This window comes from Nocardioides albus (genome assembly GCF_014648255.1).
Lineage (GTDB): Bacteria > Actinomycetota > Actinomycetes > Propionibacteriales > Nocardioidaceae > Nocardioides > Nocardioides albus.
Genome location: NZ_BMQT01000008.1, coordinates 280546 through 336076 on the forward strand (window position 1 = coordinate 280546; position 55531 = coordinate 336076).

General features: G+C 69.2%; 54 protein-coding genes and 1 tRNA gene (2 of these 55 running past the window's edge). 23 read left to right on the forward strand and 32 right to left on the reverse strand.

The genetic code is table 11. The annotated features are described in order from the left end of the window. From IEY84_RS18450 to IEY84_RS18465, 4 genes are all read right to left on the reverse strand, one after another. Positions 1 to 483: the 5' end (the start) of a glycoside hydrolase family 13 protein gene (locus IEY84_RS18450; protein WP_229788815.1), read on the reverse strand. Its footprint begins 1059 nt before the window's first position; the window shows 483 of its 1542 coding nt (coding positions 1-483); it begins with the start codon at positions 481 to 483; its stop codon lies off the left edge, out of view. Positions 484 to 534: 51 nt separating this feature from the next. Further along, positions 535 to 1848: a chloride channel protein gene (locus IEY84_RS18455; protein WP_183548766.1), complete on the reverse strand. Its 1314-nt coding sequence runs from the start codon at positions 1846 to 1848 to the stop codon at positions 535 to 537. A 176-nt stretch (positions 1849 to 2024) separates the two neighbouring features. Continuing rightward, positions 2025 to 3191, reverse strand: coding sequence for a CaiB/BaiF CoA transferase family protein (locus IEY84_RS18460; protein WP_183548764.1), 1167 nt, complete (start codon positions 3189 to 3191; stop codon positions 2025 to 2027). 5 nt (positions 3192 to 3196) lie between these two features. Further along, positions 3197 to 4525, reverse strand: a complete 1329-nt coding sequence (locus IEY84_RS18465) for an SLC13 family permease (protein ID WP_183548762.1) — start codon at positions 4523 to 4525, stop codon at positions 3197 to 3199. Between the two features lie 108 nt (positions 4526 to 4633). Here IEY84_RS18465 and IEY84_RS18470 point away from each other — a divergent pair, with 108 nt between their 5' ends. Both IEY84_RS18470 and IEY84_RS18475 read left to right on the forward strand, forming a co-directional pair. Then, positions 4634 to 5332 carry a FadR/GntR family transcriptional regulator gene (locus IEY84_RS18470; RefSeq protein ID WP_183548760.1) on the forward strand — a complete coding sequence of 233 codons (699 nt, stop codon included), beginning with the start codon at positions 4634 to 4636 and terminating at the stop codon, positions 5330 to 5332. 79 nt (positions 5333 to 5411) lie between these two features. Continuing rightward, entirely contained in the window at positions 5412 to 6173 is a 762-nt protein-coding gene (locus IEY84_RS18475; protein ID WP_183548758.1) for a sulfite exporter TauE/SafE family protein, read from the forward strand. A 21-nt stretch (positions 6174 to 6194) separates the two neighbouring features. Here IEY84_RS18475 and IEY84_RS18480 read toward each other — a convergent pair whose 3' ends face one another. Beyond that, positions 6195 to 6470 (reverse strand): DUF4873 domain-containing protein, encoded by a 276-nt coding sequence (locus IEY84_RS18480; RefSeq protein ID WP_183548756.1) that lies wholly within the window; start codon positions 6468 to 6470, stop codon positions 6195 to 6197. Further along, positions 6467 to 7147: a TetR/AcrR family transcriptional regulator gene (locus tag IEY84_RS18485; RefSeq protein ID WP_183548754.1), complete on the reverse strand. Its 681-nt coding sequence runs from the start codon at positions 7145 to 7147 to the stop codon at positions 6467 to 6469. The genes IEY84_RS18480 and IEY84_RS18485 overlap by 4 nt, the downstream gene beginning before the upstream one ends. Before the next feature lie 70 nt (positions 7148 to 7217). Here IEY84_RS18485 and IEY84_RS18490 point away from each other — a divergent pair, with 70 nt between their 5' ends. Continuing rightward, positions 7218 to 8105, forward strand: coding sequence for an AurF N-oxygenase family protein (locus IEY84_RS18490; protein ID WP_183548752.1), 888 nt, complete (start codon positions 7218 to 7220; stop codon positions 8103 to 8105). 9 nt (positions 8106 to 8114) lie between these two features. Here the strand turns inward: IEY84_RS18490 and IEY84_RS18495 are convergent, their stop codons facing one another. Further along, positions 8115 to 8693 (reverse strand): TetR/AcrR family transcriptional regulator, encoded by a 579-nt coding sequence (locus IEY84_RS18495; protein ID WP_183548750.1) that lies wholly within the window; start codon positions 8691 to 8693, stop codon positions 8115 to 8117. Between the two features lie 92 nt (positions 8694 to 8785). On the opposite strand from IEY84_RS18495, the gene IEY84_RS18500 reads away from it, so the two are divergent. Both IEY84_RS18500 and IEY84_RS18505 read left to right on the forward strand, forming a co-directional pair. Then, entirely contained in the window at positions 8786 to 9232 is a 447-nt protein-coding gene (locus tag IEY84_RS18500) for an anthrone oxygenase family protein (protein ID WP_183548748.1), read from the forward strand. Positions 9233 to 9306: 74 nt separating this feature from the next. Then, entirely contained in the window at positions 9307 to 9741 is a 435-nt protein-coding gene (locus IEY84_RS18505) for a DUF4267 domain-containing protein (protein ID WP_183548746.1), read from the forward strand. Between the two features lie 20 nt (positions 9742 to 9761). Here the strand turns inward: IEY84_RS18505 and IEY84_RS18510 are convergent, their stop codons facing one another. From IEY84_RS18510 to IEY84_RS18520, 3 genes are all read right to left on the reverse strand, one after another. Beyond that, entirely contained in the window at positions 9762 to 10763 is a 1002-nt protein-coding gene (locus IEY84_RS18510; RefSeq protein ID WP_183548744.1) for a DUF389 domain-containing protein, read from the reverse strand. Positions 10764 to 10823: 60 nt separating this feature from the next. Then, positions 10824 to 12020 carry an acyl-CoA dehydrogenase family protein gene (locus IEY84_RS18515; protein ID WP_183548742.1) on the reverse strand — a complete coding sequence of 399 codons (1197 nt, stop codon included), beginning with the start codon at positions 12018 to 12020 and terminating at the stop codon, positions 10824 to 10826. An 84-nt stretch (positions 12021 to 12104) separates the two neighbouring features. After that, complete coding sequence (locus IEY84_RS18520; protein WP_183548740.1) at positions 12105 to 13763, reverse strand: glycosyl hydrolase family 28-related protein; 1659 nt, start codon at positions 13761 to 13763, stop codon at positions 12105 to 12107. Positions 13764 to 14017: 254 nt separating this feature from the next. Between IEY84_RS18520 and IEY84_RS18525 the strand changes: the two genes are divergently transcribed. From IEY84_RS18525 to IEY84_RS18550, 6 genes are all read left to right on the forward strand, one after another. Further along, a complete protein-coding gene (locus IEY84_RS18525) occupies positions 14018 to 14686 on the forward strand; it encodes a YceI family protein (protein WP_183548738.1) in 669 nt (222 codons plus the stop codon). Between the two features lie 39 nt (positions 14687 to 14725). After that, a complete protein-coding gene (locus tag IEY84_RS18530) occupies positions 14726 to 15229 on the forward strand; it encodes a sigma-70 family RNA polymerase sigma factor (protein WP_183548736.1) in 504 nt (167 codons plus the stop codon). Then, entirely contained in the window at positions 15226 to 16002 is a 777-nt protein-coding gene (locus IEY84_RS18535) for an anti-sigma factor family protein (RefSeq protein WP_183548734.1), read from the forward strand. The genes IEY84_RS18530 and IEY84_RS18535 overlap by 4 nt, the downstream gene beginning before the upstream one ends. Positions 16003 to 16108: 106 nt before the next feature. Beyond that, on the forward strand, positions 16109 to 16972 hold the full coding sequence (locus IEY84_RS18540) for a hypothetical protein (RefSeq protein WP_183548732.1): 864 nt from the start codon (positions 16109 to 16111) through the stop codon (positions 16970 to 16972). Positions 16973 to 16981: 9 nt separating this feature from the next. Continuing rightward, entirely contained in the window at positions 16982 to 18130 is a 1149-nt protein-coding gene (locus tag IEY84_RS18545; protein WP_183548730.1) for a sensor histidine kinase, read from the forward strand. Continuing rightward, positions 18127 to 18837, forward strand: a complete 711-nt coding sequence (locus IEY84_RS18550; RefSeq protein ID WP_183548728.1) for a response regulator transcription factor — start codon at positions 18127 to 18129, stop codon at positions 18835 to 18837. The genes IEY84_RS18545 and IEY84_RS18550 overlap by 4 nt, the downstream gene beginning before the upstream one ends. A gap of 13 nt (positions 18838 to 18850) precedes the next feature. On the opposite strand, the gene IEY84_RS18555 is transcribed toward IEY84_RS18550, so the two are convergent. The 3 genes from IEY84_RS18555 to IEY84_RS18565 form a co-directional block, all read right to left on the reverse strand. Continuing rightward, the gene (locus IEY84_RS18555; RefSeq protein WP_183548726.1) at positions 18851 to 20461 is read right to left on the reverse strand and encodes an AMP-binding protein; all 1611 of its coding nucleotides are present in this window, start codon (positions 20459 to 20461) and stop codon (positions 18851 to 18853) included. Positions 20462 to 20508: 47 nt separating this feature from the next. Further along, a complete protein-coding gene (locus IEY84_RS18560) occupies positions 20509 to 22092 on the reverse strand; it encodes a GMC family oxidoreductase (protein ID WP_183548724.1) in 1584 nt (527 codons plus the stop codon). Positions 22093 to 22319: 227 nt separating this feature from the next. Beyond that, positions 22320 to 23282, reverse strand: coding sequence for a tyrosine-type recombinase/integrase (locus IEY84_RS18565; protein ID WP_221209110.1), 963 nt, complete (start codon positions 23280 to 23282; stop codon positions 22320 to 22322). A 100-nt stretch (positions 23283 to 23382) separates the two neighbouring features. On the opposite strand from IEY84_RS18565, the gene IEY84_RS18570 reads away from it, so the two are divergent. The 4 genes from IEY84_RS18570 to IEY84_RS18585 all read left to right on the forward strand — a co-directional run bounded on the left by IEY84_RS18570 (position 23383) and on the right by IEY84_RS18585 (position 27889). After that, a complete protein-coding gene (locus IEY84_RS18570; protein WP_183548720.1) occupies positions 23383 to 24477 on the forward strand; it encodes a coiled-coil domain-containing protein in 1095 nt (364 codons plus the stop codon). Between the two features lie 58 nt (positions 24478 to 24535). Beyond that, positions 24536 to 24611 (forward strand) — tRNA-Gly (locus tag IEY84_RS18575). A gap of 171 nt (positions 24612 to 24782) precedes the next feature. Next, positions 24783 to 25661, forward strand: a complete 879-nt coding sequence (locus tag IEY84_RS18580) for a DnaJ domain-containing protein (protein WP_183548718.1) — start codon at positions 24783 to 24785, stop codon at positions 25659 to 25661. Between the two features lie 173 nt (positions 25662 to 25834). Continuing rightward, complete coding sequence (locus IEY84_RS18585) at positions 25835 to 27889, forward strand: hypothetical protein (RefSeq protein WP_183548709.1); 2055 nt, start codon at positions 25835 to 25837, stop codon at positions 27887 to 27889. Positions 27890 to 27946: 57 nt separating this feature from the next. Here IEY84_RS18585 and IEY84_RS18590 read toward each other — a convergent pair whose 3' ends face one another. After that, entirely contained in the window at positions 27947 to 28450 is a 504-nt protein-coding gene (locus IEY84_RS18590) for a 2'-5' RNA ligase family protein (protein ID WP_229788817.1), read from the reverse strand. A gap of 179 nt (positions 28451 to 28629) precedes the next feature. Between IEY84_RS18590 and IEY84_RS18595 the strand changes: the two genes are divergently transcribed. Then, on the forward strand, positions 28630 to 29265 hold the full coding sequence (locus tag IEY84_RS18595) for a class I SAM-dependent methyltransferase (RefSeq protein WP_229788819.1): 636 nt from the start codon (positions 28630 to 28632) through the stop codon (positions 29263 to 29265). Here the strand turns inward: IEY84_RS18595 and IEY84_RS18600 are convergent. Genes IEY84_RS18600 through IEY84_RS18610 form a run of 3 tightly spaced genes read right to left on the reverse strand, consistent with a single transcriptional unit; the run spans position 29242 to position 32383 of the window. Further along, the gene (locus IEY84_RS18600; protein WP_183548705.1) at positions 29242 to 30348 is read right to left on the reverse strand and encodes a prenyltransferase; all 1107 of its coding nucleotides are present in this window, start codon (positions 30346 to 30348) and stop codon (positions 29242 to 29244) included. The two genes, IEY84_RS18595 and IEY84_RS18600, sit on opposite strands and share 24 nt — an antisense overlap. A gap of 7 nt (positions 30349 to 30355) precedes the next feature. Beyond that, the gene (locus IEY84_RS18605) at positions 30356 to 31123 is read right to left on the reverse strand and encodes a class I SAM-dependent methyltransferase (RefSeq protein ID WP_183548703.1); all 768 of its coding nucleotides are present in this window, start codon (positions 31121 to 31123) and stop codon (positions 30356 to 30358) included. A gap of 3 nt (positions 31124 to 31126) precedes the next feature. Then, a complete protein-coding gene (locus IEY84_RS18610) occupies positions 31127 to 32383 on the reverse strand; it encodes a glycosyltransferase family 4 protein (protein WP_183548701.1) in 1257 nt (418 codons plus the stop codon). A gap of 288 nt (positions 32384 to 32671) precedes the next feature. On the opposite strand from IEY84_RS18610, the gene IEY84_RS18615 reads away from it, so the two are divergent. Beyond that, on the forward strand, positions 32672 to 33295 hold the full coding sequence (locus IEY84_RS18615; RefSeq protein ID WP_229788821.1) for a DUF1707 SHOCT-like domain-containing protein: 624 nt from the start codon (positions 32672 to 32674) through the stop codon (positions 33293 to 33295). On the opposite strand, the gene IEY84_RS18620 is transcribed toward IEY84_RS18615, so the two are convergent. From IEY84_RS18620 to IEY84_RS18630, 3 genes are all read right to left on the reverse strand, one after another. Continuing rightward, entirely contained in the window at positions 33292 to 34854 is a 1563-nt protein-coding gene (locus IEY84_RS18620; RefSeq protein WP_229788822.1) for an ArnT family glycosyltransferase, read from the reverse strand. The genes IEY84_RS18615 and IEY84_RS18620 overlap by 4 nt on opposite strands. 100 nt (positions 34855 to 34954) lie before the next feature. Beyond that, the gene (locus IEY84_RS18625) at positions 34955 to 36253 is read right to left on the reverse strand and encodes an MFS transporter (RefSeq protein ID WP_183548699.1); all 1299 of its coding nucleotides are present in this window, start codon (positions 36251 to 36253) and stop codon (positions 34955 to 34957) included. Between the two features lie 9 nt (positions 36254 to 36262). Next, positions 36263 to 37909, reverse strand: coding sequence for a glycosyltransferase family protein (locus tag IEY84_RS18630; RefSeq protein WP_183548697.1), 1647 nt, complete (start codon positions 37907 to 37909; stop codon positions 36263 to 36265). A gap of 146 nt (positions 37910 to 38055) precedes the next feature. Here IEY84_RS18630 and IEY84_RS18635 point away from each other — a divergent pair, with 146 nt between their 5' ends. Continuing rightward, complete coding sequence (locus IEY84_RS18635; protein WP_221209108.1) at positions 38056 to 39246, forward strand: macrolide family glycosyltransferase; 1191 nt, start codon at positions 38056 to 38058, stop codon at positions 39244 to 39246. Between the two features lie 225 nt (positions 39247 to 39471). Here the strand turns inward: IEY84_RS18635 and uvrB are convergent, their stop codons facing one another. The 6 genes from uvrB to IEY84_RS18665 are packed head-to-tail and all read right to left on the reverse strand — an operon-like array spanning position 39472 to position 48128. Continuing rightward, on the reverse strand, positions 39472 to 41598 hold the full coding sequence (gene uvrB, locus IEY84_RS18640; protein WP_183548695.1) for an excinuclease ABC subunit UvrB: 2127 nt from the start codon (positions 41596 to 41598) through the stop codon (positions 39472 to 39474). Positions 41599 to 41646: 48 nt separating this feature from the next. Further along, the gene (locus IEY84_RS18645; protein WP_183548693.1) at positions 41647 to 42801 is read right to left on the reverse strand and encodes a sulfotransferase family protein; all 1155 of its coding nucleotides are present in this window, start codon (positions 42799 to 42801) and stop codon (positions 41647 to 41649) included. Further along, on the reverse strand, positions 42791 to 43588 hold the full coding sequence (locus IEY84_RS18650) for an SDR family oxidoreductase (RefSeq protein ID WP_183548691.1): 798 nt from the start codon (positions 43586 to 43588) through the stop codon (positions 42791 to 42793). Before IEY84_RS18650 ends, IEY84_RS18645 begins: the two co-directional genes overlap by 11 nt. Positions 43589 to 43628: 40 nt before the next feature. Beyond that, on the reverse strand, positions 43629 to 46022 hold the full coding sequence (locus IEY84_RS18655; RefSeq protein WP_183548689.1) for a serine/threonine-protein kinase: 2394 nt from the start codon (positions 46020 to 46022) through the stop codon (positions 43629 to 43631). A 46-nt stretch (positions 46023 to 46068) separates the two neighbouring features. Beyond that, positions 46069 to 47235 (reverse strand): hypothetical protein, encoded by a 1167-nt coding sequence (locus tag IEY84_RS18660; protein WP_229788824.1) that lies wholly within the window; start codon positions 47233 to 47235, stop codon positions 46069 to 46071. Further along, positions 47232 to 48128 (reverse strand): TIGR03619 family F420-dependent LLM class oxidoreductase, encoded by an 897-nt coding sequence (locus IEY84_RS18665; protein WP_183548687.1) that lies wholly within the window; start codon positions 48126 to 48128, stop codon positions 47232 to 47234. The genes IEY84_RS18660 and IEY84_RS18665 overlap by 4 nt, the downstream gene beginning before the upstream one ends. Before the next feature lie 88 nt (positions 48129 to 48216). Here IEY84_RS18665 and IEY84_RS18670 point away from each other — a divergent pair, with 88 nt between their 5' ends. Beyond that, a complete protein-coding gene (locus tag IEY84_RS18670) occupies positions 48217 to 48660 on the forward strand; it encodes a nitroreductase/quinone reductase family protein (protein ID WP_229788825.1) in 444 nt (147 codons plus the stop codon). A gap of 11 nt (positions 48661 to 48671) precedes the next feature. Further along, the gene (locus IEY84_RS18675) at positions 48672 to 49112 is read left to right on the forward strand and encodes a nuclear transport factor 2 family protein (RefSeq protein ID WP_183548676.1); all 441 of its coding nucleotides are present in this window, start codon (positions 48672 to 48674) and stop codon (positions 49110 to 49112) included. A gap of 4 nt (positions 49113 to 49116) precedes the next feature. On the opposite strand, the gene IEY84_RS18680 is transcribed toward IEY84_RS18675, so the two are convergent. Beyond that, a complete protein-coding gene (locus IEY84_RS18680; RefSeq protein ID WP_183548674.1) occupies positions 49117 to 49506 on the reverse strand; it encodes a winged helix-turn-helix transcriptional regulator in 390 nt (129 codons plus the stop codon). A gap of 78 nt (positions 49507 to 49584) precedes the next feature. Between IEY84_RS18680 and IEY84_RS18685 the strand changes: the two genes are divergently transcribed. Together IEY84_RS18685 and IEY84_RS18690 are read left to right on the forward strand one after the other, a co-directional pair. After that, positions 49585 to 50304: an SDR family NAD(P)-dependent oxidoreductase gene (locus IEY84_RS18685; RefSeq protein ID WP_183548672.1), complete on the forward strand. Its 720-nt coding sequence runs from the start codon at positions 49585 to 49587 to the stop codon at positions 50302 to 50304. Positions 50305 to 50332: 28 nt separating this feature from the next. After that, positions 50333 to 50896, forward strand: coding sequence for a GNAT family N-acetyltransferase (locus tag IEY84_RS18690; RefSeq protein ID WP_183548670.1), 564 nt, complete (start codon positions 50333 to 50335; stop codon positions 50894 to 50896). A gap of 6 nt (positions 50897 to 50902) precedes the next feature. On the opposite strand, the gene IEY84_RS18695 is transcribed toward IEY84_RS18690, so the two are convergent. The 5 genes from IEY84_RS18695 to IEY84_RS18715 all read right to left on the reverse strand — a co-directional run bounded on the left by IEY84_RS18695 (position 50903) and on the right by IEY84_RS18715 (position 54811). Beyond that, positions 50903 to 51457 (reverse strand): hypothetical protein, encoded by a 555-nt coding sequence (locus IEY84_RS18695; protein WP_183548668.1) that lies wholly within the window; start codon positions 51455 to 51457, stop codon positions 50903 to 50905. A gap of 109 nt (positions 51458 to 51566) precedes the next feature. Continuing rightward, positions 51567 to 52148 carry a hypothetical protein gene (locus tag IEY84_RS18700; RefSeq protein WP_183548666.1) on the reverse strand — a complete coding sequence of 194 codons (582 nt, stop codon included), beginning with the start codon at positions 52146 to 52148 and terminating at the stop codon, positions 51567 to 51569. Positions 52149 to 52297: 149 nt separating this feature from the next. Beyond that, positions 52298 to 53347: a ferredoxin--NADP reductase gene (locus tag IEY84_RS18705; protein WP_183548664.1), complete on the reverse strand. Its 1050-nt coding sequence runs from the start codon at positions 53345 to 53347 to the stop codon at positions 52298 to 52300. Continuing rightward, entirely contained in the window at positions 53337 to 53642 is a 306-nt protein-coding gene (locus tag IEY84_RS18710; RefSeq protein WP_183548662.1) for a hypothetical protein, read from the reverse strand. The genes IEY84_RS18705 and IEY84_RS18710 overlap by 11 nt, the downstream gene beginning before the upstream one ends. Beyond that, positions 53642 to 54811 (reverse strand): 3-ketosteroid-9-alpha-monooxygenase, oxygenase component, encoded by a 1170-nt coding sequence (locus IEY84_RS18715; RefSeq protein ID WP_183548660.1) that lies wholly within the window; start codon positions 54809 to 54811, stop codon positions 53642 to 53644. The genes IEY84_RS18710 and IEY84_RS18715 overlap by 1 nt, the downstream gene beginning before the upstream one ends. 83 nt (positions 54812 to 54894) lie before the next feature. On the opposite strand from IEY84_RS18715, the gene IEY84_RS18720 reads away from it, so the two are divergent. Next, positions 54895 to 55531: the 5' portion of an acyl-CoA dehydrogenase family protein gene (locus IEY84_RS18720; protein WP_183548652.1), read on the forward strand. Its footprint extends 566 nt past the window's final position; 637 of the gene's 1203 nt are visible here — the first part of the coding sequence; it begins with the start codon at positions 54895 to 54897; the stop codon falls past the right edge of the window.

Genomic DNA, 55531 nt, shown 5'->3' on the forward strand with positions numbered 1-55531 from the left:
CTCCTCCGGGTCGAACATGTGGAGGTACCACTGTCCGTGCGTGCTTCGCGTCCACGCCGGCTGACCGAAGACGGACCGCCAGTTGGTCGGTGGCTCGTCGCCGTCGGGCCCTCGACCGTCGCGGAAGAGATAGCGATCGCGCTCCGGCGAGCCTGGCTCGGCCGCGAGCGCCTCGACGAACCACGGGTGAGACGACGAGGTGTGGTTGGGGATCAGGTCGATGATCACCTTCAGGTCCAGCCCGTGTGCCCTCCTGAGCAGCTCCTCGGCGTCCTCGAGCGTCCCGAAGAGGGGGTCGACTCCTCGGGCGTCGACGACGTCGTACCCGTAGTCGATCTGCGGTGAGGGGTAGAACGGCGAGAGCCAGATCGCATCGACCCCGAGGTCGGCCAGATGGTCGAGCCGCGAGGTGATGCCGGCCAAGTCACCGGTCCCGTCCCCGTCCGCATCGGCGAACGAGCGCGGATAGATCTGATACGTCACGGCCTCACGCCACCATGGAGCATCCACGGGATGCCGGTAACCGGATCCCGCTCAGGTCATACCGTCCCGGATCGGACCGCGGGGCGGGTACCAGCTGGAGAGGCGCTCGCCAACCACCATGGCTGTGGCCACGGCCAGGATCACGACCGGGATCTGGCTGGGCGCTGCATCACCCAGAAGGAGCACGATCAGCACCGCGCTGGTGACAGGCAACCCGGTCACCGCCGCACCAGCGGCCGTGCCGATCGCTATCCCGGACAACAGCGACATACCGGGCGCCAGGTTGCTGGCGAGCACGCCGCACGCAGCGCCCAGGAGGATGGCGGGAAACACCGGGCCGCCGCGGAAGGCGCCCAACGAGACGCCGTACGCGACAGCCTTGAACCCGATGAGTGCCACCAGCGCCCCGGTCGACCAGGCCGACGGGTCGGCGGCCAGCACCGACAGGGTGGCCTGCCCCGACAGCGCCACCTCGGCGGGCGAGTGGCCGGTAGACCAGGCGTAGGCGCAGGCCGCGCCGCCGGCGACGAGACCCGCTGTGACGGTGGACGTCACCGGCCGAGAAGCTGCTATCCGAGCGACTCGGCGTCCGACGACGAACGGCGCCCAGGTGAGCGCCGCGACGACTGCCGCCAGCAGCGGCGCCCATACGATCTCGGCCACCGACAGCCGCGCCGGCGCAAGGTCAGGGATGGCCAGCTCGCCGATCTCGAGCCCGGTCCAGCGGCCCATGCCCGTGAACAGCAGAGCACCGATGGCGCTCGACACCAGGCACGGCAGGACCACGAGCATCGCCCGCCGGCGTCCCAGATCCAGGATCTCGAGGAAGATCACCACTGCGACGAGAGGATTGCCGAAGATCGCCGACATGGCGGCAGCAGCTCCGGCCGCGGAGACGATGGTGGCTGCGCCCGGATCCCCTGCCATCCGGGTGCGGCGGACGGCGAGGAGCGCGAGGCCGCCACCGATCGCGATGAGCGGCGCCTCGGGTCCGATCACCGCGCCGCCGACGAGGCTTGCGGCCGCCGCGAGGATCGCCCCGGGCAGCATGCTCGGCTGCGCAGCGTCCCCGCCGAAGCCTGCCGCGGGCACGTGACCACCGTGACCGGGGAGATATCTGATCGTCAGGCCGACCAGCGCGCCGGCGACACCGATCGTGAGGATCGGCCACCAGCTCGGTGGCTCGGCGTACCCGAGAGCCGACGGTAGCGACTCCCACACCACGTGCTCGAGCTCGTGGACCGCGACCAGGAAGCCGAAAGCCGCCAGCGAGAGCGGGATGCCGAGCACGCCGACGACCAACAGCAGCATCACGTAGCCGCGTTCGTACAGGCCCGGGGCTGCGCCATCTGCTTCGCTGCTCATCTGCGCTGGCCCGCGCATCGATACGTCATGGTCGGATACCGGCGATCTGCTCGCTCAACGGGTCCGTGGTTCAAGGGCACTGTTCACACGCCCGAGTATCCGGTCCGATCCGCGGCCGCGTATCCCCCATAGCGAGTGAGGCCTGGCACATTCGGGCCAGGCCTCACTCGCGCGGATCAGCGATCCGCGACCCACGCCCTCAGGTCTCCCCCGTGCTGGTCGAGGGTCGGTGGTGCGGCGTGGCTGGAAGGAGTCACCTCGGCCCCGTCCGTGAAGAACCGCAGCGGCGGCCCCGGGAGGGTCAGGTGACCGAGGGTGGCGTGGTCGACGTCGATCAGGAGACCCTGACTGGCGGTCTGCTCCCAGGCGTAGACCTCGTCGAGCGAGCGGACCTTGCCGGCCGGGACACCGGCGTCGGCGAGCTTGGCGAGCAGCTCCTCGGCCGGCCAGGGCGCGAAGAGCGCCTCGACGAGCTCGACGACCTTCTCCCGGTTGGCCGCCCGCTCGGGGTTGGTGGCCATCCCCTCGAGATCGGGTGAGATGTCGAAGGCGGTGCAGAACCTGCGCCAAAGCCCCTCGCTCCCGACCGCGATCTGCACGGTCCCGTCGGCGCAGCGAAACAGGCCGTACGGCGAGATGCTCGGGTGATGGTTGCCCTGGGCGCGACCGACCTCGCCGGCGACGGTCCAGCGGGTTCCCTGGAACCCGTGGACGCCGACGACGGCGGAGAGCAGCGAGGTGCGTACGACGGTGCCGCGGCCGGTGCGCTCACGCTCGTGCAGAGCGGCGAGCACGCCGTAGGCGCCGTACATCCCGGCCAGCAGGTCTGCGATCGGGGTGCCGACCCGCTGCGGGTCGTCCGGACCCGATCCGGTGATCGACATCAGGCCGGCCTCACCCTGCGCGATCTGGTCGTAGCCGGACCGGCCGCCCTCGGGCCCGTCGTGACCGAACCCGGTGATCGAGAGCACCACGAGACGAGGGTTGCGGGCCTGGAGCTCGTCGATACCCAGACCGAGCCGATCCAGCACGCCGGTGCGGAAGTTCTCGATGAGGACGTCGGCCCGGTCGGCCAGACGTAGCAGGACGTCCTTGTCGTCGGAGTCCTTGAGGTCGAGAGTGATCGACTCCTTGTTGCGGTTGGCCGAGAGGAAGTACGTCGCCTCCCGCTGCCCCTCCTCCCCCACGAACGGCGGGCCCCAGCCCCGGGTGTCGTCGCCGTGGCCCGGTGCCTCCACCTTGATCACGCGGGCACCGAGGTCGCCCATCATCATCGCGGCGTGCGGCCCCGCCAGAGCGCGAGAGAGATCGAGGACGACGATGTCGTCGAGCGGTCCACGCATGTGCGTCACCACCCCGGAAGGACCAGGGCGGTCCAGACCAGGAGGGGCCCGACGAGCACCACGATGATGCTGTAGCCGAGGATCTGCTTGTAGTAGCGCTCCTCGGTGATGCTCTCGGGCCGGTTGGCCAGCATCAGCGCGCCGTTGGTGGAGAACGGGCTCACGTCGACGATCGTCGAGGAGATCGCCAGCGCGGACACGAACAGGGCCGCCGAGATCCCGCCTTCGGCGATCAGCGGCACCGAGATCGGGATGATGATCGGGAGCAGCGCTGTCGAGGAGGCGAACGCGGATACCACGCCGCCGACGTAGCAGAGGACGAGAGCACCGATGGCCGCGGCACCCAGGCCGGCAGCCCAGTTCCCCACGAACTCCGGCGATCCGGCGGTGTTGAGGATCGTGGCGTACGTCGACACGCCCGCGACCAGCAGGACGGTCGGCCAGGCGATCTGGCGGATCGCGTCCTTGTGCTGGCTCGGCGAGAGGGCCGCCAGCACGGTCGCGGCGGTGATCGAGGCGAAGCCGATGTTCTTGTCGAAGAACAGGGCGATCGCGGCGACGATCACGAAGGCGACCAGGGTCAGCACCTGCTCGGTGCGGATCCCGGGCTTGGTCCCGGTGGGGGCGACAGTGCCCAGGCCGCGCGCGGGGACGGTGACGCCACCCTCGTTCAGCTCACCCGGGATGCCGGCGGCGGCGTTGGCCGCCTCGTCGGGGTCGAGCCGCATGCTCATCAGCGCACGTCCGCCGAGGGCGAAGAACAGGATCGTCGCCATGATCAGGTTGACGACCAGGCTGGTCACGAAGACCGTCATCTCGCTGGCCGGCAGGCCGTTCTCGACCATGACCGAGTTGGTGATCGTGCCGTAGATGCTGATCGGCGAGAAGCCACCACCCTGGGCGCCGTGCACGACGAACATGCCCATCATCAGCGGGTTGATCTTGTAGCGGCCCGCGAACCCGAGCGCCACCGGCCCGATGATCGCGCAGGCCGCCGGGCTCGCGGCCCCCATGGCGGTCAGCAGCGCGGTCACGCCGAACATCACCCACGGGATGAGCGCGACCCTGCCTCCCACCGCACGGACGGCACTGCTGACGATCAGGTCGACCGTGCCGTTGTTCCTCGCGATCGCGAACAGATACGTGACGCCTATCAGCGTCAGGATCAGGTCGGCGCTGACCCCGGCAAGGATCTCCTTCTCGGAGAGGTCCAGCGCGAACATCCCGACCAGCCACGCTGCCACATAGGCCAACGCTCCCATGTTGATCGGCAGCAACGTGCCGGCCACGAACAAGGCGACCAACGCGATGATCGCCACCCATTCCGGTCCCATCGGACTTCCCTCCTGTTTGGCCCCCAACTGACATCTGTGACTCGGATCACAGACGGCTCAGTGGCCTAGCCAATAGGACAATGGCCGGAACGTCAATACCCTGTAGCCATGAGTGAGTCCGCGCGCTTTCCACGTCCGCTGCAGCGAACCCGCCTCTACGAGCAGGTCGCGGAGCAGATCACCGCCTGGATCTCGGAGAACGATCTGAAGGCCGGCGACCGATTGCCGCCGGAGAGACAGCTCGCCACCAGCCTCGGCGTCAGCCGCGCGACGCTCAGCCAGGCTCTCGTCGCCCTCGAGGTGATCGGGGTCGTCGCGGTGCGGCACGGCGACGGGACCGTGCTCACCGACAGGCCACGGGCCGAGCGCATCACCGATGCGATCCGGGCCCACGCGGAGCGGATCCCGGACGTCATCGAGGCGCGGGACGCACTGGAGACCAAGATCGCCGCCCTGGCGGCGCAGCGGCGTACGCAGGAGGACCTCGACCGGATCGAGGCGGCGCTGCGGGCGATGGCGGACGACATCGACGGCGGCGGCCGCGGTGTCCACGGTGATGAGCTCTTCCACCGCGCGGTCACCGAGGCCGCCCACTCTCCCCTGCTCGAGCAGATGATGTCCGAGATCAGCGAGCTGATCCGGGAGACCCGGATCGAGTCGCTCTCCCAGCCCGATCGCCCCCGGACCTCGCTCGCCGGCCACCAGAAGATCGCCGACGCGATCGCCGCGGGCGATGCCGCGGCCGCCTCGGCGGCGATGCACGGCCACGTCATGCTGGTCAGCGACGTCGCGCTGCTCCGCGACTGATGAGCGAGCGCAAGCGAGCGGTAGTGACGCTCATGCCGCCGCTTCCGTATTCTTTGTCCTCCTCGACGGAGGCGGCGGCATGACCTGGGTCGAGCAGCTCGCGGTGCTCGCCGCGGGCCTGGGTGCCGGCATCCTCACCTCCACGGTGGGCGTCGCCTCCCTGCTCAGCTTTCCCGTGCTGGTCGCGGTCGGCCTGCCCCCAGTCGTGGCCAACACGTCCAACACGGTCGGGATGACCCCGGCCGGCCTCAGCGGCTCCTTCGGCTACCGACGGGAGCTGGCCGAGCATCCGCGGGTCACCGCCGCCGTGCTGATCACGGCAGCTGCCGGAAGCGTCGCCGGGTCGTTGCTGCTGCTGTGGCTGCCGGGATCGGTCTTCGAGGCGGTCGTGCCGTGGCTGATCCTGGGCACCTGCATACTCGTGGGAGTGCAGCCTCGGCTGAGCCGGTTCCTGCGCCAGCACGCCACCGACGACGCGCCGCGGGTGCAGGTCTCCGGGACCACCGCGGTGTTCGCGACGCTGACCGGCGCCTACGGCGGCTACTTCGGCGCCGGCTCCGGGGTGATGATGATGGCCGTGCTCGGGTTCGGGACCGACCTGGAGTTCCGCACCGTCAACGCTCTCAAGACGTTCGCCGTGATGGCCTCGAACGTGGTCGCGACCGTCATCTTCGTGGCGATCGCCGACCTCGACTGGCTCGCGGTCGGCCTGCTCGCCGCGGGCTCGGTCGTGGGCGGGTACGTCGGCTCGCACATCGGCCGCCGGTTGCCCGCCACCGTCCTGCGTACGCTGATCGTGGTCGTCGGGATCGGCGCGGCGACGCTCATGCTGGTGCGCTGATTCGCGGCAGCCTCCGCCGGGTCAGAACGGCGGCCTTCCGGTCCCGGACACCCGGAACCGTCCCCAGGGGTCGACGTCGGAGAGCCGTCCTTCGGCTTCGCCGTGGGCGGTGTGGACGGTGACCGTCTGGCCGCTGCGTACGCCTTCGACGCCGGCGCCGACCCGTCCGTACCAGTGGAACCGGCCGTCGATCGGCTGGAAGGCGCCGCGAAGGGCGACCTCGACCTCCCAGGTGCCGTGCTCGGAATCGAGGCGCGCGGGACCGTCGTAGAGGTGCTGGGGCTCGTGCTCGCTCATCGGGGGCTCTTTCGCAGCGGGGTGACGATCTCGGGACGGTCCAGCGCGCTCAGGTCAACGCCGTACTCTGCGGTGGTGCCCGCCAGCGCGTGCCAGACGAGCTCGCTGAGATAGCGGGTGAACGTGGCTCGCGACATGGTGCGCCGCTCGAGCCACCACTGGCCTGCGGACTCGCCGATCCCGACGAAGCTGTGTGCCCAGGGCTCGGCGCCGGCCGCGTCGACGCCGAGCCGACCGAAGGTGTCGCCGAGCAGGCGCGCGAAGGTCGCGGCGATCACCTGCTTGCCGTCGGCGAGCGGGTCGGTGCCCCCGGTGTGCTGGCGCACCAGGAGCAGATAGACGTTCGGGTGCTCGGCGATGGTCTCGACGTACGCCGCGACCCCTGCCTCGACCCGTTGACGGGTCGGCGCCGGCGCGAGCACCGCCTCGACCACGGCATCGAGGATCTGCTGCGCTGCCCACATCCCCACTGCGGCGTGCAGCTCGGCCTTGTCGGCGAAGTAGCGGTAGAGCACCGGCTTGCTGACCCCGGCCTCCGCGGCGATGTCGGCGATCGAGACCTCGGTCCCGGCCGAGTCGACGGCGCGTACGGCTGCCGCCACCAGCTCCGCCCGCCTGGTCTCGCGGTGGGCGTCCCAGCGCGAGGAGCGGCCGTCGTCCTTGACCTTCCGTGTCATGTCCTGCACTCTAGCAATTACCCGTAACTCTGGGTAACACCTAGTTCGACAGCTCAGCCAGGGAGTAGAAATGACCATCGCCGATCCGACCTCCGACCGGCTCCTGCGCTCCACCGCACGTCAGTCCTACGACCCGGAGGTCGACCTCGACTGGGACGCCGCGCCCGTCGAGGGACTGTGGTGGATGCAGCCCGAGCGCGTCTCTCTCTACGGCACCCAGACCTGGGACCGGCTCAGCCAGGAGCAGCAGATCGAGCTCTCCCGGCACGAGGTGGCCAGCATCATGAGTGTCGGGCTGTGGTTCGAGGTGCTGCTGATGCAGCTGCTGCTTCGCGAGGTCTACGGAGCGGACCCGCGCACGGCGCGGACCCAGTACGCGCTGACCGAGATCGGCGACGAGACCCGCCACTCGGTGATGTTCGGCCGCGCGATCGCGGCGATGGGGGCACCGGCGTACGGCCCTCGGCCCGCCGTGCTTCGTATCGGAAAGCTCGCCCCGCTGCTGCGCGGCCCCAGCGTCTTCTCCGCGACCCTCGTCGGCGAGGAGCCGCTCGACCGGTGGCAGCGCGAGCTGATGAAGGACGAACGCTGCCAGCCGCTGACCCGGATGGCCTCCCGCATCCACGTCACCGAGGAGGCCCGCCACGTCACCTTCGCCCGCGAGGAGCTCGCCGCGGCGATGTCGCAGAAGATCGGGCGTACGCAGCTCCGGCTGCACCAGAACCTCACCGCCCGCTCGGCCTACGTGATGGCGCGCTCGCTGGTCCACCCGGACTGCTACGCGGCCGTCGGGCTCGATCCGATGGAGGCCCGCCGCGAGGCGCTCGGCAACGAGCACTACCGCGAGACCCTGTCCTGGATGGGCGAGAAGATGATGCCCTATCTCGTCGAGCACGGGATGGTCTCGGAGAAGGACCGCAAGATCTGGCGGGCCTCGTTCCTGGTGCCGCGCGACTGACGGGATCCGTCAGAGCACGGCGAGGCGGTCGACGAGCAGCTCGACCCTCTGCTCGGCGTCCTCCGGAAGCAGCCGTCTCGACCGGGTGAGAGTCGCCACCCCGTGCAGGGATGCCCAGAACACCTCGGTGAACAGCCCGGGGGCGACACCCTCGCCGGCGACCTCCCCCAGAGTCTCCATCAGTGCGGCGAACGCGTCCTTCAGTGGTTCCGGTGTGTCCTCCTGCGCATATGCCAACCCGCCGTCGAGCTGGAACAGAGCGTCGTAGACCGCCGGGTTGCGCTCGGCGAAGTCCAGATAGGCACGCGCCAGGGAGGCGACCCGCTCGCGCGCGGTGCTCGCGGCTGCCGTCGCCGAGCGCATCGCCGTGGCCATCTCGGTGGCGCCCTCGAGGGCGACGGCGCCGATGATCTCGCGCTTGCCACGGAAGTGGCTGTAGAGGACTGGCTGGCTGTACTCGATGCTCTCCGCGAGGCGGCGCGTGGTCACCGCATCCCACCCCTGCTGCTCGGCGAGCTCGCGGGCCGTCGCCACGATGAGCCGTTCACGGTCCGCTCGTTCGCGCTGCTTGCGCTCCTGTACCGACATGAGTCGATCCTAGCACCGCTAGACATTCGAGCAACGAAACCGCTAGCGTTGCACTTAGTTCTAGCAATGCTAGTTTTCTGAAATGGAGTGCAATGTACAACTCACTCGAGGTCGTCACCACCGTCGTTGTCGGCGTGATGGTGGGGGTCGAATTCTCAGTCGCCTTCATCATGAGCCGGATCCTCAATGCGCTCCCGGAGGACAGCGCCCAGCTCGGCCACGCTCACGGAGGCCGGATGCTCGGCGCCGTGATGCCGGTCTGGTACATCGGCTCGGTCGTCCTCGCAGGCATCTGGGCTGTCGCCGGGTGGCAACACCGCGGCACCGGCCTCGTCATCGCCGCCGCCGCGCTTCTGATCCTCAGCGTGCTCATGTCGGTCCTGCTGCTTGTTCCGATCAACAACCGGAACAAGGCGTGGACCCCCGGGAACCGGCCGGCGGACTGGAGGGAGCAGCTGAACCGCTGGGAGCGCTGGCACTACGTCCGCGTCGCCGTCCTCATCGCCGCCTTCGCCCTGTTGGTCGCTGCCCTCACCTGAGTCCACCGCCTACCCGTCGGGTCGTGAAGCGGTCCGGCACCCACCCCATGCCGAACGTCACAAGGAGAAGCACCATGTCATTGAGGAAGATCAACACCGTCCTGGCCTCGATCGTCATCCTGTTCGTGTTCTACCTCGGGTTGTCGTTCATCCTGATCCCCGAGTCGTCCGCTCCGGGCGTCGGACTGCCGACCTGGCCCGAGGGCGACGGCGGCGGCTTCCTGGTGATGAAGGGGATCCGCGAGTTCTCGATGGGCCTGGTGCTCGCCATCCTCCTGTTGACGGGCCACCGTCGCGCGCTGGGCCTGGTGCTGCTGATGGAGGCCGTCGCTCCGTTCGGCGACATGATCAACGTCTTGACCCACGACGGATCTGTCGTTGCTGCCCTTGCCATTCACGGGCTGACCGCGGTGGTGATCGCCATCAACGGCCTGCTGATCCTTCGGGAGACCCGCGGCATCGACGAGCCGGCAGCCATCGCCCCCGCCGCGCAGCCGCAAGCGGCGTAGCGGAGATCAGCCGGCGGCGCTCATGCGCCATCCAGGGTCTCGGACCCGCCGACGACGAGGGTGAGCTCGACCTCGACGTCAGCGAGGCCCTCGGCATCGAAGGCCGCCCGTAGGTCATCGCCCTCGGGACCAGGCGGGGTGCCGATCACCACCACGTGGAGCGAGCTCCCCCGGAGGAACACGTCCGACACCTGCCAGCCCTTGGCCGCAGCCCAGGAGGTGGCGATCGGTTCGGCCTGGCTGACCAGTCGCTGCTCCTGCAGCACGCGGACGCTGCCGGCCGCGAGCGGGACAGCTACCAGGACGAGGGAGGCGGCCACGGTGACGAGGGACCTCCCGCGCAGCCGACCGACCGTCACATCGGCGAGGTCGGCCTCGGCGGCGACATGACGGATACCTGCCGCGATCATCACCACCGTCCCGGTGGCGATGATCGCGGCCACGTTGGTGCCGAAGAGGAGCAGGGCGCCGACCGCCTCGCCGGCCTCCCCCGACTCGAGAGTGAGACCGACGACCGCGAGCGGCGGGACCAGCGAGATCGCGATTGCCACCCCAGGCAGCGTGTCGGAGACATCCGCCCGGACCAGGGCGAACGCGCCGACCATGCCGGTGGCGACCGCGGCGAGCAGGTCGATCAGCCGCGGACTCACCCGGCCGGAGACCTGGCTGTTGGTGGCGGCGACGACGTCGACCTGCACGGTCAGCCCGATCAGGAATCCGATGGCGACGACCGCAGTCGCTGCCCCCAGCACCAGGGCGATGTTCGTCGCCAGCTGACGACGGTCGGCGAGGACGAGCGCCAGCGCCGTGCCGAGGATCGGGGTCATCAACGGCGCCACGATCATCGCCCCGATGACCGTCGCCGTCGAGTCGGCAACCACCCCTGCAGAGGCGATGACACCTGCCAGCACGAGCAGCACCCAGAAAGCGGTGAGATTGCGTTTCCGGTCGCCCAGGGTGAGGAACAGTCGTTCGGTGATACGCGCGACGTCAGTCGTCGTCACGGCAAGGGTGCCACTCATGGACGAAGGATCGGGTCCCCTCGGCCGTCGCGGCTCCCCCGGAGCAGGTGATCTTCGACGTCAGCGGAAGGCGGCCTCGCCCGTCAGCGCCTGCCCGATGATGAGCTGGTGGACCTCGCTGGTGCCCTCATAGGTCAGGACCGACTCGAGGTTGTTGGCGTGGCGCATGATCGGGTATTCGAGGGTGACGCCGGCGGCCGCGAGGATGGTGCGGCACTCGCGGGCGATCGCGATCGCCTCACGGACGTTGTTGAGCTTGCCGAGCGAGATCTGCTCGGGGCGGAGCGTGCCCTCGTCCTTGAGCCGCCCCAGCTGCAGCGCGAGCAGCATCGACTTGCCGAGCTCGAGAGTCATGTCGGCGAGCTTGGTCTGGGTGATCTGGAAGCCGGCCAGCGGTTTGTCGTAGATCTCCCGGGAGGCTGCGTACGCGATGGCGGACTCGAGGCAGTCACGGGCCGCGCCGACAGCGCCGAAGACGATGCCGTACCGGGCTTCGTTGAGGCAGGACAGCGGACCCTTCAGGCCCCTGACCTCAGGGAACGCGGCGGAACCCGGAAGGCGTACGTCGTCGAGGACGATCTCGCCGGTGACCGAGGCGCGCAGCGACAGCTTCTGCTTGATCACCGGCGCCGAGAAGCCCGGGGTGTCGGTCGGGACCACGAAGCCACGGATCCCCTTACCGTTCTCCCCCTCGTCGGTCTGCGCCCACACCACCGCGACGTCGGCGACCGGTGCGTTGGTGATCCACATCTTGGTGCCGGACAGGATCCAGTCACTGTTCTCGTCTCCCGGGGCATCCCTTCGGGCACGCGTACGCATCCCGGCCGGATTGGAGCCGAAGTCGGGCTCGGTCAGACCGAAGCAGCCGATCGCCTCCCCGGCGGCCATCCGCGGCAGCCATTCCTGCTTCTGCTCCTCGCTCCCCCACTTCCAGATCGCGAACATCGCCAACGACCCCTGCACGGAGACGAGCGAGCGGATGCCGGAGTCGGCCGCCTCGAGCTCCATGCAGGCCAGGCCGTACGCGGTGGCGCTGGTCCCCGCGCAGCCGTAGCCCTCCAGGTGCATCCCGAGGACGCCCAGCCTGCCGAGCTCGGGGGCCAGCTCGCGGACCGGGACGTCGCCGGCCTCGAACCAGTCGGCGAGGTGTGGCTTGATCTCCTTCTCCGCGAAGGTCCTCACCGTGTCGCGGATCGCACGGTCCTCCTCGCCGATGAGTGCCTCGGTGGCGAAGAGCTCGAGCGGGGTCTGGGGCATGGGGAGTCTCCTTGGGGTCGACGGGGGCGCGGTGCCGATTGTGTCACTCGTCACCGGAGCCCGGCCGAACCGTTCGCCGCTGGGTCAGCGCTCCGTACGCTGCCGGTGACGCAGCTGGGCCAGGTAGAGGTTCCTCGGCAGCACCGTCGCGTCGAGCGACTCGGTCACCGAGCCGAGCGGCCCGGAGAAGTCGCGGGCGTGGTTGGTCGGTCCAGTGGTGCCGGTGACGCCCACGATGGCACTGTGCGGCGAGTTCTCCTCGATCCGGATCCCGTGCGAGCGCCCGTTGGTCACCTCGATGTTCCAGTGGGTGAAGCGAGCTCCCCAGTTGGGGCCCGCGTCGCCGGCTCCGCCCGTGCTTCCGTCGTTGTGGATGGTGATCGCGGTTCGTACCGCATCAGTGGGGATGAGCTTGTGCGAGTCGAGGGTGCCGTGGGCCATCGTGCCGCCGGCCCACACGTTGCCAGAAGACCATCCCTCGACGTTGAGGCCGTGCTGGGCGGGTCCGGCGACCTCGAAGTCGGCGACCAGGTTGTCGTGGGACTGCACGCGGCACATGAAGGGGTGGTGGCCGCGGCGCCCGGAGACGCGGGCGCCGATGATGGAGACGTTCTTGGTGCCGACGAGGCCGAAGGAGTTGTCGGCGTGCTCGACGTGCACGTCGCGCGCCCAGCAGTCGATCGCCGACTGGAAGCACGGCCCGTTGAACCCGGGCTCGACGTTGTGCTGAGGCGTGGGGACCTCGCGCATCCGCATGGTCAGGCTCTCGATGCCGGCGTTGCGGATCACCGGGCCCAGGGTGGTCAGTGTCGGTTCCCACTCGGGGCGGAGGTCCACGCGCAGCGGCTGTGCCAGGGTGATGCGGCCGTCATGGACGGCAGCCACCTCGACGGGCCAGCGGTAGTGCTCGAAGTTGGGAGCCCCGGTCCAGTCACTGATCTCGGGACGCATCCGTCGGCCCTTGGTCTCCCAGGGGTAGTCGTCGGCCCCGGGGATGTCGCCGCACAGGTGCTTCAGCAGGCTGTTGTCTGGCAGGTTGCGCAGCGTCAGCAGCACGGTGTCGCCGGCGCGCAGCCCGGTGGCGTCGGCGACCTCGACCTCGCGGTCTCCGCGGGCGGCCGGACCGAGCGTGGTCAGCGTCTCGTTGTCCATCCAGCCCTCGTTGCCGACGAAGCCCGCCTCCCGCAGCGACTCCAGGCGGCGACGCGGCACGAACCAGATCTGACCGCCCATCCAGCTCCACTGGCTGATCGAGCCACGACGGTTCAGCATGTAGCCGTCATCGAGCGAGTTCTCGCAGTAGATGACGGTCGCCTCCGGGCTCTCCCCGCGGATGACCACCCCTGAGTCGTGGACGGGGATCATTCCGGTGGTGCGGTAGGTGCCCGCCGGGAGGAGCACGACGCCCCCGCCCGCCGCACCTGCGGCCGTGACGGCCCGCCGGAGAGCATCGGTGTCGTCGGCGATGCCGTCGCCGCGCGCGCCATACTGCTTGACGTTGGCGACCACCCGCGGCCGTGGGATCCGTCGGTCTCCGCGGCCATAGCCGGCGTAGGAGACGTTGGGGATCTGCGGGTGGGTGTCGGGGGCGGCAAGATACTCCTGCCACAGGGCGGCGGCGCCAGAGATCGGCATGGTCGTCGCACCACGTGTCGCTGCCTGGGCTGCGGTGTTCGGCAGAAGGGCGGCACCGGCCGTGAGCCCACCGAGGGCGAGCAGGTTGCGGCGGTCGAGGTGGGGCATGAGGCGCCTCTCAGGAGGTTCGGCACCGGGTATCGCGGTGCCGTGGGATCGGACGATCGGAGGCTAGGGCTGTGACGTACCTCACGCAATGGCGTTCTGGGCTTGGAGTCGACCCATTCCGGCTCTGACGAGGATCGGTTCCACTTGGGCATGGATCGATACCCCGCCGCGGATTCGTTTGAACCGAACGCCTCGCCGCTCCGTAGTAGGGATGAGGGCCGGCATCGGGTCAGCCCCCAGGCGAAGGAGACGGCGTGCGGACACGTACGAAAGCAGCAGTCGGGATCGGTGCGGTAGTCGTCGTGGTCGGAGGCGTCGCGGCGATCTTCGGGCCCGGCTGGTACGCCGACAGGGCAGAGGACGCAGCGGACGAGCCCACTCTCAGCGCCTCCGCGGCGCCGGCAGAGGCCACCGACAGCAACGGGACGTGGACGGTCTCCGACGGCTCCTTCGCCGGCTACCGCGTCGATGAGGTGCTCCAGGGCGAGGACGTGACCGTCACCGGCCGCACCGAGGACGTGACCGGCCAGGTCACCATCGCCGAGGGCGAGGTCACCGACGCGAGCATCGAGGTGAAGACGGCCACCATCGCCACCGACTCCGACCGTCGTGACGACTACTTCCGGAACAACGCGATCCAGGCAGAGGAGTTCCCGACCGCCACCTTCGAGCTGACCGAGCCGGCGGCGATCGAAGAGGGCGCCACCGAGGTCGAGCTGGTCGGTGACCTCACCGTACGTGGGGAGACGAGGCCGGTGACCGTGGACGCCGAGGTCGGCGGCGACAGTGCCGACGCCCTCCAGGTCGTCGGCAGCGTGCCGGTCACCTTCGCCGACTTCGGCATCGAGGCACCGAATCTCGGCTTCGTGCGAGTCGAGGACGCCGGCAGCATCGAGTTCTCCCTCGCCCTGGCCAAGGGCTGATCCGGGACACTGGGATCCTTGGTCCGGCGAGGAGGCGACATGGGTGCGGAGGACGAGCTGCTCGTAGCGGTGCACGACGCCCACTCGGAGGCGCTCTACCGCTACGTCGTACGCCGCACCGGTGATGCCGAGGAGGCGCGTGACGTGGTGCAGGAGACCCTGCTGCGCGCCTGGCGCAACCCGGCTGTGCTGCAGCGTCCCGACGACGGTGTCCGCGCCTGGTTGTTCACCACGGCGCGCAACCTGGTCATCGACGACCTGCGCAGCGCGCGCCGGAAGCGGGAGTACGCCGCGGAGTCGCTGCCCGAGGCGACGCGGGCGGATGAGACCCAGGCGGTGCTCGACTCCTGGGTCGTCGCCGACGCCCTGCTCGCCCTCTCCCCCGATCATCGTGCCGTGGTGGTCGGTGCCTACTACGGCGGCCGGTCGGTCGTCGAGCTCGCCCGCGAGCTCGACATCCCGGCCGGCACCGTGAAATCCCGGCTCCACTACGGTCTGCGAGCTCTGCGTCTCGCCCTGCAAGAGAAGGGGGTCACTTCATGAACGACCTCGATGCCGCCGGGCACGAGACGTTCGCCGACTGGGACGCGTCCTACGTGCTGGGGGCGCTCAGCCCGAGCGATCGGAGGGCTTTCGAGCGACACCTGACCGGCTGCAGCGTGTGCCGTGACTCCGTCGCCGAGCTCGCCGGGATGCCCGGGCTGCTCGGCACACTCTCACGTGAGGAGGCCGAGGAGCTCCTCGAGGACACCGGTCTCGAGACCGCACCGCCACCCCTCGCGGCGCTCGCCGGAGCCGTACGCCGGTCGCGGCTTCGGCGCCGGGCGCTCGCCGTGGCTGCTGCGGTCGTGCTGCTCGCCGGCGGCACGGCGATCGGAGGACTGATGCTCGGCCGCGACGGGAACCGCCAGCCCGCTGCCGACCCGTCCGCCTCCGCGGCGGCGACGCCATCGGACTCGGCGGTCGCGAACGTACGCACGCTCGACCTGCGGCCCGTCGGCAGCGTCGACATGTGGGCCCAGCTCGTGGTCACCCCGACCTCGTGGGGCACCAAGCTCAACTGGAGCTGTCACTACCCGCCGAAGCCAGGGCAGAGCTCGCCGGAACGGTCCGACTATCCCGCCGAGCCCGTGACGTACGACCTGGTTCTGGTCGGTCGCGACGGCTCGCGCACCGTGGCCGGGTCCTGGACCTGGTCCGGTGGCGAGACGCTGGGGCTGGACGCCTCTTCCGCGGTGCCGATCGCCGACGTCGAGCGGGTCGAGATCACGCTCGACGGCGACGACTCGGCGGTCGCGGCGGCGTCGCTGACCTGAGCGCAGCCTTCGCCGGCCGTCGCGTTCGCAGGATAGGCCGCAAGGCCTATGGAGCCTGGACGCGCGACAGACGCGGCCAGGGGCGTCGGAGGGTGAGGCTGGCGACATGTCCATCACCAAGACTCCGCACGAGGTCCCTACCCCCAGGCTCGCCGCTCCCAGTCGCGGAGCCCTGACTGTCGCCTGCGCGGTCACGACTGTCCTGGCGGTCATCGCTTCGGTGAGGGGCGAGGCGGCGGCCTACGCAGCCGGGTTCGCGCCCCCGTGGGTCGCCGTCGTCGCCTGTGCCCTCGGGGTGGCCGGCGTCGCGCTGCCGGCCAGACACTCCGCCTCGACCCTGATCTCCTGGACCGGCGTGACCCTGCTCAGCTGGGCGGCCGCCGGACTGGTCTTCGACATCTTCCGTGCCGCGGCCGTCCTCGGCGTCCCCGGTCTGCCACCGCTGGTGGACTGGCTCGGGCTCTCCCTCCGGGCCATGGCACTCACGTCCGGGGTCCTGCTGGCGGCAGCGACCCTGCGCAGGGCCGACCGGCTGCGCCGTCCCGGACGCGGCTGGGTCGTTGCCGCCTGGCTGTGCGCGGCGCCGTACCCGCTGCTCAAGGCGTACTGGTGGGCCGGGGGCGGCCTGGCCGCGGAGTCCAGCGGGCACCCGGGCTCTTTCCCCTACGGTGAGGTCGTCGCCTTCGGACTGGCCGCGGTGTGGGCCACTGCGCTCGCGATGCCGGTGCGCTCATCGCCTGCTCGCGCGCTCCTGGTCGCCGGTGGCTGGTTCGCCGCGGCGGCGCTTCTCAATCTCGGGGCGCTGGCCGCTTTCGGCACCCTCGCCGACGTGCTCAGGATCGTCGACGGACCGATCTCCTTCGACGGCGGCCAGTGGGTGGTGACTCCGGTGTACGCCTCGTGGCTGGCACTGGGCATCGTCCTGGGGCGCCTCAGCCTGGCCGGCCCGCCGCCGCGTGGTCACCACTAGCCTGTGCTCATGCCGCCGCCGCTCAGGAGGGTCCTCGACCGCACGGCTCTGCTGCTCGGCTTTCCCGTGCTCGCCATGTCGGCGTTCGTCGCCGTCGTCTCGTTGCCCACCCATGCTGCCGTCGTGGTGTGCACTGCGTCGGTCGTGGCGCACCTCGCGCTTGCGCTCAGGCTGACGCGGCCACGTGTGGCCTTCGTCGCGGTGGCCCTCTGCATGGCCGTTCTGGCCATTACCAGCGGACTGTTCATCGTGGTGCCGTCCGTGCTGACGTTCCCCGTCGCCCTGCACGCTGTGGTGGCCCGCGGCGGTCGGCTCGACGGGATGGCGGCGGCGGGGGTCGGGATACTTGGCGCGGCTTTCGGCACGTGGCGGTTCGTCACCGATGCGAGCGTCAAGGCAGCAGGGCTCGAGCCACACGCGGGCTTCGTACTGGTGGCCCTCCTCGCCGTCGTCGCGGCAGCATGGGCACTGGGGCAGCGAACCCGTGGCGACATCGCCCGCGCCAGAGCCGAGGAGCAGCGGTCGGAGGAACGGGTCGCCGCCGCGGCGCGCGACGAGCGGACCAGGATCGCCGCCGAGATGCACGACGTCGTCGCCCACTCGCTCGCGGTGATCGTGAGCCAGGCACGAGGTGCCCAGTTTGCCGACCGCTCCGATCCTCAGGTGTCGGTCGACATCCTGGCGACGATCGAGAGGACCGGCCGCGAGGCGCTCAGCGAGATGCGCGGCATCCTCGGCCTGCTGCGTGGCGGCGGCCAGGGTGGTGGGCTGGCGCCCGTGCCCACCCTCGGTGACCTGCCGGAGCTGGTCGCCCGCTTCCCGGGCGCTCGTCTCACCGTCGTCGGCACGCCACGGCCGTTGTCTCCGGCCCGCGAGCTGGCGGTCTACCGAGCTGCACAGGAGTCGCTCACCAACGTTCTCAAGCACGCGGGCGACGGGGTGGCCGTCGACGTCACGCTCACGTGGACGTCGGGGCGGCTGGTCCTCGAGGTGACGGACGACGGAGCTGGGACGACGATCGACGACGGCTCGGCCGGTCTCGGACTCTCCGGGATGCGCTACCGGCTGGAGGCGCTCGGCGGCACGGCGACCGCCGGCCCGAGCCGGACAGGATTTGCCGTGACCGTGTCGCTGCCGACCGAGGAGGATGACCGGTGACCATCAGGGTTTTCATCGTCGATGACCAAGAGCTCGTACGTGCGGGCTGCGAGATGGTGATCGCCGCCCAACCGGACATGGAGGTTGTGGGCTCCGCCGGTGATGGCGCGGCTGCCTTGGAGCGGCTGGCGGTCACTCGTGCGGACGTCGTGCTGATGGACATCCGGATGCCACGGGTCGACGGTGTGGAAGCGACCCGGCGGCTGCGCGCGCGGGGTGACCTGCCCCGGGTGCTGGTCCTCACCACGTTCGACCTCGACGAGTACGTCGTCGCGGCCCTGGCGGCGGGCGCCAGCGGCTTCCTGGTCAAGGACGCTCCCGCGGACGAGCTGCTTCGGGCGGTCCGATCGGTCGCCGCCGGCGACGCCGCACTGTCGCCGTCGAGCACCCGGCGGTTGATCGACCACGTCGCGGGCGACCTGCTCCCTCCTGCGTCCGGCGGCCTCCCGATCGACCGCGGCCAGGGTCAGATCGCTCGGTTGACCGATCGTGAACGTGACGTGTTCTGGGCGCTCGTCCGTGGCCGCTCGAACGCCGAGATCGCCGCTGAGCTGCACCTGGCCCAGGGCACCGTCAAGCTCCACGTCGGCAGGATCCTGACCAAGCTCGACCTGGCGGATCGCGTGCAGGTCGTGATCTTCGCCTACGAGAACCGTCTCGTCCGCGCGGGACGGCCGATGCCCGGCGAGGCCGACCAGCAGACCTGAACCCGGCGGGCTGCTACAGCCCGAGCTCGGAGACGGTCTTCTCCCGCATCTCGACCTTGCGGACCTTGCCGGTCACGGTCATCGGGAACTCCTCGACGACCAGGACGTAGCGCGGGATCTTGTAGTGGGCGAGCTTGCCGGTGGCGTACTCCTTCAGGGTCTCGGCCGTCATCCGCTCGGCGTCGGGGCGCAGGCGGACCCAGGCGCAGAGCTCCTCGCCGTAGGTCTCGTCGGGGACGCCGATGACCTGAACGTCCTCGATGTCGGGGTGGGCGTAGAGGAACTCCTCGATCTCGCGAGGGTAGATGTTCTCGCCGCCGCGGATGACCATGTCCTTGATGCGGCCGACGATGTTGCAGTAGCCGTCGGGGTTCATCACGGCGAGGTCGCCGGTGTGCATCCAGCCGTCCTCGTCGATCGCCGCGCTGGTCTTCTCCTCGTCCGCCCAGTAGCCGAGCATCACCGAGTAGCCGCGGGTCTGCAGCTCCCCGGCCTCGCCACGGGGCATCACCTCGCCGGAGGTCGGGTCGACGACACGCACCTCCACGTGCGGGTGCACCCGGCCGACGGTGGCGGTTCGGTGTTCCAGGTCGTCGTCCCTCCGGGTCTGGGTCGAGACCGGCGAGGTCTCGGTCATCCCGTAGGCGATCGAGACCTCGCTCATGTGCATCTCGTTGACGCACCGCTTCATCACCTCGACCGGGCACGGGCTGCCGGCCATGATCCCGGTGCGCAGCGTGCTCAGGTCGTACGTCGCGAAGTCAGGGTGGTTCTGCATCGCGATGAACATCGTGGGTACGCCGTAGACGGCCGTGCAACGCTCGTCCTGGACCGCTTTCAGGGTGGCCGCCGGGTCGAAGGCCGGGCCCGGGATCACCATCGTGGCGCCGTGGGTGATGCAGCCGAGATTGCCCATCACCATTCCGAAGCAGTGGTAGAAGGGCACCGGGATCGCCAGCCGGTCGTTCTCGGTGAGCCCGATCGTCTCGGTGGTGAAGTAGCCGTTGTTGAGGATGTTGCGGTGGCTGAGCGTCGCGCCCTTGGGATAGCCGGTGGTGCCTGAGGTGTACTGGATGTTGATCGGGTCCTCGGGGGTGAGCTCGTCGGTGACGTGGTCGGACAGCTTCTCGCTGGCGCCCGCTTCGAGGAGCGCGGTCCACTCCGGGTCGCCGATGAAGACTGTCTGCTCGAGGTCAGGGCAGTCGCCTCGGACCGCGGCCACCATCGCCCGGTAGTCGGAGGTCTTGAACTCGGGTGCGGAGACGAGCAGCCTGATGCCCGACTTCGTCAGGGCGTACGCGAGCTCGTGGGTGCGGTATGCCGGGTTGATGTTGACGAGGATCGCGCCGATCTTCGCGGTCGCCACCTGGGTCAGCGTCCACTCCGCGCAGTTGGGCGCCCAGATGCCGACGCGGTCGCCTTTCCCGATCCCGGCCTTCGTCAGCCCTATGGCCAGGGCGTCGACGTCACGGCTCATCTCGGCGTAGGTCCAGCGTCGGCCGGAAGCCATCTCCACCAGCGCCTCCCGGTCGCCGAACCTGGCGACGGTGCGGTCGAAGCTCGCGCCGATCGTCTCCTCCAGCAGCGGGGTGGTGGTCTCTCCGGCAGCGTAGGAATCCGTCATGTGACCAGTGTGACCTGAGTCACGGGTGGGTTCCAGTCTCCTGGGGCTCACTTGCTCGTGATCAGCTCCGCGGCGCGCTCGCCGATGAGGATCGACGGTGCGTTGGTGTGGCCGCGCACGATCCTGGGCATGATGGAGGCGTCGGCGACGCGGAGGCCCTCGACGCCGCGTACGCGAAGCCGGGGGTCGACCACGCTGGCCTCGTCCGTGCCCATCCGGCAGGTGCCGGTCGGGTGGTAGAGCGTGTGCGCGTGCCGGGACAGCAGCGCGTCGGCGACCTCCTCCGCGGTCGAGTCGACCGGGACGTCGGGGCGCAGGAAGGTGCCGAGGATCGGCTTGAGCGCGGGCTGCGAGGCGATCTCCAGCGCCACCCGGACGCCCTCGACCATCGCGGCGCGGTCCCTGCCCTCGGGGTCGGAGAGGTAGCGCGGGTCGATGACCGCCTTGGCCGAGGGGTCCATGGAGGCGAGCGTGATCCGGCCGCGGCTGGCCGGGTCGACGAGGATCGGGCCGGCGACGACCGCCTCACCTTCGAAGACCACCAGGCCCTCGTCGAAGAACCCGGCGGGCGCGAAGATCATCTCGATGTCGGGGGCCGCGAGGTCAGGGCGCGAGCGCAGGAAGCCGTACGCCTCGCCCACGTTGGAGGTGAGCATCCCGCGTCGGCGCAGCAGGTAGTCGGCCAGCTGGCGCAGCGACTCCGCGGTTGCCAGCGATCCGTTCTCGACCTCCCAGCCGATGCCCGCGACCAGATGGTCGGCGAGGTTCTCCCCCACCTCTCTCGCGTCGTGGACGACGTCGATGCCGAGGCCCGTCAGCTGGGCCGCCGGCCCGATCCCGGAGAGCATCAGCAGCTGCGGGGTGTTGATCGCGCCGCCGGCCAGGATCACCTCGCGCCGGGCGGCGATCGTCGTCCGCTGGTTCTCGATGATCGCTTCGACGCCGGTCGCACGTCGGCCGTCGATGGTCACCCGGGACACCTGGGCACCGGTGATCACCCTCAGGTTGGCGCGCTTGGCCGCGGGCTTGAGATAGGCCGCAGCAGTGCTCCACCGGGCGCCTCGGCGCTGGGTGACCATGGTCTCGACGTACGCCTCGGGGTTGGGGCCGTTGGCCCGTCCCCGCGGGTACCCGGCCTGCTCCGCTGCCTGCAGGAACGACTCGGTGTAGGGGCGCGGGCTTCGCTGGCGCTCGACGCGGACCGGACCACCGATGCCGTCGAGAGCGGTGGCGTCCTCCACGTCCTCGAGCTGTGCGTACGTTTTCCGGACGGCATCCCAGCCCCAGTCGGGTCCGGCGGCCTCGCCCCACTCCTCGTAGTCGGCCTGGAATCCCTTGACCCACATCATCGCGTTCATCGAGGAGGAGCCGCCCAGCATCCGCCCGCGAGGCCAGTAGATCCGCCGGCCGCCGAGCTCGGGCTGCGGCTCGGTGAGGTAGTCCCAGTCGTGCTCGGTCTGGAACAGCTTGGAGAAGGCTGCCGGGACATGGATGTTCATGCCCTTGTCGCGCTGCCCGGCCTCCAGCAGCGTCACCTGGACCCCCGGGTCCTCGCTGAGCCGCGCCGCGAGCACCGCCCCCGCCGATCCGGCGCCCACCACCACGTAGTCACTGGTCAGTTCCTGGCTCATACCGGATCTCCTTCGTCACGGTGACGCCCCGCGCGGGCATGATCCCAGACCAGAGGTTGGAGAACGGTTGAGCACCACAACCCCACCGAACCGTCACTTTATGACGTCGAGAAGGCGATTCTCGACGTCGAAAGGTCAGTTTCTCCGGCCCTCGCGGTCAGAGATCGACTTCTCGACGTCAGAAGCTGACCTCTCGGCGTCAAGAACTGACCTTTCGGGGTGGGTGGTCAGTCGGCGAGGAAGGCGCCCAGGGCGTACGCGGGGTGGCGGTCGAGGTTGTGGCGGCCGCGGTCGTAGCGGCGGGTGGTGCGGGGGTCGGCGTGACCGGCTGCGTCTTGGACGTCTTCGAGCGGTACGCCGGCCTCGCGGGCGAGGGTGACGAAGGTGTGGCGGAGGCTGTGCGGTGAGAGCTTGTCGCCGTGCTCGATACCGGCCGAGGCTCCGAGCCGACGGATGAGCCGGAAGGCCTCGGAGCGGTGCCAGCGGTTGCCGGTGCTCGTGACGAAGATCGGGCCCTCGGCTCGGGCGTCGAGGTAGGCGTCGAGCGCCTGCGAGGTCGCCGGGTTGAGGACGACGTCGCGGCGGGCACCACCCTTGCGGGTGATCGTCAGGATGCGGTGGCCGCGGGAGTGGCTGAGGTCGGCGACGTCGGCGCCGAGAGCCTCGGAGATGCGCAGGCCGTCGTGGAGCAGGAGGGTGACGAGCGCCGCGGCGCGAGCGGAGTGGTCCCGTGCGCTGGCGAGGAACGCGCGCGCCTCTCCCCTGTCCAGGCCCAGGGTCTGGGAGTCGTTGCTGGTCTTCGGGCGTTTGATGTGCTCGGCCGGTGATGTGGTCAGGACCCCCTCGGCCACGCCATATCGGTAGAAGCCGGCGATCGCGGAGAGCCGCCGGGCGATCGTCGCCGGACTGCGCCGCGTCTCCAGGTGGCGGGCATGGCCGTCGACCATGGCGCGGTTGGCGCTCAGCGGGTCGACCTCCAACGCAGCACACCAGCCGAACCAGTCGGCGAGGTCTCGTCCGTACGCGGCGCGGGTGTGCCCTGCGTAGGAGAGCAGGAATCGGCGGGCGAGGGCTTCGGCACGTTTTTCGTGGGGTAGCTCGTGGAGGTCGGCAAGGAACAGGTCACGGACGGATTCCGTCACAGCCAGGTCTGTGGAAGGGGTCTGCGGACCGTTCTCGAGCGCACTCACGGCACACATCATAATGCCGGTTATGTTGGGTCCGCATTCGGGATCTCAATTTGGGTCATTTATGTTTTCGTTACGTGTTTCGTCACGATAGACTGACGTAATGACGGAAACGATTGTGGTCGACGAGAAGCGCTGTCGCTTCCCCGGCTGTCCCCTGCCGGCGGCTGCTCCCGAGAGCGGAAGCGGCCGGCCGCCGGAGTACTGCGACGACCCGGCCCACAACCGGGCCGCTGCTTGGCGGGAGCGGAAACGCCTGCAGAGGCTCGTGGAGACCCGGGATCCCGACGCGACCGCGCGACCGGTGCAGGCAGCCCAGCAACGAGCCGCGGAGATCACCACCCAGCTGACCCAGCTCGCCGACCGGTTCCTCGACCAGCTCCCGAAGGCTCTGGACGAGCTGCGTACGCTCGGCGACCTGACCGCTGCCGAGGCCCAGATCGCCACGGTGCAGAGCGAGGCGCAGGAGCAGATCGCCACGGCGAGCGCCCGCGCCGTGCGCGCCGAGCAGGCGCGGCGCACGGCGGAGGCGGAGCGGGACGAAGCAGATGCCGCTGCGGCAGAGGCGTTGGAGGAGTCGGAGCGATCGGCCGAGATCCTCCGGGAGGCGCTGGCCGCCACCACCGCAGCCGAGGAGGCGCGTCGGGCTGCCCAAGCGGCACTGGAGAGCGCCGAGTCCGACGCGGCTGCGGCGGCAAAGACCGCCTCCGCGACGATCGCCTCGCTCGAGAAGCGCCTCGAGGAGGCGGCCACAGCGCACGAAGGCCTGGCGGAGAAGCTCGAGAAGCTGCTGGCCGAGCACGCCTCGGCCGTGCAGCGCAGACGCAGCGAGACCGCACGCGCCGACCACGCCGAGAAGGCGATGGCGCGGCTGCAGGAGCAGCTGATCGCGGAGAAGAAGGCAGCCGAGAAGGCCGCAGCCAGCGCGGAGGCGACGAGCGCCGGCCTGCGTACGCAGCGCGACACCGCGCTCGAGCAGATCGACACCCTGCGTGACCGCCTGGCCGACCTTCGCGGGAGCGAGGCCGCGGCAAAGGCGGATCGCGACGCGACCAGGGCCGAGCTCGACCGTGAGCGTGCCCACGCGAGCGCGCGGCTCGAGGATCTGAAGGCAGCACACCAGGCCCAGGTCGCGCAGCTGATGGAACAGATCGAGCGGCGTACGGGGGCAACCGATGCCCCCGACGAGGCTTCGTGACACGCAGGGGCCCCAGTTGGAGGTCCGCGGGCCACATCCGCTAATGTTCTTCTCGCAAGCGGACGTAGCTCAGTTGGTAGAGCGCAACCTTGCCAAGGTTGAGGTCGCGAGTTCGAGCCTCGTCGTCCGCTCCACTTCGTCGAGGGCCGCCCGATCGGGCGGCCCTCGATCAATTTCCCGTGGCGAAACCAGCATCTTGCGGCGACTGCTCTAGGATTTCAATGCTTTGGGATTCTTGAGCACCGGGTGCGGACCGGCCCGGCGGCGAGACCGACAACCGAAGGACTGTGCGTGGGGGGCGTTGAGTGAGCGGGAAGTTCATCGACGCCTACGCCGTGCTCCAGGTCGCCCCTGACGCTGATGACGCGGTCGTACGAGCCCGCCACCGTGAGCTGGCGAAGCAGTTCCACCCCGACCGGGGCGGCCGTGCGGCGGACGGCGAGCTGATGATGCGCATCAACCGGGCGCGCGACGTTCTGCTCGACCCGGCCGCGAGAGCGACACTCGATGAAGAGCTCGCTCGGCGCCGTCGCCAGGCCACTCCCCCCGATACCGCCGAAAACGCGCCCGAGGGCTCCGCCGGGACCGCATCACTGAGCCGAGACCGCCGTTGGCGAGCGGAATGGGGCCGAACCTCCCCGTTGACCACGCCCCCGCCCGATAGCACCACCCCGGGCCCCGTGCCGCCGCCGGCAGCCCGAGTTCGGCCCTCGGCCAACCGGCTGCGTCAGGCCAGCCGCCAGGCTCGCCAGGCGAACCCGGCGCTGTCGTCTCGTACGCGGCCGGAGACACCGAAGCGTCCTCGCACCGCGACGCCGCCGCCTCCCGCTCAGCCAACCCCTCAGCCAACCTCTCAGCCAGCCGGTCCGCCGTCTGCGAACGCGCAGACGGTGCCGCAACAGCAGGCTGCTGCGCAGAAGACGCCACCGGTGGCAGAGAGCTCCGGCAACGTCTGGTCGCTCTACTCGGTCCCGCTCGACGGCGTCTCGGTCGCATCGCTGCTCGCCAGCGTGCTGCTGTGCGGCCCGCTCGGTTTCATCCTCGGCATCATCGGCCTGGCCCGCACCGCCGACGACAAGCGTCGTGGTCGTTGGGCGGCGGTCGCCGGCATCGCCATCAGCAGCCTCACGATGCTGGTCGCCATCGGCTATGTGATGCAGACGATGTCGCCGTCAACACCCTGACAACGTCTCCGCGGCCGAGCGCGGCCGTCCCCAAATCGGGGGATGGCGGGGCGAAGTAAAACCAGCGTCCGCGGCAGCTGACTCACATTGGCCACGGCCCGCGGGCGTTCGACACGGGGGAAGAAGCTCACCGTGCGCCCGCGATGCAGTCGTCAGCAGGGAAGAACCCGCCCATGAAGCAACACATCGTGCGCATCGCCGCGCTCGGACTCTCCACCACTGCCATCGTCGGCGTCGGCAGCGCGCTGTCGGCCGGCCATGCCGCCACCGCGGAGTGCACCGCCGACTCCCCCAAGCTCATCCGGACCATCGACGCCGTGACCCACCTGGAGTCCCGTTACGCCAAGACGGTTCCCGGGGCCCACCACGAGGCAGTCACTCACATCGCGCACCACGAGGCCGAGACTCACGAGGAGGTCGCGCCCGGCGGGTACGCCTACACCCAGCGGACCACCGGCAAGGTCGAGTTCAAGGACTCCAGCAGCTGGAACCCCGGCAAAGGCTGGGATCGTACGCCCGCGCTCGACAAGGTCGTCACCATCGTCGACAAGCCGGCGTGGGACGAGACCGTGGTCGACGTCGCCGCGTACGACGACCCTGACACCGTCATCTACTACACCGGCAAGCCCGCGGGCTCGACCACCCTCGAGGACGCTGCGTGGGTGCGCTACACCCCCACCGGCTGGCCGACGAAGGTCGAGACCCGGACCGTCACCGACGTGCCCACGACGTACGCCTGCGACTTCGTCAAGCCCGTGACGACCTTGCTCAACCCGACGCCGCTGGTGCGACCTGGGTTCGTCTTCGACCTGGAGACCACCGACAACCACCTCGTCACCAAGACCGTCGGCAACATCTACCGTGACGGCACGCTGTTCAAGTCCTTCCAGTCGCCCACGGGTTCCCTTGCCGTGCCCGTGAATCTGCCCGACGGCGCCTACACGCTGCGTTACAACGGACTCGACTCGGTCGGCAACGTGGCCAGCACGGCGACGTACGACTTCGTTGTCGACGGGACCGCCCCGACCGTCACCGACAAGGGCACCGCCGGTGCGGCTGCGCGGTCGAAGTCGTTCAAGCTCTACGACGCCCGACGGATCGACGCGGTCACCATCAACGGCGTCACCAAGGACCTCGCCAACAGCGTCTGGTCGGACGTCAACGACATCAAGCCGGGCCGCTACGGCGCCGTCGAGGGCACGAACACGCTGATCGCCTACGACGAGGCCGGCAACGCCTCCGCCCCGGTCGAGTTCACCCTGGACACCACCGGCCCGGTGATCACCGACAAGGGCGCCGCCGGCAAGGCGGGACAGAGCAAGTCGTTCAAGCTCTTCGACCCGCGCCGTGTCGACAAGGTCACCATCAACGGCGAGACCAAGGACCTGATCAACAACGTGTGGTCAGATGTCAACGACATCAAGCCGGGCCGCTACGGCGCCGTGGAGGGCACGAACACGCTGATCGCCTACGACGAGCTCGGCAACACCACCGAGATCACCTTCGTCCTGGACACCACCGGTCCCCTGGTCACCGAGAAGGACGACTCTTCGGAGACCAGCCGTTCGTTCAAGCTCGACGACGGGCCCCTCGGCTCCATGGTCGCCGGGGTCCGGGTCAACGGCACCGATTTCCCGCTCTCGCACAACCGCTGGTCCGACGCCAATGACCTCTCCCTCGGCAGCCCCTGGGGCGTCCGGGCCGGGGAGAACACCCTTGTCGCGTACGACGTGCTCGGCAACGAGACGACCGTGACCTTCACGATCGCAGCCCCGGAGGCCGCGCCTGCCACCGGCGCGAACCCTCAGCCTGAGGTTGAGCCTGAGTCTGACAACGGTTCTGACAGCCAGACCGAGCCCGTGGTCGCCCCTGCGATCGTCGCTGGCAACAGCGTTGCCACGCCGTCCGATGCCGGCCCGGTGGCAACCACGTCGACGCTCGCCGGCCCGCGGGCATCGGCTGCCACGGTCCTGGCGCCAGAGCTCGTCGCCGAGAGGGCTGCCACGAACCAGTCGCTCACCGGCGAGGGACGTCAGGTGACGACGGCGGAGACCTCGCTGATCGTGGACGCTGGTCAGGTCGAAGCGGTCGACACCGTCCAGGCCGTGGCCGCGGCGCCGGTGGCGGTCGACGACAGCCTCCCCGGTCTCGGGATCGCGATCACCGCTGGAGGCGCGATGGTGGCGTTCGGCGCGGTGCTCGGGATGCGCCGCCGCGGTCGTTCCTGACCGCCGTGCCCGTTGCCGGCCGCGGCTCCTGCGCCCGGCCGGCAACGGCCCGCCCGCTTACTCGCCCAATGGCCATTCGGTGATCACACGGCAGTCATCGTTCGCGTACCACTGCAGGCTGATCCGGTCCGCGCGGCATCGAGCGGGAAGGAGCCGAACCAGGGACGTACGGGTGGACGCCAGGTCCACACCCCCGTCGACGTGGTCGACGGTCAGGTGCGGCACCGGCTCGAAGAGCCCCGCATACGGCGGACACTGCGGGAAGGCCGCGCTCAAGGCTTCGATCAGCTCCGCGAACGGCTGCGCCGGCTCGGGATGCAGGTAGATCGTTCCGCCCGCGAAAAGGCGGACGTCGTCGAGCACGAAGTCGAACCTCGCCGTCGCCGCGGCGATCTTCCTGACCAGCTCCAGATCCGCCGCCGAGGGCGACTCGAGGAACGGCGCGAGCAACGTGATGTGTGCATGCACAAACGCCGGGTCCGACGACACGAACGAGACGTCGTAGTGATGAGTTCGCTCCACGATGTACGTCTCCAGCTCGGGCACAGGCACGACGAGCACCGAGTGTCCTGGCCTCACGACCGACCGCCAGCCCGCGGAGCGTGAGCAGCGCACTCGCGATCGGTCATGGAGCGATTCTGACGGACGTACGCCACCAGCACCCAACCGGATATCGACCTCTCGACGTCAGAAAGTGACCTCTCGGCGTCAGGGGGCGACGGCTCGGCTAGGGTGCCCGGGTGTCTACGCCTGAGATGCCCGCGGACCTGCTCAAGCATGCGCTCGACGCCACCGGGTTCATGCCGCCCGAGGAAGGGCGCGCGCTGTTCGCGTACGCCGTCGAGCGGCTGCCCCATGGGCCGGCGGTAGAGATCGGGACCTACTGCGGGAAGTCGTCGGTCTATCTGGGCGCAGCCGCGAAGCTGACCGGCGGCACCGTGTTCACCGTCGACCACCACCACGGCAGCGAGGAGAACCAGGCAGGGTGGGAGCACCACGACACCGGCCTGGTCGACCCGGCCACTGGGCGGCTGGACACGCTGCCGACCTTCCGGCGCACGATCGAGCAGGCCGGCCTCGAGGACGAGGTGGTCGCGGTGGTCGGAGCTTCGACGACCGTGAGCCGGTGGTGGACGACCCCGGTCTCGTTCCTCTTCATCGATGGCGGCCACGGCGTCGAGCCTGCGCAGCTGGACTACCGCGGCTGGGCACCGAAGGTGATGCCCGGCGGCCTGCTGCTGGTGCACGACGTGTTCCCGGACCCCGCCGACGGCGGCCGGCCGCCGTACGAGGAGATCTACCTCCCCGCGCTCGCCTCGAAGCAGTTCGAGGAGATCGACGCTGTCGGGTCGCTACGCGTGCTGCGACGCCTCTGACGTCTCGCACCCACACTCGAGCGCCAGCTCGTCGAAGGGCGCCGCGAGCGAGGTGCCGCGCATGATCCCGGAGCCTGCGGTGGACCGGCCGTAGCGCTCCCCCAGCGCGTCCGCGGCCAGGATGACGGCGGCAGCGGTGAAGGTCGAGTGCTCCTCGGGCCAGAAGGCGTTGGGGTTCGGGTTGGGGTAGTCCGGCGACTCGTAGACCCAGCCGGTCCAGTAGCCGCCGTCGGCGGCGCGCAGGTGCTGCATCTCCGTCAGCAGACGGAGAGCGCGGCGGTGGTCGCCGATGTTGTCCAGCGCCATCGCCAGCTCGCACGTCTCGGCGCCGGTCACCCACGGGTTGGTGTCGACGCAGAGCGCACCGAGGCCGGGGCGTACGAAATGGTCCCAGCGCGACTCGATCAGGTCGTGTCCGGCGTCGCCGACGACGGCTCCGCCGAGGACCGGGTAGTACCAGTCCATCGAGTGGTGCGACTTGTCCTCGAACGAGTCGCGATGGCGGCGCAGCGCGTGACCGAGCCGGCCGCCGACGATCTCCCACTCCGGCTGCGGGTCGTCCATCAGGTCGGCCAGGGCGACGCCGGCGCGCAGCGACTGGTAGATCGACGACGAGCCGGTGAGCAGGGCGAACGGGTCCCGCGGCGTCCAGGCGATCCCGCCGAAGGGCAGCTGCAGCCCGACGACGAAGTCGAGCCCGGCTCGCACCGAGGGCCACAGCCGTTCCACGAACGCCCGGTCCCGCCGGATCAGCCAGTGGTGCCAGAGCCCGACGGCGAAGTAGGCCGACATGTTCGACTCGCCGACCGTCTCGACTGCCGAGCCGTTGACGATCTTCATCGGCCAGGAGCCGTCGGCGTTCTGCAGAGACGGGATCCAGTCGTACGCAGCCTCGGCCTCCTCCACCAGGCCACCGACCAGCAGGCCCATGGCCGCCTCGACGTGGTTCCAGATGTCGGTGTGCTGGCCGGGCACCCATGGGATCGCGCCCGACGCCTCCTGGGCGCGGGCGATCGACCCGGCCGTGGCGACGATCTGGGCAGGGGTCAGCACCCCGTCGACGTACGGGATCTCGAAGCTCATCCGAGGATCAATCGGTCGAGGTGGGGTCGGAGGCAACGCGGCCCGGCTTGCGGAAGTAGAGGACCATGCTCTTGCCGATCACCGGGTCGAGGAACTTCCCGGCCAGCCTCAGCGGGAGCGGGTTCTTCATGATCTCCCAGACCAGGACCTGGTGATAGGCCTTGACCAGGACGTTCTTGTCGTTCTCGACGCCGACGGCCGACTTCAGCCACCAGTAGGGCGCGTGCAGACCGTGGGCGTAGGACTTGCCCTCGAAGATCATCGCCTCGCCGGGGGTGCCGTCGTTGGGGCGGCCGGCCTTGGTGACCTTGTCGATCAGCTCGTGGTCGGTGTAGATGCGGATGTGGCCCCCGGTGGTGTTGTGGTAGTCCTCGGAGAGCTTCCAGTTGACGACCTCGGGCAGCCAGCGCGGCACCGAGATGGCAAGGGTGCCGCCGGGACGCAGCACCCGGACGAGCTCCTTGATCGCATCCACGTCGTGGTGGATGTGCTCGAGCACCTCGGCGGCCACGATCCGGTCGAACTCGCCGTCGGCGAAGGGCAGCGACAAGGCGTCGCCCTCCTTGACCTCCGCGTTCGCGCCCTCGGGGACCTCCTCGCGCATCGCGAAGAACCAGTCGCTGACCTTGGCCAGCTCCTCGGCATCCTGGTCGAACGCGATCACGTCGGCGCCGCGGCGGTACATCTCGAAGGCGTGCCGGCCACCGCCGGCACCCATGTCGAGCACGCGCTCCCCTGCCTTCAGGCCAAGGCGGTCGAAATCAACGGTGAGCACGGCTCACTTCCTCTCGTCTGTGGTGAACTCGTCGATGGACTGCTGATACAGGGCGGTCATCCGCTCGGCGACGGCGTGCCAGGAGAAGTGCTCCTCGACACGCGCGCGCCCGGCGGCCGAGTAGCGAGCGCGTCGCTCGGGGTCGTCGAGCAGAGCCGCGATGGCCTGCTCGAGCTCCTCGGTGTCGCCGGGGGTGACCTGGGCGGCGCACAGGTCGTCGGGGCCGACGACCTCGGGGATCGCGCCGGCGCGGGAGACGACGAGCGGGGTGCCGCACGCCATCAGCTCGGCGGTGGGCAGTGAGAATCCCTCGTAGAGCGAGGGCACGCACGCGATCTCCGCGGAGCCCATCAGCTCGACGAGCTCGGCATCGGAGATGCCGTTGACGAAACGTACGTGGTCCTCGATCGCGAGCTTCTCGATGAGCTGCTCGGTGGGACCGCCCTTCTTGGGCTTGGAGACCAGGACCAGCTCCAGATCACGTTCGGTACGCAGCTTGGCGAAGGCCTCGAGCAGGAAGGCGATGCCCTTCAGCGGAGCGTCGGCGCTGGCCATGGCCAGGATCCGGCCGCGGACGCGCGGCGCGGTCGGCGGGACGAACTCTTCCGGAACGCCCAGGTGCACGGTCTGCACCCGGTCCGAGGGGACACCGAAGTCGGTGAGGATGTCGCGCTTGGAGTTGTCCGAGGGCGTGATCACGTGCCGCAGCTGCGCGGCGACCTTCGCCTGCATCTTCACGAACGAGTACCAGCGCCAGACGCCGAACTTCTTCCGCCAGCCCTGAGCGCTCTTCATCTCGATGCGCTGGTCGAAGGAGATCGGGTGGTGGATCGTGGTCACCAGCGGCAGCCCGAGCTCGGGCTCGATCCGCAGCAGCGGCGTGGCCAGCGTCTGGTTGTCGTGGACGATGTCGAAATCGCCGCGGCGCTCGGCGAGCAGCCGCATCACGCGCTTGGCGTAGGTGAGTGGCTCCGGGAACGCGCCGGTGCGCATGCGCGCCCATTCCTCGACGTCGATCAGATCACGGATCTCGGAGAGCTTCGGGTTGCCGAACGGGTTCGGCTCCTCGTAGAGGCCCAGGCTGGGCACCTTGGTGAGGGTGACCCCCTCCCCCTCGAGGTCGAGATCGGGATACGGCTGCCCCGAGAACACCTCCACGGTGTGCCCGAGCTTGGCCAGCTCCCTGCTCAGATGGCGGATATAGACGCCTTGACCGCCGACGTGCGGCTTGCTGCGATACGACAGCAGAGCGATCCGCATCCGCCACCTCCCTCGAAACTAGGCAGAGCAAAACTAGAACGTGTTCTATACTAGCAGGTAGCCTGCGCCAGTCACTCTAATGCAGCCGCTTCAGCACACCGTGTCCGGCTTGGCGTCGAGATGATCGATGCGCGGGCTGACCTGCTACGCGACGCCCGACATCCACGCTGGCGGCGTTGCCGCCCTTCAAAAGACGCCCAGTCTTCCCTCAGGGCGGCGCCTTGCCAGCGCGGCGCCGAGCGCCGCTCGCGACGGCCACCCCGCGCATCGATCATCTAGGCTGGTGGTGTGGAGGGTTTCTGGACGCGGTTCCGTCTCGACCCGAGACTGGCCGACAACGCACGTATGCGCGCCTCTGATGCCGATCGCGAGGTTGTCCGCACCGTTCTCACCGACGCCTTCGCCGACGGCCGGCTGACCCGGGAGGAGCACGAGGAGAGGGTCGACAGCCTGCTCGAGGCCCGTACGCTCGGCGAGCTTCCCGGGCTCGTGGACGACCTCGTCGTGGTGGACCCCGCCGCCGAGGAGACGAACCTGCCCGCGACGCCCAGCTTCCGAGAGCAGGGTGCGGCTGCCTACCGCAAGGAGCTGCAGGAAGCGGTCGCCACCTTCTTGATGGTCAGCCTGATCACCTGGGGCATCTGGCTGTTCACCTCAGCGCCCGACGGCCATCCGTGGCCGATCTACCCGATGCTCTTCCTGGTCGTGAACCTGGTCGGCACCGGCGTACGTCGCGAGGCGATCGTCCAGCGTGAGGTGCACCGCCTCGAGAAGAAGGCCGCCAAGAAGGCGGCGAAGAAGGCGGCCAAGGCCGAGATCGAGGCCTCTTCCGAGCACTCTGCCCCGATCCTCGAGCAGCCGCTCGACCGGCCCGAGAAGTCCGAGAAGGACCGGCCCGCCGACCCCTCCTAGGCGACCGGCTGCGGATCGCTCACCGTGACCTGCCGATCCGATCCTGCTGCGAAGCCGGCCGGCCGCAAGCGCCGGCGCAGTTGCGCGGTGACGTACGCAGCCACGGCGAACATCACCAGGTCGGCGGCGATCAGGGCGACGAGCCAGGACGCGTCCGCGGGTCCGTCGATGCGTTGCTGGATGTGGAGGTGGGCGAACATGGCCGAGACGATGAACCCGACACTGGCGTAGAGAGTGATCCGTCGGTCGACACCCTCGTCATCCAGCACAGCCTCGTCGGCACCGGTCACCCACCGGCGGCCCAGACGCAGGATGGCGAGCGAGGTCGACGCCGCGATCACCGGTAGGAACGGCACCGCGTAACGAGCATGGATCCAGCCGCCGCCGGCGTGGAACGAGGCCACGTTGACGATGATGATCACGCAGTAGATCCCCATCAGCACCCGCACAGCGAGCTGCAGCCGGCGTTGCAGGAGTGTCGGCTCCGGGCCGGGGATCAGCACGCGGCGCATCACCCCGCTCGGCCGTGGCCGCACCGTGGCGTTGACATCGAGCACCAGGCCGGTGACGGTGACGACCAGGGTCGCCACGGCCGCCAGGATCCAGATCTTCGGGATCACGTCGTCGGCCCACAGCGAGCCGTACAGGTGCAGGTAGAGCTGCGGGTTGACCAGCTGGAAGAGCGTGTCACCGTGGGTCTGACGCGAAAACTTCTCGAAGAGGGCCGCGGAGGCGGTCGGATCGCCGTAGAGCACGATGCTGCGTACGTAGAACCAGCCGATCACGACCACCGGCGCCACCCCGATCCGGACGGCGAGAAGGACACCCCGGCGAAACGTACGCAGCGTCGGATCCCGCAACCACAGCGCAGCCAGCACGCAGCCACCGAGCACCAGCACCGCGACCAGGCCAGTCGAGCGGAAGGAGGCGGCCGCGACGCCGGCGACCGTCGCCCAGATCAGCTGGTCCCGGGTGACGCCCTCGCGGATCATCCGGAAGCCGAGCAGCAGGGTCAGCGAGGCGGCGACCGTGCCCCAGCCGTCGTTGTAGATCGCGCCGCCGTCGTAGGTCACCGCGCCGCAGCCGAGCACCATCGCCGCGGCCAGCACCGGGACCACCCGGCGTCTGGGCACGAGCTCACGCGCCAGCAGCCCGACCAGGATGATGCTCAGCGCGTAGCCGAGCGCGTTGAGCAGCCGCATCCCGAGGAGCGTCACCCCGACATCGCCGACGGCATCACCCAGCCAGACCAGCGGCAGGCTCATCAGGTAGAACAGCGGCGGGTGGTTGGCCACCCAGATGTCGCGACGTGGCTCGTCGAGCCCGAAGAGCGCCTCGGCGAACTGGGGGTAGCGCACCGGGTCGGCGGGAGTGTTGGTGTCGATGGTGGGGAGGACGCCCTGGGACAGGACGATCGCGTACGCCGCGTGCTGTTTCTCGTCGGCCTTGAGCAGCGGCGGCATCCCGATCGCGTACTGCGCGCTCATCGCGAAACCGAGCACCCCCAGCAGGAGCAGGCAGACGGTCACCTGGGACAGCGAGCGCGAGGGCGTGGGCACCTCGGCAAGCTAGTGGCCGCGGGTGCCGAGCGGCCGTCGAGGCGGTTTGCCGTCAGATGACGAGTCGGCGAAAACTCACTGTCCTCATGCCGAAGCTCCCTCAGTCGGCGACCATCGAGGAGCCCGAGGCCACCTGTTCCCGGGTCGTACGCCGCCGCACGTCGCGCCGGTGGCGCCAGATCTGCACGACGCCGAGGCCCCAGAACAGGTACTGCACCGACATCGCCCAGTGGAACGCCTCCGGCGTGTAGGAGGTCGAGGCTCCGGGGGTACGCCAGTCGAGGATCCAGCCGACGAGCACGATGGCGAGCAGCGCGGCGACGAAACCACCCTGGTTGATGATGCCGCTGGCACTCGCCATCCGCGCGGGCGGGTTGCTGGTTCGACCGACGTCGAAGCCGATCATCGAAGCCGGCCCGCCGGCGCCGACAACGCACATCAAGAGCAGCAGGACCGGCAGCGGCGCCTCCCCGGGCCACGCGAGCACGAGCGCCCAGACCGACGCCATCGCGGCGATCATCGTGAGCGCCACCGTCGAGCGGTGCCAGGGGTGGCGCCCGGCGAGAACGCCTATCACCGGGCCGGCGGCGAGTGCCGCCACGACGGCGACCGAGAGCAGCGAACCGGCGAGCGTGTCGGAGAGCCCCTCCGAGGCGACCAGGAACGGGAAGCCCCACAGCAGGCCCATCAGGTGAGAGCTGAACGGGGTGGAGAAGTGGATCCAGAAGCCGAGGCGTGTTCCCGGCTGGTACCAGGACGCCCTGAGGCTTCGGACGAGCTCGCGCGGGGTGAGCGACGTGCCGCGACGGTGCCGGTCGCCGGGGCCGTCGTGGACGAAGACGAGCAGCAGCACGAGCAGCACCGGGCCGATCAGCGCAGCGGTCAGGTAGGCCCAGGTCCATCCCAGCTGTCCCAGTGCCCAGGTCATCGGGACGGCAGCGGCGATCGCACCGAGCTGTCCGACCGTGCCGGTCAGCTGGCTGACCAGCGGCACCCGCCGAAGCGGGAACCACGACGGCACCAGACGCAGCACGCAGATGAACGTCATCGCGTCGCCCATCCCCACGAACGTCCGCGCCAGCAGCGCGAGCGGGTAGGAGTCGGCGAAGGCGAACCCGGCCTGGGCGATCGCCAGGATCAGTGCACCGGCGGTCAGGATCGTGCGAGAGCCGTACCGGTCCACCAGCAGCCCGACCGGCACCTGCATCGCCGCGTAGACGAGCAGCTGCAGCATGACGAACGTCGCCAGCTGGCTGGCGCTGATCCCGAAACGTTCCGTGGCCACCAGACCGGCGACCGCGAGGCTGCTGCGATGGAAGACCGCCAAGCCGTAGACCGCCAGGGCGATGCCCCAGACGACCCAGGCTCGTGTGGAGGGCTCGGGATCGTGCGGATTCACATAGAGAGGCTACTTTGCCCGGCGGCCCGACGAGGCGCCGGAACCCTCATGTGGACGCGCGATATCGGTCACAGGATCGGTCTCGGTCATGGGTTCGAGGAGCGTGGGAACCGTATCGAACGTTCCCGGGCGCATCCGACGGCGCAGCTCGGTGGCGACGTAGGCAGCGACCGCGAACATCACCAGGTCGGCAGCGACGAGGGCGACCAGGGCGAAGGTGCTGCTGACCGGCCCGTCGACGTACTGCTCGGTGTCGAGGTGGCACACCAGCCCGACGACCATGAACGCGAGCGAGACGGCCAGCCCGATCCTCAGATCGCGGGCCTCGTCGAACCCGGTCCCACTCGTCGCCGAGATCGGCGGGACGGGCCGGAACGGAAAGGCGCGGCCCAGACGCAGCGCCGCGATCCCCGCCCCAGCTGCGAGGAACGGCAGGAACGGCACTGCGTAACGCGCATGGATCCAGCCGCCGCCGGCGATGAATCCGGCGACGTTGACCAGGATCAGCAGGCAGTAGCCGCCCAGGAGGGCCCAGATCGCCAGGTCCTGTCGATGCTGCATCCGGCTCTGCGGGGCAAGGCGGATGCGCTGCAGGACTCCGGTCCGGCGCGGGTTGGCCTTCGCCACAGCATCGACGACGAGACCGACCAGGGTGAGGGTGAGCACGATGGCGGCCGCCTGGCTCCAGTGGTTGGCGATGTTTCCGTCGGTCCACAGGCTGCCGAGGAGGTGCCCGTAGAACTCTGGATTGACCAACTGGAACAGGGTCGTGCCGTTGGGCTCGCGGCCGAACTTCTCGAAGAGCGAGCTCGACGCGGTCGGGTCCCCGTAGAGCTGGACGTTGCGTACGTAGAACCACCCGAACACGACCACCGGCGCCAGGCCGATGGCTGCCACGATCCCGGCGGCGCGCCAGAACGTACCGCGCAGGAACGTACGCAGCGAGGACTCCCGCAGCCACATCGCCACCAGCACGCAGGCACCGAGAAACAGGACCGCGACCAGGCCGGTCGACCGGAACCCGGCTGCGGCCACCCCGACCGCGGCCGCGGCGATCAGACGCTCACGTGTCACTCCCTGGCGGATCATCCGGAACCCGAGAAAGAGCGTCAAGAAGGCGGCCGCCGAGGACCAGCCGTCGTTGTAGATGCCGCCGCCCACGAACGTCATCGCGCCGCAGCCGAGACACATCGCCGAGGCGATCACCGGGACCGCGGGATGCCGGGGCACCAGCTCCCGCGCCAGCAGGCCGACCATGATCGTGGTCAGGGCGAAGCCGAGGGCGTTGAGCAGCCGCATCCCGAGCAGGGTGAGGCCGGGCGACCCGACCGCATCACCGAGCCACACCAGCGGCTGGCTCAGCACGTAGAACAGTGGCGGGTGGTTGGCCACCCAGATGTCGCGGTGGGCCTCGTCGGCCCCGAAGAGGCTCTCGGCCAGCTGCGGATAGCGCACCGGGTCGTCGGGGATGTCGGTATCGATCGTCGGCAGCGTCCCCTGGGACATGGCTATGGCATATGCCGCATGGGCCCGCTCATCGGCCTTGAACAGGGCTGGCATCGCGATCGCCACCTGGGCGCTCATCGCGAACCCGAGCACACCCAGCAGCAGGACGCAGATCGTGGATTGGGACACCGAGGCCCGACGAACAGACACATCTATGACGTTAACGCGCGAAATCTACGGGACAGACGAGTCACGGCTCACGGGCAGTGAACAGAACGCGACGGACCGGTGTCCTGGTGTCGACGCCGAACTCGGTCGCATCGGGCCAGGTCGGCGCGATAACGTCCGACGGTGTCATGACTACTTCACTCCCGCGGCCCGGTCCGCACCACATCGCGATGGTCGCCTCCCCCGCGATCAGCCACATTCTGCCGAGCGTCGAGCTGATCAAGGAGCTGGTGGCGCGCGGGCACCGGGTCACCTACGCCACGCACGAGTCGATGGCCGACACGATCAAGCCGACCGGGGCCGAGCTGGTCCCGGTGCCGACGGTGCTGCCCGTCGAGGACCGGCAATGGCCGGATGACCCCGTCGCCGGGATGCGCATCTTCCTCGACGACGCGATCCAGGTGCTTCCCCATCTGCACGCGTTCTACGACGCCGAGCCGGCCGACCTCTATCTCTACGACATCGGTGGCTACGCCGTCCGGGCACTGGCCGAGAAGCAGCAGCGTCCGTTCGTCCAGCTCTCCCCGACGTTCGTCGCCTGGGACGGGTATGCCGAGAAGGTCGGCGCGCAGGTGGAGCAGCTGCCGGGCTACGACGGCTACCTGAGCACGTTCACGACCTGGCTGGAGGAGGCCGGGGCCACCACGCGTGAGCCCGGAGCGTTCGCCGGAGCACCCGAGCGTGCGCTCGCGCTCATCCCGCGGGCGATGCAGCCCAACGCGGACCTGGTCGACGAGGATGTCGTGACCTTCGTCGGACCCTGCTTCGCGCTCGACTCCGACGAGACCTGGACCCGGCCGGCTGATGCTGAGCACGTCCTGCTGGTCTCCCTCGGCTCGGCCTACACCGGCGAGGCGGACTTCTTCCGGTCGTGCATCGAGGCGTACGCAACCCTTCCCGGCTGGCACGTCATCATGTCGATCGGGACCCAGCTCGACCCGGCCGACCTCGGCGATCTGCCTGACAACGTGGAAGTACACCGGTGGCTCCCGCAACGAGCCGTCCTGGCGAAGGCTGATGCCTTCGTCACCCACGCCGGCATGGGCGGCAGCAGCGAAGGCCTGTTGGCCGGTGTGTCGATGATCGCGGTGCCGCAGGCGGTCGACCAGTTCATGAACGCGGACCGGCTGGTCGAGCTCGGTGTCGCCCGGCGGATCGACGCCGCGGACGTCACCGCCGATGCGCTGCGTACTGCCTTGCTCGAGCTGCTGGACGACCCTGAGCGGGCCGCGCGGTCGGCTCAGCTGCGGGCTGATGCGATTGCCGAGGGTGGCACCCGGCGGGCTGCTGATCTGATCGAGGGCATGCTCGCTGATTGATCCAGCCCGCTGGTCGAGCGGCGAGCCCAGCGAGCGTTGTATCGAGCTTGTCGAGATGACCAACACGCTTCCCATCGGCGCTCGACAGGGATCGTGTTGGTCTCGACACGCCTCCGCCGCCCTCGCTTCGCTCGGGTGCTCCCTCGCTCGGCACGCCCGGACGAGCAAGCTCGCCGGGCGGCCTCGCTCGGTCGCATAGCGGCTCCGGCGGCTCGACCAGCGGTGTTACTTGGTGGCTTCCATCATCTGGCGAAGTTCCTTCTTGAGGTCGGAGATCTCGTCGCGCAACCGGGCGGCGACCTCGAACTGGAGCTCGGCGGCGGCGCCCTTCATCTGCTCGGTGAGGTCGCCGATGAGCTGGGCCAGGTCGGAGGAGGGGAGGCCGACGAGGCCACGTTCACGGGCCTCGCGGGCGGCGTCGCCGAGCATCGGGGTCGGGGACTTGGCGGCGGTCTTGCCCGCACGGCCCTTGGCCTCGGTGCCGGCCCAGGTGTTGAGCAGCTCCTGGGTGGACTCGTCCTCGCGGGCGAGCATCTCGGTGATGTCGGCGATCTTCTTGCGCAGCGGCTGCGGGTCGACCCCGTTGGCCTCGTTGTAGGCCACCTGGATCGCGCGGCGGCGGTTCGTCTCCTCGATCGCCGACTCCATGGAGGGGGTGATCTTGTCGGCGTACATGTGCACCTGACCGGAGACGTTTCTGGCCGCACGGCCGATGGTCTGGATCAGCGACTTGTCCGAGCGCAGGAAGCCTTCCTTGTCGGCGTCCAGGATCGAGACCAGCGACACCTCGGGAAGGTCGAGACCCTCACGGAGCAGGTTGATGCCGACGAGCACGTCGTACTCCCCCAGCCGTAGGTCGCGGAGCAGCTCGATCCGCTTGAGGGTGTCGACCTCGGAGTGGAGATACCGCGTCCGGATCCCGGCGTCGAGCAGGTAGTCGGTGAGGTCCTCGGACATCTTCTTGGTCAGCGTCGTGACCAGGACGCGCTCGTTCTTGGCGACCCGGTCGTTGATCTCCCCGATCAGGTCGTCGATCTGGCCCTTGGTCGGCTTGATGACCACCTCGGGGTCGATCAGTCCGGTCGGACGGATGATCTGCTCGACCGTGTCGCCCCCGACCTTGTCGAGCTCGTAGTTGCCCGGAGTCGCGGAGAGGTAGATCGTCTGGCCGATCCGCTCCAGGAACTCCTCCCACTTCAGCGGCCTGTTGTCCTGCGCGCTCGGCAGCCGAAAGCCGTGCTCGACCAGGTTGCGCTTGCGGGACATGTCCCCCTCGTACATCCCACCGACCTGCGGGACCGCGACGTGCGACTCATCGACGACGAGGACGAAGTCCTCCGGGAAGTAGTCGAGCAGACAGTTGGGCGCCGAGCCGCGCTCACGGCCGTCGATGTGCATCGAGTAGTTCTCGATCCCGGAGCAGGACCCGACCTGGCGCATCATCTCGATGTCGTAGGTCGTACGCATCCGCAGCCGCTGCGCCTCGAGCATCTTGCCCTGCTTCTCGAACGTGCTCAGCTGCTGGTCGAGCTCGGCCTCGATGCCGTTGATCGCGCGCTCCATGCGCTCGGGGCCGGCGACGTAGTGGGTCGCCGGGAAGACGTAGAGCTCCTGATCCTCGGTGAGCACCTCCCCGGTGACGGCGTGCAACGTCATCAGCCGCTCGATCTCGTCACCGAAGAACTCGATCCGGACCGCGTGCTCCTCGTAGACCGGGAAGATCTCCAGGGTGTCGCCGCGCACCCGGAACGTGCCACGGGTGAAGCTCAGATCGTTGCGGGTGTACTGGATCTCCACCAGCCGCCGCAGGATCGAGTCGCGGTCGTGCTCCTCCCCCACGCGCAGCCGGATCATCCGGTCGACGTACTCCTGCGGGGTGCCGAGGCCGTAGATGCAGGAGACGGTCGAGACCACGATGACATCGCGCCTGGTCAGCAGCGAGTTCGTGGCCGAGTGACGCAGCCGCTCGACCTCCTCGTTGATCGAGGAGTCCTTCTCGATGTAGGTGTCTGTCTGGGGGACGTACGCCTCGGGCTGGTAGTAGTCGTAGTAGGAGACGAAGTATTCGATCGCGTTGTCCGGGAAGAGCTGGCGCAGCTCGTTGGCGAACTGGGCGGCCAAGGTCTTGTTGGGCTGCAGCACCAGCATCGGGCGCTGCAGCTGCTCGGCGGTCCAGGCCACCGTCGCCGTCTTGCCGGTGCCGGTCGCGCCGAGCAGGACGACGTCCTTGACGCCGTCCTGGATCCGCTTGGTGATCTCCGCGATCGCGGCGGGCTGGTCCCCCGAGGGCTGGTAGTCGGAGACCACCTTCAGCGGGGCGACACGACGCTCGAGATCGGTGACTGGACGCATGACAACCAGGCTACGCGGGACCACCGACATTTCGAGCGCAGCGGTTTGCTACTCGAACGCAGCGCGTACCTGATCGCTGTCGAGCCCGTAGTCACCCAGGAGATAATCGTGCTTGGGGCGGGCTTTCCCCGAGCGTGACTCGGCGTCGATCCGGGCGACCTCGGCGCGAGCGGCGTCGCTCCAAGGGATGTCGAAGTGGGCGTAGATGCTCTCGACGGTGCCGACCGGGTCCTTGACGAACGAGCGGTAGTCGACGTCGAAGAACTGCGCCTGGTCATACCGCCCGCGGGCCTCGCGGAAGGAGCGCCACGACCGGGACAGCATCTCCAGCTGGGTCGCCCCAATGGTCTTCCCTACGAACGTGGTCGACATCCCCGCGGTCGCCTCGGCGGAGAGCGAGCAGCCCGAGGCGACCGAGACGACCGGGTCGCGGTGGGTGACCACCACGAGCGCGTCCGGGTAGACCTCCATCAGCGCGTCGAGGGCGACCAGGTGGGACGGGTTCTTGAGCACCCAGCGCTTGTCGGCGTCATTGAGGCCGATGAGCTGCAGCGTACGGCGATGGACCTCGTACGCATCGCGCCAGTCCTGCTTCGCCAGCCAGGCCGAGTAGCGCGGGACGTGGGCCAGCGACTCGAAGGAGATCGACTTGCCGCTCTGCCGCAGCACTCGCCAGCACTCCTCGACGCTGGTGGCGTCCATGTAGTGGATCCCCATGAACTCGGGGTTGGCGACATGGTGCTGCCGGTAGGCGCCCTGGATCGCGTTGAAGACCGGATCCTGCTCCCAGGTCTCGCGCGGGGGACGAGGCTGGGGGAACTCCGTGAGCCAGGTCTCGAGTCCCTGATGTGCGGGGTCCGCGGCCAGGAGCCGGTGCAGCGCGGTCGTGCCGGTGCGGACGAGCCCGGTGACGAAGATCGGGCGCTCGATGCGTACGTCCTGGTGCTGGGGGAACTCCGCGAGCCGGGCCTGCGTCATCAGCCGGCCGACGAGGGCGGACTTCACCTGGGAGCGGTGGAAGTAGTTGCCGACCGGGGTCAGCCCGGCCTCGGGCGAGGCCAGGTCCTCGACCAGGAGCCGTAGTCCCTCCTCGTGCTCGGTCCCGCCGAAGGCTGTCAGCCCGGTGGTGCGGGCGGCCGCGGCGCAGATGTCCTCGTACGTCCCGACATCCGCGCGCTCGCGGGGCGCGGTCTCAGTGGCCATGGAACTCTCCGCAGTCCACGTTGAGCATGGTCCCCGTGACGGCGGAGGCGAGGTCGCTGCCCAGGAACAGCGCCGCCCGGGCGACCTCCTCGGGGGTCGCGAGCCGCTTCAGGTCGGTGGGCGCCGCCTTCTCGCGATAGACGTCCTCGTGGGTGCGACCGGACTCCGACGCCAACCAGTCGAAATAGCCCTTGTTGACGTCCTCGTAGATGTAGGACGGCGCGACGGAGTTGACCCGGATGCCGCGCGGGCCGAGCTCGGTGGCCAGGGACGAGGCGAGGTGCGCGAGCGCGCCCTTGGAGAGCTTGTAGCCCGCGAACTCGGGCTGGCTCTGGTAGAGCACCGCGGAGTTGATCATCACGATCGAGCCGCCGGGCTTGTCCGGGGTGGCCGCGAGCGCGTCGGCGAAGAGCGCCGAGAGCCGCAGCGGGGCGTACACGTTGGACTCCTGGGCCAGCCGGAGCGCGTCGAGCGGGATCTGGGTGAGCGGGTCCATCGGCGGGATGCCGAAGGCGTTGTTGAGGAGCACGTCGACGCGCCCGAACTCCTCCAGCGCGGCATCGACCAGGTGCCGGCGCGCGTCCTCGTCGGTGATGTCTGTCGGCACCACGAGCGCACGCCGCCCGTGCTCCTCGATGACGCCGGCCATCTTCTGCAGCCGCTTCTCGGTGCGGCTGGCGAGCACCAGGTCGGCACCCATCAGCGCCGCCTGCTCGCCCAGCGAGCGGCCGAGGCCGGGGCCGACCCCCGAGAGTACGACGACCTTGCCATCCAGGAGTCCAGTCATGGCGCCAAGACTAGAACGTGTTTCACTTTGACGGAAGGGGTCAGGTCGGGAAGATGAACCTGGCGACCTCGTCGACCCATTCGGCGTACGCACCGACCTCCTTCGGCACCTGCTGCGCGCGAACCAGGTCGCCATGAGCGCGGATCACCCGGGACCAGTCGGCGCACGAGCCGCACGTCGCTCGGCCGCAGCCCGCGGTGTGCTCGCGCGCGACCTCCTCGAGCAGATCACGGAACGTCGCGCCATCCTCGCCCGCCGCCAGCGCCTCGACCACGGCTCCGAGCACATCGACCGCTTGCGCCGGGGCGCCGACCAGGATGGCCATCAGGATCGCGAGAGCGCGCTGTCCGGACGGCTCAGCGCTCACCGTCGCAACCGGCGCCGTACGCGCCAGGCGGTAGACCGCGAGCAGCTTCCTGGCGCCGCCGGGGGTCGCACAGAATCTGGCCAGCTCGCTGATGAACAGCGCCTCGCCGGGGGTCATCTCGAGGCTCTCGGCAGCTCCGCGGCGACCGCTCTGGTCGCCCGTTCCGGCGGCCAGTGCCGACGGCCACGACGGCACCGCCTGCCGCATCAGCGAACGCATGAACCGCACCGCCGGGTCACCGGCGAAGGCCCGCAGCGCGAACGGCACGTCGAAGACCCTGGAGAGGTACGCCGCAGGCTCGGCGACCCGGCCCTCGATCGCCCGCCGCAGCACCCGCGCGTCCACCGCCGCGATCACCGCGACATCGTCCTGGTCGCTCAGCTCGTCGATCGCCCGCAGCACCCCGGCCACGGTCACCGGGTCGCACCTGTCCAGATCGTCGACGTAGACGATCGTCCGGGTCGGCAACTGCCCGGTGCGTACGCCGACGGGCGGAGCCGGTGGCGGCCCGGGCGGAGCGGCCCGCAGCGCTGCCTCGTACGCCGCCACCTCCCGGTCCATCGCCGCGAGCGCCATGGTGGTGCTCATCGGCTGAGCGCGCCGCTTGCCGCGCGGGCCGTCGTCCTCGGCGTGCCCGGCCAGCGCCGCCCGCAGCTCGGCCGCCCGCCGCTGCGCAGCCTGATGTCTCGCCACCAGCGGCGGCGGCGTGCTGGTGCCTCGCACATCCCCGAGGACCGCCCTCGCCACATCTCCCTCGGCGTACCGGCGAGCATCGACGCGTACGTGCTTGGCGCGCCCGGACCAGGTCTCGTCGTGCTCCGCGAGCCACTCGATCCGCTCCTGGACCTTCCGCAGGAAGGTCGACCGGCCGCTCCCCGGCAGCCCTTGCACGGCCACCGAGATCGGGAGCTGGGTGTGTCCGGAGGCCAGCAGACGGGCAACCCTGTCGACGTCTGTCCGGTGGCCGAGGACGTCGTCGTCGGCCGATTCTCGTGCGTTCGATTCTCGTGCGGTCGCGGGAGCAGGCATCGGCGCGATGACGGGCTCGATGAAGGGCTCGATCACGGGCTCGATCACGGGCTCCGGCTCGGCCTCGACCATGGGGCCGAGGACGATCGGCACCTCGGTGGTGTCACCTGCCTCCGCCCCATCCTCCGACGTGACCAGGACCGGGTCCGGCGCGACTGCCACCTTCGGCGTCCGAGCCCCGGGCTCGGGCATGTCGGCGACCTTGGTGACCGGGAGCCCGAGCTCCTCCTCGACCCCCTGGAGCGCCTTGGCGAAGTCGGCGGCGCTCCAGTGCCGCCCGGCTCGGCGCTTGGACATCGCCTTGCGCAGCGCCTCCTCGAACGAAACCGGCACATCGGCGCGGTCGATGGCCGGCGGGTCGTACTCTCGGATCCGTTGCAGCAGCGCCCCAGGGGCGCCGGGCGCCCCCTCGAACGGCGTACGCCCCGCCAGCAGCGTGTAGCAGGTCGCGGCCAGGCTCCAGATGTCCGCCCAGGCACTCGGCTCGGGCGGTTCGGCAAGCATCTCCGGCGCCATCCACGGCAGCGAGGTCGACCCGCTGCCACCGGGACGCCCGGCGGAGGAGAGCTTCCCGAAGCCGACCAGCTGCGGCTCGCCATCGCCGGTCAGCAGGATGTTCACCGGCTTCACGTCACCGTGGAGGATCCCGTGCCGAGCCGCGACATCGAGCGCACCCGCGATCTTGATCGTGATGCTCAGCGCCTCTGCGACCTCGAGCCGCCCGCTCCTTCGGCGGGCCTCGAGGTCACCGCCGGAAAGGTGGTCCATCACCAGGAAGCTGCGGTCGTCATCGGTGACGCCGACGGCGTGCAGCGGCAGGACATGGGGATGGCCGGCGAGCTCGGCGACCTCCTTGGTCTCTGCCGCGAGCGCGTCGTCGGTCTCGGCACCGAGTCGGTCGTTCCAGACCTTCACCGCGACCTTGATCTGCTCCTGCTGCCACTCATAGAGGAAGACGACGGAGGATCCGCCCGCGCCGATCCGCCGGCGATACCGGAATCCCGGGATGTCCGGTGGCTCGTGGTGGGGGCTGGCCATGGGCGGCAAGCATAGGGGTCGATACGCGAGCGCGTGTCGACCCGTCCTAGCTGAGCATCCTGCGCGCGACTGCCCGTTGACGTGCAGCGATCCTGTCGGCATACCCCGCAGGGGTCAACGGCTCGCCGTGCGGGAGCAGGCTGCGTACCTCGGTGGTGCTCACCTTGTGGACGGTCGGCCCGTCGGCGGCGGTGAGATCACGTTCGAGCCGCTGCCAGCGCAGCATCAGCGAGCCGGTCCGGTGGCCGGTGGTCTCGAGCCAGTTCGCGATCGGCTGCCCGTCCAGGGGCGGGTGCTCCGAGATCACGAACCGCATCACCCCGTCGGGATCGGTGACCGCCTGAGCCTTGGTGAGGCTGGTCTGGTGGGTCTCGTAGTCGGTCGAGGCGTACCAGTCCGAGCCGACCTGGATGCCCTGGTAGGCGCACTCGTCACAGCGCGGCACCTCGATCACCAGCGCCTCGTCCTCGGCCAGCTCGTAGTGACCGATCGAGGAGAACTGCGACTCCAGCCCTCCCGGCGTGCGGGCCGGCACGGTGAGCGTGTTGACGGGCTCCTTGTACTGGAAGAACTGGGGGAAGGCGAACCAGGTCTGGATCGAGCCGGTCAGCGACCGGGCGGCGACCTCGTATTTCTTCCGGAGCAGGTCCTGGGTGAGCGGGCGGCGTGGCTTGCCGAGGGTGTCGGAGCGCTCGATCGTGATCGTGCCGCGGTTCTCGGTGTCCCAGTCGTTGAAGACCTCGCGCACGATCAGCGTCTTCGCACCCGGCTCGGCCGTGTAGGTGAACTCGAAGGATCCGTCGTAGTCCAGCTGGAGCTTGCGGTCGTCGAAGGCCATCAGGCTGGTCGCGGCGGAGTCCGCGGTGTAGGCGCCGCCCATCACCTGGAAGGAGAGGTCGGCGCTGGTCCCGCGACGGCCACGGACGACGTACTCGACGCCCTCTCGCAGGTAGGCGTTGAAGTAGATCGCGTCCGGGTTGTCCAGGCCCTGCTTGGAGAACTGGTGGGTCGGGTTCACGAAGAGCGGCTGCTCGAGGTCGTAGTCGAACGCCGTCTGCATCGCCATCCGGATCCGGCCGGAGAGATACTCATAACCCTCGAGCCGGTCGGCCTCGGTCCGGATGAACGGCGCGTTCGCGATCAGCTCCTCTGCCTCCGCGATCGCCCGTTGCAGCGGTTCGGTCAGGCCGTACGCCGCGCTCTGCTCGGTCACTGCGCAGCCTTCGCGATGATGTTCTCGCCATACCACTCGAGGTGCTTGATCTTCTTCTCCAGCGGCTCGGGGTCCGGGCCCTTCACATAGGGGTCACGGAACCCGACGATGCAGTCGGTCACGCCCTTGTCCTCGAGCCGCTTGATCCCGTCGAGGTCGTACGCGTCGTAGCTGATCACGTGCACCTCGAAGTCGTCTCGCGTGTCCCCCTCCTCGCGCCGGATCTCGGCGAGGCGCACCAGGAGGCGGTCGAGCTCCTCGCCGTCACCGCCGGCGTGCATCCAGCCGTCGCCCTTGACCACCGCGCGACGGAGCGCCGCATCGGCATGGCCGCCGACGAGCAGCGGGATCTTCTCGGTCGGCGCGGGGCGCTGCTGGAGCGGCTCGAACTCGTAGAACTCGCCCTTGTAGCCGAAGAAACTGTTTTCACCACTGGCGCTCGGATCGGTGAGACCGCGCAAGATGTCCATGCACTCGTCCATCCGCTTCCCGCGGCGCTTCCAGTCGACGCCGAGGGCGGCGAAGTCCTCCGGCCACGGGGACAGGCCGACACCGAGTCCGAGCCGGTTGCCGGAGAGGAACGCGAGGCTGGAGGCCTGCTTGGCGGCCAGCACGGGCGGGCGCACCGGAAGCTTCACCACGAACGGCGTGAGACGCAGCGTCTCGGTCACCGCGAAGAGGTGCGCGCACAGGATGAACGCCTCGATGAACTCCTTGCCCTGCAGGAACTCCCGGTCGCCGGTGTCGGTGTAGGGGTAGGTGGAGTCGGACTCCTCGGGATAGATCAGGCTGTCGGCGACGGTCATGCTGGTGTAGCCCGCTCGCTCGGCCGCCTGGGCCAGGGGCGCGTAGTAGTCGGCCTGCGTCATTGCCTCTGCATAGGTGAAGCGCATACGCCAAGACTAGAACGTGTTCTATGTTTCTGCCAGAGTGTTCCCCATGTCGCCTTCTCTCGATCGTCCCGCAGGCCTCGATTCGCCGGTGACAGCGAAGATCATCAAGTACGGCGCCCGCGCCAACACCGCGCTGTTCAAGCTGACCAACGGCCGGATCGGCGGTCGGTGGCGGATCATGGCCGGCTGGCGCAAGCCCGCGCCCGTTCTGCTGCTCGAGCACGTCGGCCGCAAGTCCGGCCGCACCTTCACCACTCCCCTGCTGTTCATGAGATCGGGTGCCGATCTCGTCGTCGTCGGCTCCCAGGGCGGGCTGCCCAAGGACCCGCAGTGGGTCGCCAACCTGCGCGCCCAGCCCGATGTCGCGGTCCGCGTCCCGCAGCGCGGGCGGCAACTCGTCCGGGCACGCATCGCCGACGCCGAGAAGCGGGCCGCGCTGTGGCCGCGGCTGCTGGAGACGTACGCCGACTTCGAGACCTACCAGACCTGGACCGACCGGGAGATCCCGGTCATCGTCCTCTCACCCCGCTGAAGGAGACGTTCATGACCGCGCACATCAATGGCATGCAAGAGCTGATCGACCGCGCCGAGATCACCGACGCACTGACCCGCTACACACTGGCCGTCGACGATGGCGACTGGGACGCGCTCGACACGGTCTTCGCCGCTGACGCCACAATCGACTACTCCGAGTCCGGCGGCACCGTCGGCGACTTCCCCGACGTCAAGAAGTGGCTCGCCGAGATGCTTCCCGCGTTCTCCCAGAAGCGGCTGCACACCATCGGGCAGGTCGGCATCAGCTTCACCGACGAGGGCGCGGACGTCGTGGCGTACTTCGACAACCCGATGGTCATCTCCGACGGGTCCGGCGGCGAGCGGGTCGTCGAGGTCGGCGGCCGCTACCACCACCGCTTCATACGTACGCCCGACGGCTGGCGCTCCCACCACCTGCACGAGCAGGTCTTCTGGACGCGAGGCTTCTGAGCCCTCAGGCCGCGCGACCCCTGATGACCCAGTCCGCGAGCCCGGCGAGCGGCACCAGCAACTCCCGGCCGCGCTCGCTCAGTCCGTACTCCACACCCGGCGGCACCGTCGGGAAGACCGTACGCGTCACGATCCTCTCCTCCTCCAGGACGCGAAGTGTCCGGGTGAGCATGCGCTGGCTGATCCCCTCGACCCGGCGCCGCAGCTCGTTGTAGCGATGCGGACGCTCGGCCAGCATCATCACGATCAGCAGCGTCCACTTGTCACCGAGCATCTGCACGGCCTGCGTCACCGGACAGTCCTCGTACTCCCCCGCCGGGACCTTCGCCGGCAGTCCTGGCCCGAGCGCCGCGCTCACGATGTGCCGGGGCACATCGGTGTTCCCATCTGACATTGAAGTGCCTTCTTCCGCGAACGCCGCCGGGCGGCGAGGGTTGCTGACGTCAGCAATCTATCCATGAGGGAGAAGTAGATGAGCACGATCGCAGTTCTGGGCGCTGGCCCCGGCCTCGGAATGTCGGTGGCGCAGAGGTTCGCCAAGGAGGGGTACGCCGTCGGGCTGGTCTCGCGCAGCTCCGACCGACACCCAGGCTATCTGGAGACGCTGGCAGCCAGCGGTGTGCGCGCGGTCGCGGTCGCGGCGGACCTACGTGAACCGGGTGGCCCCGCCCGCGCCCTCGCCGAGATCACCTCCGAGCTGGGCCCGATCGATGTCGTCTACCACGGTCCCGGCGCCCACGACCTGAGCGCGCCCACGGTCGGGATCCTCGAGACCGGACCAGCAGACATCCGCCGTGCGATCGCCGAGACCGTCGAGCCGGCCGCAGAGGTCGCCAGCCTGGTCCTTCCCGCGATGCGCTCGCGTGGCAGCGGCTCCCTGGTGTACGTCTCCGGCCTCAGCGCGCTGGTCCCGCTACCGTTCCTCGGCCCCTACGCGCCCGCCTCGGGTGCGCTGCGGACCTACGCCCGCACCCTGGCCGCAGCTGCAGCCGAGGACAGCGTGCATGTCGGCTCTCTCGTCGTCGGCGGCCTGATCGAGCGCGGCGACATCCACCAGATGCTCACTGACCCCGCCACCCCCTCCCCCTACGCCACCCTCGACCCCGCCGAGCTCGCCGACGCGGTCTGGCGCCTGGCCTTCGGGCTCGAGGACGAGGTGGTCTTCGACGTACTCACGCAGCCTGGCCAGTGAGCCACTCGCACACAAGTCGCTTGGACCCATGGGTTCTGAGCGACACGATGTCCGGGTGACCCATCTCGTACGTCCCCGTCAGCCGGACGATCTACCAGCCCTGACCGAGGCACTGCTCGAGCAGCAGCCGGAGACCCGCTACCCGGTCCGTAACCCGCTGCCGTTCCCGGTCAGCGAGTTCCTGCACTACGGCGACGCGATCGCAGCCTGGACCGCGACGGTCGACGATGTTCCCGTCGGGCACATCTCCACAACGCGGAGCCACACCGGCATCAACGGTGGCGACGAACTGCACAAGGCATGCGCCGCTGCACACGGCTGCGACGTCGAAGAACTGATGTGGATCAGTGCATTCTTCGTCGGGACGAATGCACGTCGGCTCGGCGTCGGCCGGGTGCTGTTGCGTACGGCGTTCGACAGCATCCTCGAGTCGGGCGGCTTTCCCTGCCTCGAGGTCATACCGGTCTTCCCAGCGGCTCTGGGTCTCTACGAGTCGACAGGCTGGACCGAGGTGCTCCGCACCCGCCCGGACTGGCTCGCCGACGTACCCGGCAGCGAAGGGCTCGAGGTCGTCGTCATGGTTCGTGGCTGAGGGAGTTCAGGCGGCGCCGGCCCCGAGCTGTTCGTAGCGCCCATCGGCCGAGTGATCCACCGTTGCGGCGAGGACCCAGAGACCGAGCGCGGACGGGGCCAAGGTCGTCCAGGTCGCCGCCAACTCGGAGTCGCCCGAGGACAGGCCGAGCCCGACGAGCGTCACCACCGGCGCGACCGCGGTCGCGATCGACACGGCCGACCAGAAGCGTCGTGGTTTCGCCGACAGCGGGATCAGCACGGACAGGACGCCCAGCAGCATCACCAGGCAGAGGACCACCGTGGCGATCAGTCCGGTGAACACGAAGACATGTGACGTGTGGCTCCCGAAGTTGGCATCCGGGTTGGTGACCAGGATCTTCCCGTACGCCAGCCCGGACCAGATTGCCTTGACCTCCCGATGGTCATGCCCCGTCGAGTCGTCGATGCTGACCAGCACCGGAGCGGTGAGGGACACGATCAGCAGAATCAACGCCCCGACTGCCTGCGTCGCGCGCAGTCGATGGTCCTGCGTCGCCACGGTGCGCTCGATGGGGCCGGCCGGCTCGCTCGTATTCGCCACCCAGCCAAGTTAATCCGCCGAACGACAACCCGCCGGGCGTAGCAGCGGCGAGTCTCGTCAGGCTTCCGCACGAGCGAGGAAGACGTGCTCCCTGCCAGGGCGGTCGGGGTCAGCCGAGGCCCGGGCGGGCGTGGAGGGCGCCACCGGACTCGTAGAGGAGACCCTTGTCCTTGATGAGCTGACCGGCGGCCGCCAGGATCGGGCTGTCGCCGACGGCGGAGCCGGCCATCGAGACGATCGCCTCGAACATCTTGCCGGCGGCATCGTCGACGGCCGGCCAGTTCCACTCCGAGGGGGCAGCGCCGATGGGCTCGACGGCGTGCCAGCGGGTCGCGCGGGCCTCGGCCATCGTGGTCAGGGTGCTCCAGCCGAGGCCGCCGAGGCCGACGACACCGCCGAAGTTGAGGCCGATCAGACCCCAGCCGTTGCACTGGTACTCATACGCGGACGGCCCGAACTCGGCCGGGTCCAGCTCGACCCGGGTGATCACCGGCTCGGGGCCGGTGTTCGGGGCGTACAGCTTGAACGCGGGCCGCGCAGCCAGCAGCGAGGCCGACGCCGTCGTGGTGATCTCGCTCAACGGCTGGCCAGGCGCCGAGTAGGCGTCGAAGACGCGGAAACCGAGGTCGAGGGCATAGCCGACGACGAAACGGCGGTCGTCCTGAGCGGCGTAGAAGTTGCGATTGAACACGTTGGGGGAAACCTCGCTTGTGCCCAGCCGGTCAGTCGACGTCGTTGGTGCCGGGTGACCGGTGGGATGTGGTTCGGGCAGCGCGACACTATCGCGCCAGACGGCCCGATCTGCCAACCGGTTGGCGATCTGTGGCTGTCGCGATTCCCTCAGGAGTACGTGCCACGGACGGTGTCGGTGGTCGGCAGCGACTGACAGCCGAGCCGGATCCCGTCATCGAGGTCCTCCTGCTCGAGGACGTCGTTGCGCATCATCTTCACCTCTCCCTCGAGCAGCCGGAACGCGCATGCCGAGCACTCGCCCTCACGACAGGAGTACGGCGCCTTGACGCCCTTCGCCTCGAGGAAGTCGAGCATCGCAGTGCCCGGGTCCCAGTCGTCGTACGTCGACGTGGTGCCGTCGAGCTCGATCTCGAGCGTGACGGGCTGCTTGGGAGCGTCGTCGACGACCTCGGTCTCCGCCTCCTTGACCGGGGCGACCTCGCCGAACGGGTTGCCGCCCAGGGAGGCGAACTTCTCCTGGTGACGCCGCGCCCGCGGGAACTCGAGCTCCTTGAGCGCCGCGATCGTCGCCTTCATGAACGGCGCGGGCCCACAGACGAAGGCGTCGTACGTCAGGCGGTCGGCCGCGAACGCCTTGAGCTGCTCACCGGTGGGCAGCCCCTGGACCGACTCGAGCCAGTGGACCACCTGGAGTCGGTCCGGGTGCTCGGCGGCCAGCCGTGCCCACTCCTCGGCGAAGATCACCGAGCGCTCGTCGCGGTTGGCGTAGAAGACGACGATCCTCCCCGTGCCTTCGCGCAGAGCGGTGCGGGCGATCGAGATGATCGGGGTGACGCCCGAGCCGCCGGCGAAGAGCAGGAAGTCGGCGTCGATATCGGCAGGGGTGAAGATGCCGCTCGGCGGGAGCACGCGGAGCGTGTCACCGGGGCGGAGGTTGTCGCAGATCCAGTTGGACGCGTAGCCGTCCACGGTGCGCTTGACGATCACCGTGAGCGGATCACCCGGTGCGCTGGAGAGGGAGTAGCAGCGGGCCGCGAGGCCGTCGCGGTCGCTCGGGACGGCGACGGTGAGGAACTGCCCCGGCTTCGGCTGGAACGCATGCCTCACGTCCTCGGGGATCTCGAAGACGATCGAGTGGGCGTCGGCGGTCTCCTTGACGACGTCGCTGACGGGCAGCAGGAAAGAGTCAGTAGCCATCCTCGGCCCCGATCTGGATCCGGCCGTCGGCGACGGCTGCTTCGATGGACGCGGCCAGACGAGGGCAGCGAGCGTGGACGAGCCTGGCTCCGTCGGCGGCCGACTTGCGGCGTACGAGGTCGGGACACTGGGCCTGCGCCTCGGCCGTCCACTGGACGGAGGTCTGGTGCTCGCTGTTCTTCTTCACCCCGACGCGAGCAAGGCAGTCGAGGCACTCCACCTCGACCAGGCGGGCCTGGGTATAGAGCCGCTGGTCCTCGACCGTTTCCTCGGACGTCGGGACGAACGAGGCCATCAACTCACGCCTTCGGAGGTCTCGACAGGCTCGGATGCCTTCTCGGCCTCGATCCGGCGCAGGTTCTCGGCGACCTCCTCGTGCCAGAACTCGTTGGCCTTGGTGGTGTCGACCTCGAACTCGAAGCGGGCCCGCATCTCAGGCTCGATGTCGGCGACGTCGACGTAGAACTGCTCGTACCAGCGGCGCAACTGGTAGACCGGGCCGTCCTCCTCGCACAGCAGCGGGTTCTGCACCGGCGCCTTGTTCTCCCAGATCGCCACGTCCTGGAGGAACCCGTCACCGAACATGTCGGCGTACTTCTTGCCGATGAAGTTGGCGGTCTTGTCATCGAGCCCCTCGGGCTTCTTGACGGTGATGCCGTACTGCAGCAGGAACGAGTCCGGGCCGGTCGGGATGTGGGAGTTGATCAGGATCACCTCGGTCACGAAACCCTTGTAGTCGACCTCGAGCCAGTTGATCATGTACGCCGGGCCGTAGTAGGTCGCCTCGGACTTGAGGAACATGTCGGCGTCGCCGTAGCCGCCGGCCACGTCAGGCCGCCCCTTGGAGGCCATGTACTGCGTCGCGGTGTGGTCCTCGAAGACGTTGCGGAAGTCGGTCGGGAAGGCGAAGTGCACGTAGTAGAAGTGCGCCATGTCGACCACGTTGTCGATCAGCTCGCGGCAGTGGCTGCCCTTGATCGGGACGGTGTTCCAGATCCAGTCGGTGTAGACCTCGCGGTTGCTGACGTCGGGCAGCTCCGGCGGCAGGATGTCGTAGTCGGCCTTCGAACCCTCGGGGTCGTGCCAGATCAGCAGCGAGTCGTTGCGGATCACGGTCTCGTACGCCTTCGTCCTTGCCCGGAGCGGGACGCGGCGGGCGTAGGGGATCTGCTTGCAGCGGCCGTCGGCACCCCAGCGCCAGTCGTGGAACGGGCAACCGACCTCGTCGCCCTTCACTGTGCCCTGGGTGAGGTCGCCTCCCATGTGGCGGCAGTAGCCGTCGAGCACGCCCAGCTCGCCCTTGGTGTTCTCCCAGACGACCAGCTTGCCGCCGAACGCCTCGACGGAGTGGGGCTTGCCGTCCTTGAACTCGCTGGCCAGGCCCAGGCAGTGCCAACCGCGCGCGAAGCGCTCCGGCTGGGTGCCGTGGTCGAGCGTGCGGGTCTGGGTGGTGGGGTCGGCCATCGTCGTACCTTCCGCTGGTCTGAGCCTGGTGGGCCTGTTCGCTGGCCCTGTTCAAAACGTAGAACCTGTTCTAGTTTTATCACATGCATGTGGCCTTGACACCCGCCCAGGAGCAACTTCGCTCAGAGCTCAACTCCTATTTCGCTCAGTTGGTCACGCCGGAGCGCCGCGCTGCGCTCGCGCGGGCATCGGGCGAGTTCGGGGACGAAGCGGACAAGGAGGTCTACCTCTCGACCATCCGTCAGGTCGGTGCCGACGGCTGGCTCGGGATCGGCTGGCCGAAGGAGTACGGCGGCCAGGACCGCTCCATGGTGGAGCAGCTGATCTTCACCGACGCCGCCGCCGTGGCCGGGGTGCCGATCCCCTATCTCACGCTCAACACGGTCGGTCCGACGATCATGCGGTTCGGTACGCCGGAGCAGAAGGACTACTTCCTTCCGAAGATCCTCGCCGGGGAGCTGCACTTCTCGATCGGGTATTCCGAGCCAGGCTCCGGGACCGACCTCGCCTCGCTGCAGACTCGTGCGGCGCTCGACGAAGGCACGGGCGAGTGGGTGATCAACGGCCAGAAGATGTGGACCTCGCTGATCCAGTATGCGGACTGGATCTGGCTCGCCTGTCGGACAGAGCCGGAGGCATCGCGTCACAAGGGGCTGTCGATGATCCTGGTGCCGACGTCGTCCTCGGGTTTCTCTTACACGCCGGTCCAGACCGTGGCCG

Excerpts from the sequence above, each read along its gene's own strand:
- IEY84_RS18500 (WP_183548748.1), top strand. The coding sequence starts at position 8,786 with ATGTACAACTCACTCGAGGTCGTCACCACCGTCGTTGTCGGCGTGATG.
- IEY84_RS18685 (WP_183548672.1), top strand. The coding sequence starts at position 49,585 with ATGAGCACGATCGCAGTTCTGGGCGCTGGCCCCGGCCTCGGAATGTCG.
- IEY84_RS18645 (WP_183548693.1), bottom strand. The coding sequence starts at position 42,801 with ATGGCCACTGAGACCGCGCCCCGCGAGCGCGCGGATGTCGGGACGTAC.
- IEY84_RS18470 (WP_183548760.1), top strand. The coding sequence starts at position 4,634 with ATGAGTGAGTCCGCGCGCTTTCCACGTCCGCTGCAGCGAACCCGCCTC.
- IEY84_RS18705 (WP_183548664.1), bottom strand. The coding sequence starts at position 53,347 with ATGGCTACTGACTCTTTCCTGCTGCCCGTCAGCGACGTCGTCAAGGAG.
- IEY84_RS18460 (WP_183548764.1), bottom strand. The coding sequence starts at position 3,191 with ATGCGTGGACCGCTCGACGACATCGTCGTCCTCGATCTCTCTCGCGCT.
- IEY84_RS18585 (WP_183548709.1), top strand. The coding sequence starts at position 25,835 with ATGAAGCAACACATCGTGCGCATCGCCGCGCTCGGACTCTCCACCACT.
- IEY84_RS18510 (WP_183548744.1), bottom strand. The coding sequence starts at position 10,763 with ATGAGTGGCACCCTTGCCGTGACGACGACTGACGTCGCGCGTATCACC.
- IEY84_RS18495 (WP_183548750.1), bottom strand. The coding sequence starts at position 8,693 with ATGTCGGTACAGGAGCGCAAGCAGCGCGAACGAGCGGACCGTGAACGG.
- IEY84_RS18520 (WP_183548740.1), bottom strand. The coding sequence starts at position 13,763 with ATGCCCCACCTCGACCGCCGCAACCTGCTCGCCCTCGGTGGGCTCACG.
- IEY84_RS18715 (WP_183548660.1), bottom strand. The coding sequence starts at position 54,811 with ATGGCCGACCCCACCACCCAGACCCGCACGCTCGACCACGGCACCCAG.
- IEY84_RS18535 (WP_183548734.1), top strand. The coding sequence starts at position 15,226 with ATGAACGACCTCGATGCCGCCGGGCACGAGACGTTCGCCGACTGGGAC.
- IEY84_RS18455 (WP_183548766.1), bottom strand. The coding sequence starts at position 1,848 with ATGAGCAGCGAAGCAGATGGCGCAGCCCCGGGCCTGTACGAACGCGGC.
- IEY84_RS18610 (WP_183548701.1), bottom strand. The coding sequence starts at position 32,383 with ATGCGGATCGCTCTGCTGTCGTATCGCAGCAAGCCGCACGTCGGCGGT.
- IEY84_RS18675 (WP_183548676.1), top strand. The coding sequence starts at position 48,672 with ATGACCGCGCACATCAATGGCATGCAAGAGCTGATCGACCGCGCCGAG.
- IEY84_RS18485 (WP_183548754.1), bottom strand. The coding sequence starts at position 7,147 with ATGACACGGAAGGTCAAGGACGACGGCCGCTCCTCGCGCTGGGACGCC.
- IEY84_RS18475 (WP_183548758.1), top strand. The coding sequence starts at position 5,412 with ATGACCTGGGTCGAGCAGCTCGCGGTGCTCGCCGCGGGCCTGGGTGCC.
- IEY84_RS18545 (WP_183548730.1), top strand. The coding sequence starts at position 16,982 with ATGCCGCCGCCGCTCAGGAGGGTCCTCGACCGCACGGCTCTGCTGCTC.
- IEY84_RS18490 (WP_183548752.1), top strand. The coding sequence starts at position 7,218 with ATGACCATCGCCGATCCGACCTCCGACCGGCTCCTGCGCTCCACCGCA.
- IEY84_RS18665 (WP_183548687.1), bottom strand. The coding sequence starts at position 48,128 with ATGCGCTTCACCTATGCAGAGGCAATGACGCAGGCCGACTACTACGCG.
- IEY84_RS18555 (WP_183548726.1), bottom strand. The coding sequence starts at position 20,461 with ATGACGGATTCCTACGCTGCCGGAGAGACCACCACCCCGCTGCTGGAG.
- IEY84_RS18635 (WP_221209108.1), top strand. The coding sequence starts at position 38,056 with ATGACTACTTCACTCCCGCGGCCCGGTCCGCACCACATCGCGATGGTC.
- IEY84_RS18655 (WP_183548689.1), bottom strand. The coding sequence starts at position 46,022 with ATGGCCAGCCCCCACCACGAGCCACCGGACATCCCGGGATTCCGGTAT.
- IEY84_RS18480 (WP_183548756.1), bottom strand. The coding sequence starts at position 6,470 with ATGAGCGAGCACGAGCCCCAGCACCTCTACGACGGTCCCGCGCGCCTC.
- IEY84_RS18530 (WP_183548736.1), top strand. The coding sequence starts at position 14,726 with ATGGGTGCGGAGGACGAGCTGCTCGTAGCGGTGCACGACGCCCACTCG.
- IEY84_RS18600 (WP_183548705.1), bottom strand. The coding sequence starts at position 30,348 with ATGAGCTTCGAGATCCCGTACGTCGACGGGGTGCTGACCCCTGCCCAG.
- IEY84_RS18540 (WP_183548732.1), top strand. The coding sequence starts at position 16,109 with ATGTCCATCACCAAGACTCCGCACGAGGTCCCTACCCCCAGGCTCGCC.
- uvrB (WP_183548695.1), bottom strand. The coding sequence starts at position 41,598 with ATGCGTCCAGTCACCGATCTCGAGCGTCGTGTCGCCCCGCTGAAGGTG.
- IEY84_RS18650 (WP_183548691.1), bottom strand. The coding sequence starts at position 43,588 with ATGACTGGACTCCTGGATGGCAAGGTCGTCGTACTCTCGGGGGTCGGC.
- IEY84_RS18570 (WP_183548720.1), top strand. The coding sequence starts at position 23,383 with ATGACGGAAACGATTGTGGTCGACGAGAAGCGCTGTCGCTTCCCCGGC.
- IEY84_RS18465 (WP_183548762.1), bottom strand. The coding sequence starts at position 4,525 with ATGGGACCGGAATGGGTGGCGATCATCGCGTTGGTCGCCTTGTTCGTG.
- IEY84_RS18690 (WP_183548670.1), top strand. The coding sequence starts at position 50,333 with ATGGGTTCTGAGCGACACGATGTCCGGGTGACCCATCTCGTACGTCCC.
- IEY84_RS18680 (WP_183548674.1), bottom strand. The coding sequence starts at position 49,506 with ATGTCAGATGGGAACACCGATGTGCCCCGGCACATCGTGAGCGCGGCG.
- IEY84_RS18560 (WP_183548724.1), bottom strand. The coding sequence starts at position 22,092 with ATGAGCCAGGAACTGACCAGTGACTACGTGGTGGTGGGCGCCGGATCG.
- IEY84_RS18710 (WP_183548662.1), bottom strand. The coding sequence starts at position 53,642 with ATGGCCTCGTTCGTCCCGACGTCCGAGGAAACGGTCGAGGACCAGCGG.
- IEY84_RS18515 (WP_183548742.1), bottom strand. The coding sequence starts at position 12,020 with ATGCCCCAGACCCCGCTCGAGCTCTTCGCCACCGAGGCACTCATCGGC.
- IEY84_RS18505 (WP_183548746.1), top strand. The coding sequence starts at position 9,307 with ATGTCATTGAGGAAGATCAACACCGTCCTGGCCTCGATCGTCATCCTG.